Annotated in this window: 54 protein-coding genes, 1 rRNA gene and 2 pseudogenes; 28 read left to right on the top strand and 29 right to left on the bottom strand. The window is 71.1% G+C overall.

Annotated elements, in window-relative coordinates:
• Positions 1 to 127: 127 nt before the first annotated feature.
• A complete protein-coding gene (locus ACIRFL_RS28865; protein ID WP_404034070.1) occupies positions 128 to 1,360 on the bottom strand; it encodes a GNAT family N-acetyltransferase in 1,233 nt (410 codons plus the stop codon).
• 359 nt (positions 1,361 to 1,719) lie between these two features.
• Entirely contained in the window at positions 1,720 to 2,337 is a 618-nt protein-coding gene (locus ACIRFL_RS28860; protein WP_404034068.1) for an aerial mycelium formation protein, read from the bottom strand.
• Between the two features lie 181 nt (positions 2,338 to 2,518).
• On the opposite strand from ACIRFL_RS28860, the gene dtd reads away from it, so the two are divergent.
• A complete protein-coding gene (gene dtd, locus ACIRFL_RS28855; RefSeq protein WP_404034066.1) occupies positions 2,519 to 2,944 on the top strand; it encodes a D-aminoacyl-tRNA deacylase in 426 nt (141 codons plus the stop codon).
• Positions 2,945 to 2,969: 25 nt separating this feature from the next.
• Here the strand turns inward: dtd and ACIRFL_RS28850 are convergent, their stop codons facing one another.
• Together ACIRFL_RS28850 and ACIRFL_RS28845 are read right to left on the bottom strand one after the other, a co-directional pair.
• Positions 2,970 to 3,935, bottom strand: coding sequence for a YgfZ/GcvT domain-containing protein (locus ACIRFL_RS28850; protein ID WP_404034064.1), 966 nt, complete (start codon positions 3,933 to 3,935; stop codon positions 2,970 to 2,972).
• Positions 3,936 to 3,944: 9 nt separating this feature from the next.
• The gene (locus ACIRFL_RS28845; protein ID WP_404034062.1) at positions 3,945 to 4,382 is read right to left on the bottom strand and encodes a Fur family transcriptional regulator; all 438 of its coding nucleotides are present in this window, start codon (positions 4,380 to 4,382) and stop codon (positions 3,945 to 3,947) included.
• Between the two features lie 109 nt (positions 4,383 to 4,491).
• On the opposite strand from ACIRFL_RS28845, the gene ACIRFL_RS28840 reads away from it, so the two are divergent.
• Positions 4,492 to 4,842 (top strand): DUF6247 family protein, encoded by a 351-nt coding sequence (locus ACIRFL_RS28840; protein WP_404034060.1) that lies wholly within the window; start codon positions 4,492 to 4,494, stop codon positions 4,840 to 4,842.
• 65 nt (positions 4,843 to 4,907) lie between these two features.
• Positions 4,908 to 5,102, top strand: a complete 195-nt coding sequence (locus ACIRFL_RS28835) for a hypothetical protein (RefSeq protein WP_404034058.1) — start codon at positions 4,908 to 4,910, stop codon at positions 5,100 to 5,102.
• Positions 5,103 to 5,109: 7 nt separating this feature from the next.
• Here ACIRFL_RS28835 and ACIRFL_RS28830 read toward each other — a convergent pair whose 3' ends face one another.
• Both ACIRFL_RS28830 and ACIRFL_RS28825 read right to left on the bottom strand, forming a co-directional pair.
• On the bottom strand, positions 5,110 to 5,685 hold the full coding sequence (locus ACIRFL_RS28830; RefSeq protein ID WP_404034056.1) for an FABP family protein: 576 nt from the start codon (positions 5,683 to 5,685) through the stop codon (positions 5,110 to 5,112).
• A gap of 198 nt (positions 5,686 to 5,883) precedes the next feature.
• Positions 5,884 to 6,052 (bottom strand): annotated as a pseudogene (locus ACIRFL_RS28825) (XRE family transcriptional regulator); the annotation flags it as partial.
• Positions 6,053 to 6,234: 182 nt separating this feature from the next.
• Between ACIRFL_RS28825 and ACIRFL_RS28820 the strand changes: the two are divergent.
• Entirely contained in the window at positions 6,235 to 7,527 is a 1,293-nt protein-coding gene (locus ACIRFL_RS28820; protein WP_404034054.1) for an RNA-guided endonuclease InsQ/TnpB family protein, read from the top strand.
• Positions 7,509 to 7,871 (top strand): DsrE family protein, encoded by a 363-nt coding sequence (locus tag ACIRFL_RS28815; protein ID WP_404034052.1) that lies wholly within the window; start codon positions 7,509 to 7,511, stop codon positions 7,869 to 7,871. Before ACIRFL_RS28820 ends, ACIRFL_RS28815 begins: the two co-directional genes overlap by 19 nt.
• A gap of 76 nt (positions 7,872 to 7,947) precedes the next feature.
• Here ACIRFL_RS28815 and ACIRFL_RS28810 read toward each other — a convergent pair whose 3' ends face one another.
• From ACIRFL_RS28810 to ACIRFL_RS28775, 8 genes are all read right to left on the bottom strand, one after another.
• Positions 7,948 to 8,205 carry a DUF3099 domain-containing protein gene (locus tag ACIRFL_RS28810; RefSeq protein WP_404034050.1) on the bottom strand — a complete coding sequence of 86 codons (258 nt, stop codon included), beginning with the start codon at positions 8,203 to 8,205 and terminating at the stop codon, positions 7,948 to 7,950.
• Between the two features lie 86 nt (positions 8,206 to 8,291).
• Entirely contained in the window at positions 8,292 to 8,579 is a 288-nt protein-coding gene (locus ACIRFL_RS28805; protein WP_004986406.1) for a DUF1416 domain-containing protein, read from the bottom strand.
• Positions 8,580 to 8,628: 49 nt separating this feature from the next.
• Entirely contained in the window at positions 8,629 to 9,474 is an 846-nt protein-coding gene (locus tag ACIRFL_RS28800) for a sulfurtransferase (protein ID WP_404034048.1), read from the bottom strand.
• Between the two features lie 124 nt (positions 9,475 to 9,598).
• Positions 9,599 to 9,679, bottom strand: coding sequence for a putative leader peptide (locus ACIRFL_RS28795; protein WP_362163317.1), 81 nt, complete (start codon positions 9,677 to 9,679; stop codon positions 9,599 to 9,601).
• A 276-nt stretch (positions 9,680 to 9,955) separates the two neighbouring features.
• Positions 9,956 to 10,693, bottom strand: coding sequence for a DUF2993 domain-containing protein (locus ACIRFL_RS28790; RefSeq protein WP_404034046.1), 738 nt, complete (start codon positions 10,691 to 10,693; stop codon positions 9,956 to 9,958).
• A 93-nt stretch (positions 10,694 to 10,786) separates the two neighbouring features.
• Positions 10,787 to 12,040 (bottom strand): hypothetical protein, encoded by a 1,254-nt coding sequence (locus tag ACIRFL_RS28785; RefSeq protein ID WP_404034044.1) that lies wholly within the window; start codon positions 12,038 to 12,040, stop codon positions 10,787 to 10,789.
• A 3-nt stretch (positions 12,041 to 12,043) separates the two neighbouring features.
• Entirely contained in the window at positions 12,044 to 12,298 is a 255-nt protein-coding gene (locus ACIRFL_RS28780) for a MoaD/ThiS family protein (protein WP_404034042.1), read from the bottom strand.
• Positions 12,299 to 12,349: 51 nt separating this feature from the next.
• Positions 12,350 to 13,186, bottom strand: coding sequence for an alpha/beta hydrolase (locus ACIRFL_RS28775; RefSeq protein WP_404034040.1), 837 nt, complete (start codon positions 13,184 to 13,186; stop codon positions 12,350 to 12,352).
• A gap of 170 nt (positions 13,187 to 13,356) precedes the next feature.
• Between ACIRFL_RS28775 and ACIRFL_RS28770 the strand changes: the two genes are divergently transcribed.
• The 6 genes from ACIRFL_RS28770 (at position 13,357) to ACIRFL_RS28745 (ending at position 19,461) form a co-directional block, all read left to right on the top strand.
• Positions 13,357 to 14,136, top strand: coding sequence for a winged-helix domain-containing protein (locus tag ACIRFL_RS28770; protein WP_404034038.1), 780 nt, complete (start codon positions 13,357 to 13,359; stop codon positions 14,134 to 14,136).
• Between the two features lie 86 nt (positions 14,137 to 14,222).
• A complete protein-coding gene (locus ACIRFL_RS28765) occupies positions 14,223 to 15,245 on the top strand; it encodes a LacI family DNA-binding transcriptional regulator (RefSeq protein WP_404034036.1) in 1,023 nt (340 codons plus the stop codon).
• A gap of 142 nt (positions 15,246 to 15,387) precedes the next feature.
• Positions 15,388 to 16,593: a S1C family serine protease gene (locus tag ACIRFL_RS28760; protein WP_404034034.1), complete on the top strand. Its 1,206-nt coding sequence runs from the start codon at positions 15,388 to 15,390 to the stop codon at positions 16,591 to 16,593.
• 93 nt (positions 16,594 to 16,686) lie between these two features.
• Positions 16,687 to 16,905, top strand: a complete 219-nt coding sequence (locus tag ACIRFL_RS28755) for a hypothetical protein (protein ID WP_404034032.1) — start codon at positions 16,687 to 16,689, stop codon at positions 16,903 to 16,905.
• A gap of 358 nt (positions 16,906 to 17,263) precedes the next feature.
• Positions 17,264 to 17,998 carry a response regulator transcription factor gene (locus tag ACIRFL_RS28750; RefSeq protein WP_404034030.1) on the top strand — a complete coding sequence of 245 codons (735 nt, stop codon included), beginning with the start codon at positions 17,264 to 17,266 and terminating at the stop codon, positions 17,996 to 17,998.
• A complete protein-coding gene (locus ACIRFL_RS28745) occupies positions 17,995 to 19,461 on the top strand; it encodes a sensor histidine kinase (RefSeq protein WP_404034028.1) in 1,467 nt (488 codons plus the stop codon). Before ACIRFL_RS28750 ends, ACIRFL_RS28745 begins: the two co-directional genes overlap by 4 nt.
• Before the next feature lie 177 nt (positions 19,462 to 19,638).
• On the opposite strand, the gene ACIRFL_RS28740 is transcribed toward ACIRFL_RS28745, so the two are convergent.
• Together ACIRFL_RS28740 and ACIRFL_RS28735 are read right to left on the bottom strand one after the other, a co-directional pair.
• On the bottom strand, positions 19,639 to 21,405 hold the full coding sequence (locus ACIRFL_RS28740; RefSeq protein WP_404034026.1) for an ABC transporter ATP-binding protein: 1,767 nt from the start codon (positions 21,403 to 21,405) through the stop codon (positions 19,639 to 19,641).
• 522 nt (positions 21,406 to 21,927) lie between these two features.
• On the bottom strand, positions 21,928 to 23,742 hold the full coding sequence (locus ACIRFL_RS28735; RefSeq protein WP_404034024.1) for a bifunctional metallophosphatase/5'-nucleotidase: 1,815 nt from the start codon (positions 23,740 to 23,742) through the stop codon (positions 21,928 to 21,930).
• Between the two features lie 168 nt (positions 23,743 to 23,910).
• On the opposite strand from ACIRFL_RS28735, the gene mshD reads away from it, so the two are divergent.
• The 7 genes and pseudogenes from mshD (at position 23,911) to ACIRFL_RS28700 (ending at position 31,696) form a co-directional block, all read left to right on the top strand.
• Positions 23,911 to 24,837, top strand: a complete 927-nt coding sequence (gene mshD, locus ACIRFL_RS28730; RefSeq protein WP_404034022.1) for a mycothiol synthase — start codon at positions 23,911 to 23,913, stop codon at positions 24,835 to 24,837.
• Positions 24,838 to 25,023: 186 nt separating this feature from the next.
• Positions 25,024 to 25,389 (top strand): annotated as a pseudogene (locus tag ACIRFL_RS28725) (GntR family transcriptional regulator); the annotation flags it as partial.
• 110 nt (positions 25,390 to 25,499) lie between these two features.
• Complete coding sequence (locus ACIRFL_RS28720) at positions 25,500 to 26,426, top strand: ABC transporter ATP-binding protein (protein WP_404034020.1); 927 nt, start codon at positions 25,500 to 25,502, stop codon at positions 26,424 to 26,426.
• Positions 26,423 to 27,463, top strand: a complete 1,041-nt coding sequence (locus ACIRFL_RS28715) for an ABC transporter permease (protein WP_404034018.1) — start codon at positions 26,423 to 26,425, stop codon at positions 27,461 to 27,463. The genes ACIRFL_RS28720 and ACIRFL_RS28715 overlap by 4 nt, the downstream gene beginning before the upstream one ends.
• A gap of 267 nt (positions 27,464 to 27,730) precedes the next feature.
• Positions 27,731 to 30,142 carry an RNA degradosome polyphosphate kinase gene (locus ACIRFL_RS28710; protein WP_404034016.1) on the top strand — a complete coding sequence of 804 codons (2,412 nt, stop codon included), beginning with the start codon at positions 27,731 to 27,733 and terminating at the stop codon, positions 30,140 to 30,142.
• The gene (locus tag ACIRFL_RS28705; protein WP_404034014.1) at positions 30,123 to 31,187 is read left to right on the top strand and encodes a CHAD domain-containing protein; all 1,065 of its coding nucleotides are present in this window, start codon (positions 30,123 to 30,125) and stop codon (positions 31,185 to 31,187) included. Before ACIRFL_RS28710 ends, ACIRFL_RS28705 begins: the two co-directional genes overlap by 20 nt.
• 80 nt (positions 31,188 to 31,267) lie before the next feature.
• A complete protein-coding gene (locus tag ACIRFL_RS28700; protein WP_404034012.1) occupies positions 31,268 to 31,696 on the top strand; it encodes an NUDIX hydrolase in 429 nt (142 codons plus the stop codon).
• On the opposite strand, the gene ACIRFL_RS28695 is transcribed toward ACIRFL_RS28700, so the two are convergent.
• The 3 genes from ACIRFL_RS28695 to ACIRFL_RS28685 form a co-directional block, all read right to left on the bottom strand.
• Entirely contained in the window at positions 31,686 to 31,856 is a 171-nt protein-coding gene (locus ACIRFL_RS28695) for a hypothetical protein (RefSeq protein WP_404034010.1), read from the bottom strand. The two genes, ACIRFL_RS28700 and ACIRFL_RS28695, sit on opposite strands and share 11 nt — an antisense overlap.
• Before the next feature lie 78 nt (positions 31,857 to 31,934).
• On the bottom strand, positions 31,935 to 32,792 hold the full coding sequence (locus ACIRFL_RS28690; protein ID WP_404034009.1) for a hypothetical protein: 858 nt from the start codon (positions 32,790 to 32,792) through the stop codon (positions 31,935 to 31,937).
• Between the two features lie 561 nt (positions 32,793 to 33,353).
• Positions 33,354 to 33,704, bottom strand: coding sequence for a metal-sensitive transcriptional regulator (locus tag ACIRFL_RS28685; RefSeq protein WP_404034007.1), 351 nt, complete (start codon positions 33,702 to 33,704; stop codon positions 33,354 to 33,356).
• A gap of 188 nt (positions 33,705 to 33,892) precedes the next feature.
• Here ACIRFL_RS28685 and ACIRFL_RS28680 point away from each other — a divergent pair, with 188 nt between their 5' ends.
• Positions 33,893 to 34,513: a DUF47 family protein gene (locus tag ACIRFL_RS28680; protein WP_351734678.1), complete on the top strand. Its 621-nt coding sequence runs from the start codon at positions 33,893 to 33,895 to the stop codon at positions 34,511 to 34,513.
• Between the two features lie 7 nt (positions 34,514 to 34,520).
• Complete coding sequence (locus ACIRFL_RS28675) at positions 34,521 to 35,519, top strand: anion permease (protein ID WP_404034005.1); 999 nt, start codon at positions 34,521 to 34,523, stop codon at positions 35,517 to 35,519.
• Positions 35,520 to 35,628: 109 nt separating this feature from the next.
• Here the strand turns inward: ACIRFL_RS28675 and pstB are convergent, their stop codons facing one another.
• The 4 genes from pstB to pstS all read right to left on the bottom strand — a co-directional run bounded on the left by pstB (position 35,629) and on the right by pstS (position 39,795).
• Entirely contained in the window at positions 35,629 to 36,405 is a 777-nt protein-coding gene (pstB, locus tag ACIRFL_RS28670) for a phosphate ABC transporter ATP-binding protein PstB (RefSeq protein WP_404034003.1), read from the bottom strand.
• A 50-nt stretch (positions 36,406 to 36,455) separates the two neighbouring features.
• The gene (gene pstA / locus ACIRFL_RS28665; protein ID WP_404034001.1) at positions 36,456 to 37,517 is read right to left on the bottom strand and encodes a phosphate ABC transporter permease PstA; all 1,062 of its coding nucleotides are present in this window, start codon (positions 37,515 to 37,517) and stop codon (positions 36,456 to 36,458) included.
• Positions 37,514 to 38,524, bottom strand: coding sequence for a phosphate ABC transporter permease subunit PstC (gene pstC / locus ACIRFL_RS28660; RefSeq protein WP_404033999.1), 1,011 nt, complete (start codon positions 38,522 to 38,524; stop codon positions 37,514 to 37,516). The genes pstA and pstC overlap by 4 nt, the downstream gene beginning before the upstream one ends.
• 137 nt (positions 38,525 to 38,661) lie before the next feature.
• Positions 38,662 to 39,795 (bottom strand): phosphate ABC transporter substrate-binding protein PstS, encoded by a 1,134-nt coding sequence (gene pstS / locus ACIRFL_RS28655; protein WP_404033997.1) that lies wholly within the window; start codon positions 39,793 to 39,795, stop codon positions 38,662 to 38,664.
• Between the two features lie 356 nt (positions 39,796 to 40,151).
• On the opposite strand from pstS, the gene ACIRFL_RS28650 reads away from it, so the two are divergent.
• The gene (locus ACIRFL_RS28650) at positions 40,152 to 41,732 is read left to right on the top strand and encodes an FAD-binding oxidoreductase (RefSeq protein WP_404033995.1); all 1,581 of its coding nucleotides are present in this window, start codon (positions 40,152 to 40,154) and stop codon (positions 41,730 to 41,732) included.
• A gap of 466 nt (positions 41,733 to 42,198) precedes the next feature.
• On the opposite strand, the gene ACIRFL_RS28645 is transcribed toward ACIRFL_RS28650, so the two are convergent.
• From ACIRFL_RS28645 to ACIRFL_RS28630, 4 genes are all read right to left on the bottom strand, one after another.
• Positions 42,199 to 42,909: a phosphatase PAP2 family protein gene (locus ACIRFL_RS28645; RefSeq protein ID WP_404033993.1), complete on the bottom strand. Its 711-nt coding sequence runs from the start codon at positions 42,907 to 42,909 to the stop codon at positions 42,199 to 42,201.
• Positions 42,910 to 43,127: 218 nt separating this feature from the next.
• Complete coding sequence (locus tag ACIRFL_RS28640; protein ID WP_404033991.1) at positions 43,128 to 44,129, bottom strand: NlpC/P60 family protein; 1,002 nt, start codon at positions 44,127 to 44,129, stop codon at positions 43,128 to 43,130.
• A gap of 158 nt (positions 44,130 to 44,287) precedes the next feature.
• Positions 44,288 to 45,067, bottom strand: a complete 780-nt coding sequence (locus ACIRFL_RS28635) for a trypsin-like peptidase domain-containing protein (RefSeq protein WP_404033989.1) — start codon at positions 45,065 to 45,067, stop codon at positions 44,288 to 44,290.
• Between the two features lie 110 nt (positions 45,068 to 45,177).
• The gene (locus ACIRFL_RS28630) at positions 45,178 to 46,098 is read right to left on the bottom strand and encodes an oxidoreductase (protein ID WP_404033987.1); all 921 of its coding nucleotides are present in this window, start codon (positions 46,096 to 46,098) and stop codon (positions 45,178 to 45,180) included.
• Positions 46,099 to 46,187: 89 nt separating this feature from the next.
• On the opposite strand from ACIRFL_RS28630, the gene ACIRFL_RS28625 reads away from it, so the two are divergent.
• The 7 genes from ACIRFL_RS28625 to ACIRFL_RS28595 all read left to right on the top strand — a co-directional run bounded on the left by ACIRFL_RS28625 (position 46,188) and on the right by ACIRFL_RS28595 (position 54,429).
• Entirely contained in the window at positions 46,188 to 46,790 is a 603-nt protein-coding gene (locus ACIRFL_RS28625) for a TetR/AcrR family transcriptional regulator (RefSeq protein ID WP_404033985.1), read from the top strand.
• Positions 46,791 to 47,196: 406 nt separating this feature from the next.
• On the top strand, positions 47,197 to 47,505 hold the full coding sequence (locus ACIRFL_RS28620; protein WP_003991275.1) for a hypothetical protein: 309 nt from the start codon (positions 47,197 to 47,199) through the stop codon (positions 47,503 to 47,505).
• Between the two features lie 210 nt (positions 47,506 to 47,715).
• The gene (locus tag ACIRFL_RS28615; protein WP_404033983.1) at positions 47,716 to 48,543 is read left to right on the top strand and encodes a hypothetical protein; all 828 of its coding nucleotides are present in this window, start codon (positions 47,716 to 47,718) and stop codon (positions 48,541 to 48,543) included.
• Positions 48,533 to 49,846 carry a hypothetical protein gene (locus tag ACIRFL_RS28610; RefSeq protein WP_404033981.1) on the top strand — a complete coding sequence of 438 codons (1,314 nt, stop codon included), beginning with the start codon at positions 48,533 to 48,535 and terminating at the stop codon, positions 49,844 to 49,846. The genes ACIRFL_RS28615 and ACIRFL_RS28610 overlap by 11 nt, the downstream gene beginning before the upstream one ends.
• Positions 49,843 to 51,402 (top strand): SCO6880 family protein, encoded by a 1,560-nt coding sequence (locus ACIRFL_RS28605; protein WP_404033979.1) that lies wholly within the window; start codon positions 49,843 to 49,845, stop codon positions 51,400 to 51,402. The genes ACIRFL_RS28610 and ACIRFL_RS28605 overlap by 4 nt, the downstream gene beginning before the upstream one ends.
• Before the next feature lie 14 nt (positions 51,403 to 51,416).
• On the top strand, positions 51,417 to 52,841 hold the full coding sequence (locus ACIRFL_RS28600) for an ATP-binding protein (RefSeq protein WP_404033977.1): 1,425 nt from the start codon (positions 51,417 to 51,419) through the stop codon (positions 52,839 to 52,841).
• Position 52,842: 1 nt separating this feature from the next.
• Complete coding sequence (locus ACIRFL_RS28595; protein ID WP_404033975.1) at positions 52,843 to 54,429, top strand: type VI secretion protein; 1,587 nt, start codon at positions 52,843 to 52,845, stop codon at positions 54,427 to 54,429.
• Between the two features lie 185 nt (positions 54,430 to 54,614).
• On the opposite strand, the gene ACIRFL_RS28590 is transcribed toward ACIRFL_RS28595, so the two are convergent.
• Both ACIRFL_RS28590 and rrf read right to left on the bottom strand, forming a co-directional pair.
• Positions 54,615 to 55,172, bottom strand: a complete 558-nt coding sequence (locus ACIRFL_RS28590) for a GNAT family N-acetyltransferase (RefSeq protein ID WP_404033973.1) — start codon at positions 55,170 to 55,172, stop codon at positions 54,615 to 54,617.
• Between the two features lie 95 nt (positions 55,173 to 55,267).
• Positions 55,268 to 55,360, bottom strand: a 5S ribosomal RNA gene (gene rrf, locus ACIRFL_RS28585); the annotation flags it as partial.

Raw genomic sequence — 55,360 nt, 5'->3', positions numbered from 1 at the left:
CACAACTGAACACCGACAACTGAACGATCGCGGCCCAGCAGCCGTACAGCACAGTCACAACTGAACAAGCTCGCTACGGATGAACACGGATGAACACCGCTAGACACGGTCGGCCGGGAGGAAGGAGTCAGAAGAGGTCCGGGCACCACGGTCGCCCGGGCGTGTGCAGCAGGGCGTCGGCCATCTGGGCGGCGCCCTCTCGTACTTCCCGGACACGGCCCAGCGCCAGCAGCCGCGCGGCCGACTCGTCACCGAGCCACAGCGTGGCCAACTCGGCTATGTCCAGGACCAGTTCCGCCTCGTCGTCGGTCGGTGTGCAGCTTGCGCCGGCCGGCGAGGCGGCCAGCCGGAACCGGCCGCCCGCGATGCCCTGCCGGTCGACGACCTCCAGCACCAGCGTGCCGGTGCCGGCGTACGTACGGGCCTCCAGCGCCCGTACCACGTCCAGGACGCGCACCCACAGCCAGTCCGCGTGGGTCGTGACCCGGGCCGCGCGCGGGTCCGGCAGCAGCAGCGGGAGCAGGTCGTCCGGTGCGCGCGGGCCGCTCTTGACCTTGGTGATCCAGTCGATCGAGCACAGGTAGTGCCACAGGGCGCGCTCGGCCGCCGGCGTCGAGGCGATCAGCCAGTTCACGTCGGCGGTGTTCTGCGGCTGCTTGCCGTGCCAGACGTCGTCGGCCTGGTACGAGACCAGGCCCTCCACGTCGCCGGAGGCGGAGCGGTAGGCGACGAAGTACGGCTCGGTCCAGTCGTTGAAGCGTACGGCGCCCGTGTTGGCCTGCCACCACAGGTCGTCGCGGCTCACCGCGCCGGGCCGGGCACGGCGTACGCGTTCGTGCAGCTCCGGGCCCGCCTTGCGGACCTCGGCCGCGTCCACCAGGTCGATACGCGCGCCGTCCGCCGGGCCCGACCAGCGGGGGTCGAGACCGGCGCGGGGCACATCGACCGTCCACTCCGTGGTCCAGGTCGCGGGGCCGAAGCCGTAGCGGCCGTAGATCGGGTACTCGGCGGCGATGAGCGTCGCGACGACGTCACCGCGGTCCTTCGCCGCGGCCAGGTCCAGGCCCATCATGCGGGTGAGCAGGCCGCGGCGGCGGTGCGTGGGAGAGACGGTCACATTGGAGATCGCGTCCGCGGGGACGGTGGCGCCGCCGACAGCGGTGATCTCCTGGGCGAAGGAGCGGAACGTGGCGACACAGCGGTCGCCGTCGAAGGCGCCCAGGAGGCGGCCGGGGACGAACTGGGGGCGGCGCGCCTCCAGTTGCTCGGGGGTCGGGGTGGGCGGGCGCAGGAAGCCGGTGTTCAGGGCGCGGTGCCAGTCGGGCAGCTCGGTCTCGGTGACGGGGCGGACGTCGGTCATGGGGTCACGGTAGGTGCGGGGCGCTCCGCTGTCTCGGCGTTTTGCGCCTGCCCACCCACCCACCCACCCGACTCGCCCCTCCACCCAGTCACCCCCACGGGGCTCCGCCCCGGACCCCAGCACCCCACGCAGGCGCCCCGCCGCGCGGTCCCGGCACCGGACGACCACCCCACCCCGGAAACTACCGCCCCACCGCCCCACGCAGCCCCGCGGGGCCCGCCCCGGACCCCGTCACCATGACCGCGCCACCGCCTCATCCCCGACGGCCAACCAGCGCCGCGGCCCCGCCGCTCCCAAACCCACCCCCACGGGGCTCCGTCCCGGAGCCCGTCACCCCGGGGTCGTGGAGGACCCCGGGGTCAGAGGAGGAGGTCGTCCACCTGGGCCTCGCCGTCTCGGTAGCGGCGGGTGATTTCCGCGCCGCACTCGTCCGCCGTGCGCTGGAGGTGGTGGCGGCGGCGGGATGCCTGCCGTTCGTAGCGGACGAGGCGGCCCATCGCCGTGCTGAGTTCCTGGTCCGTGCGGGCCGTGAGATCGGACAGCTCGACCTCGGCGAGCATGTCCGCGGCCAGCCGCCGGTACTCCTCGCCGTGCGGCGTGCCCACCGTGACATGGCGGGCCGAGGAACGCTGCCGGGCCGGGGCGTCGGTGAGGATCTCCGGGAGGCGGTCGACCACGGACGCCGCCTCGGCCGCGGCGACGGACGCCGGCCCCCGCCGGGCCAGCTCCGCGCGCAGGATGTCGATCCGCCCCTGCAGCAGCCGCCGTACGTAACTGAGGTCCGCCTCGTCGCGCTGGGCGTCCCGGCGCAGGGCGCGCAGCTCGGGCAGGCTCAGCAGGGTCAGGTCGGGCTCCGGAGTGTCCGGGTCCAGCGTCGGGCTGTCGTGGCGCTGGACGGGTGGCCGGTGCGACTCCTGCCCGCCCGTCAGGGCGGCCGCGATCGCACCGGGCGGCTGCCCGATACTCGGTGTGCTCATGTGCCTCTACCGTCCCCTCGACCGGCGTACGGGAGCATCGTGCCACCCCAAGTGGCCGCTCTGCGGCCGAGTTGCCCCCTAACGGCCCCAGATGGGGGGTTAAGGCGCAAAAATCGGCTCGCCGACAGGTCCTTTCGGCCCACCCGCGGACCGGTCCCGGACACCCGGCATCATGGTCGGCATGCGTGCAGTGGTGCAGAGGGTGGACGGCGCGAGTGTCGTCGTGGACGGTGAGACGGTCGGGGCGATCGAGGGCGAGGGCCTGTGCGTCCTGGTCGGGGTCACCCACGAGGACACCAAGGAGAAGGCGGCGCAGCTCGCCCGCAAGCTCTGGTCGCTGCGGATGCTGCAGGACGAACGGTCGTGCAGTGACATCGGCGCCCCGCTGCTGGTGATCAGCCAGTTCACGCTGTACGGGGACGCCCGCAAGGGACGCCGGCCCACCTGGAACGCGGCGGCACCCGGCGATGTCGCCGAGCCGCTGGTGGACGAGGTGGTCGCGCAGCTGCGTGCCCTGGGCGCGACGGTGGCGACGGGCCGGTTCGGCGCGCAGATGCGGGTCTCGCTGACGAACGACGGCCCGTTCACCGTGCTGCTGGAGATGTGAGTCCCAGGAAGCCCGAGAGGGCCTGTCAGGGCTCGACGACGGTCTCCTGGGCCGCCGCCGTGTCCCCGGCCATCAGCCGCGCGTCCACCGGCACGTTCCGCTTGACCAGGGCAAGGGCGACCGGCCCCAGCTCGTGGTGGCGCACGGACGTCGTGATGAACCCGACCTTGCGGCCGTCGGGGTCCTCGTCCGCGAGCCGGATCCCGGTGCCTTGCGGGGGCAGGTGCACCTCGCTGCCGTCGAGGTGCAGGAAGACCAGGCGGCGCGGCGGCTTGCCCAGGTTCTGCACCCGGGCGACGGTCTCCTGGCCGCGGTAGCAGCCCTTCTGCAGATGGACCGCGGAGCCGATCCAGCCCAGCTCGTGCGGGATGGTGCGGTGGTCGGTCTCGAAGCCGAGGCGCGGCCGGTGCTGTTCGACGCGCAGCGCCTCGTGGGCGAGGATCCCGGCGGGCGGGCCGGCCTTCTCGGCGTACGACTCCAGGTCCGCGCGCGGCAGGAACAGGTCACGGCCGTATGCCGTCTCGCGGACGACGACGCCGTCCGGGGCCTCGGCGATCGAACCGGCGGGGAGGTGGACGACGGCGAAGTCGCCCGTGCGGTCGGCGACCTCGACCCGGTAGAAGAACTTCATCGATTCCAGGTACGCGATCAGCGCCTCCTGGGTGCCGGGCTCCACATGGGCCCAGACCGTGTCGCCGTCGTCCACCAGGTACAGGGCGTGTTCGATGTGGCCGTGCGCGGACAGGATCAGCGCCTCGGTGGCCTCGCCCGCGGGCAGTTCGCTGACGTGCTGGGTGAGGAGGAGGTGCAGCCAGCTCAGCCGGTCCGCACCGGAGACGGTCACCACACCGCGGTGCGAGAGGTCGACGAAACCGGTGCCGTCGGCGAGGGCGCGCTGTTCGCGGAACAGGTCGCCGTAGTGGGCGGCGACGCCTTCGTCCGCACCCTCGGCGGGGACGGCGCCGGGCAGGGACAGCAGGGGGCTCTTCATGCGACAAGCCTACGACTTGGTAGTTGAATACTTGAGGGAGCAGTCGCGGCACCGGCCGAAGATCGCGAAGTGCTTCATGTCCGTGTCGAAGCCGAAGTTCGCGCGCAGCTTGGCGGTGAACTCGGCGGCGACCGACACGTCCGCCTCGATGACGTTCTGGCAGTCCCGGCACACCAGGTGTATGTGGTGGTGGCGGTCGGCGAGGTGGTAGGTCGGGGCGCCGTGACCGAGGTGGGCGTGCGAGACGAGGCCCAGTTCTTCGAGCAGTTCCAGCGTGCGGTAGACGGTGGAGATGTTGACGCCCGACGCGGTCTTGCGCACCTCCACGAGGATGTCGTCGGGGGTCGCGTGTTCCAGGGTGTCCACGGCTTCGAGCACGAGTTGCCGCTGCGGCGTCAGCCGGTAGCCGCGCTGCCTGAGGTCGCTCTTCCAGTCGGTGCTCACCACACCCCCAGTCTAGGGCGGCACGCCCCCCCCACACACCGCACCCACCCGGACACCCGACGCGATCGGTACTGTCGACCCCAGCACCGGCCTTCGATACGGAGGAAGCCCCATGACCGCTCAGTATCCGGAATCGCGCCATGAGCCGCTGATCCCGATGCCTGCCCTCACCCCCGAGGGGCTGCGCACCGCGGTGGAGAGGCTGACACCGAGCCGTGTGCCGGCGTTCGTGCAGGATCTCGTCCAGGCGACGACCAACGCCCAGCAGGCCCAGTCCCTCGCCCCGCTGCGCACCTTCGTCCACACCTGGGGCGTCTTCGTCGCCGTCCAGCGCCACCCGGCCCGCGCGGCGCGACTGCGTCACCTGGAGGAAGTGATCAGCGCGGGAGCGGAGGACCCGACGGACGCCATCGCGGAAATCCGGTCCATCCACGCCGCGGCGGAGGCGGAGGCCGGCCTGTGAGCGACTGGAAGTAGGACTACAACCCCAGTGAGGAGTACCTGACCGCGGGGCTCCCGGTCGGTGTGGTGGCGGAGGTGGAACGGATCGCCACGGAACTGGCTGTGCTCGGCCATGACACCGAAGCGGCGGGCAGCAGGCCGGAGGGGAAGCCCGGCGGGCTGAGGAACTTCCCCATCTTCGGCGGCCGCGGGTTCATCCAGTTCCTCGCGGTCCCTAGGCACGAGTGCGTCTACGTCTGCAACATCGTGTGGAACGGATGAGTGGGGCTTACTTGAAGAAGGTGATTCCGTTGTCCGGGAGGTCGTCGGGGAGGGCCTTTGCCCAGCGCTCGACCTCTTCGGGGGTGACGACCTTCTTCAGGTGGGCGGACATGTAGGGGCGCAGAGCCACCTCGGGGGTCTGCTTCTCCCCGACCCACATCAGGTCGCTGTTCACATAGCCGTACAGCCGCTTGCCGCCGGTGTAGGGGCGGGCGCCGGCCGTCCGCGCCACCGCGTCCGTGACCAGGTCGATCTGCGGCTTCTTTGCGGCAAGCTCGCCGTACCAGATCTCGATGACACCGTCGTCACGGGTCATGGTGACCTCGACCTTGCGGTCGGCGTCGATCCGCCAGAAGCCGGACTCCGACTCCAGCGGGCGGACCTTGTTCCCGTCCTTGTCCAGCACCCAGGTGCGGGAGCGGTACTCCAGGAAGTCCCGGCCGTCGTGGCCGAAGGTGACCTCCTGGCCGAAGTTGCACTTCTCGGAGCCGGGGAAGTCGTGCACGCCCGCGCCGGCCCAGTCGCCGAGCAGGAAGGCCAGGGGGACCAGGTCCTTGTGAAGGTCCGACGGGATCTCGATCATGAGCGGTGGTTCCTGGATCGGTTCGGGTACGGGCTCAGCGCTGGCCCTGGTACAGCTTCTTCACGGCCAGCCCGGCGAACGCGAGGACGCCGACGCAGACCAGGACCAGCAGGACTTCGAAGAACGTTTCCACGGGTGCTCCTTGAGCGAGGGTGGCATACAGGGCCGAGGCGGCCCCAGCTTACGTCAGCCCTCCTTGGCTTCGGCCTCCAGCATCATGTACCGCCGGTACTGCTCCTCCACCACCTCGGGGCTGCCCGCAGTGGCGCAGGCTCACGCCCCGTTCGTGTCGTAGAAGCCGTAACGCCTCCGCGAAACGCTTCCTCGGTTCCTGGCTGCGGCCCGTGATCACTCGTCTCGGTGGCATCGTGCTCTCGCACGCCTTGCCCCAGATCTCTTCACAGCGTGCCAGGATCTCGTCGTTGAACACGCCGCGCCGGCACTTTGACACGACGACCAAGTGCACATGCATCGCTGGAACAGCGTGCCTGCCCCCCCTGTAGTCCGTTTTGCTCATACATGAGACCAGTGGTGGCTAGGGTCTACGTCATGCAGCTCCGCTACAACTACCGGGCCTACCCGGATGCCGCTCAGCGCCGTGCGCTGGCGAGTGCGTTCGGGTGCGCCCGGGTGGTGTGGAACGACTGCCTGCGCGACCGCAGAGAAGCGCACGCGGCGGGGCTGCCGTACCTGAAGTCGGCAGGACTCTCCCGGCTGCGCATCACCCAGGCCAAACGCACCGAGGAACGGGGCTGGCTCGCCGACGTGTCAGCGGTCGTCCTGCAGCAGTCCCTGCGGGACCTTGATGCCGCCTACAAGAACTACTTCGACAGCCTCAACGGCAAGCGCCAGGGCCGGAGGATCGGGCCGCCCCGGTACAAGTCGAAGAAGGACGCCCGGCAGTCGATCCGTCTCAACACCAACGCCTTCTCCCTCCAGGACAACGGCACGGTGTACGTGGCCAAGGTCGGCAACCTCAAGGTCACGTGGTCCCGGCGCCTTCCAGCCGCCCCGACTTCTCTCACCGTCGTCAAAGACAGCTGCGGCCGGTACTTCCTCAGCTTCGTCGTGGACACCGAGCCGGACATCCTCCCGCAGGCGGAGACGGACGCCGGTCTCGACCTCGGCCTGTCCGCCTTCGCCGTCCTGTCGGACGGCAGCAAGATCGACAGCCCCCGCTTCCTGCGCCGGGCGGAGAAGAAACTCAAGCGCCTTCAGCGGGAGCTGTCCCGCAAGCAGAAAGGGTCGAAGAACCGGGCCAAGGCCCGCATCAAGGTCGCACGCCAGCACGCCAAGGTCGCCGACCGACGCCGGGACTGGCACCACAAGGCATCCACACAGATCATTCGCGACAGCCAAGCGGTGTACGTGGAAGACCTCGCGGTGTCCGGCCTCGGCCGCACCCGGCTCGCCAAGTCCGTGCACGACGCGGGATGGTCCGCGTTCGTCCGGATGCTGGAGTACAAAGCGGTCAAGCACGGCCGCACCTTCGCCAAGGTGGACCGGGCCTTCCCGTCCTCCCAGGTCTGCTCCGCCTGCGGTTTCCGGGACGGCCCCAAGCCCCTGCACGTCCGGCAGTGGACGTGCGGCGCGTGCGGCACCGTGCACGACCGCGACCACAACGCAGCCCGTAACGTCCTCTTCGAAGGACGCCGTATCGTCGCCGCCGGACGGGCGGAGACGCTAAACGCCTCGTGGAGTGCCGGTAAGACCAGGACGAAACTCCCGGCACAGCGCGTCGAAGCAGGAAGCCCCTGGAAGGGTCAGACGACCCAGGCCGGAATCCCTGGACTTGAGGTCAGGGAGCACGTCAAGATTCGGGTATGGCGAAGAAGCTCGTGATCAAGGTGACGGCGGGGGGCGATGCCCCCGAACGCTGCTCGCAGGCGTTCACGGTCGCGGCGGTGGCCGTGGCCAGCGGGGTCGAGGTGTCCCTGTGGCTGACCGGCGAGTCGTCGTGGTTCGCGCTGCCGGGCCGGGCCGCCGAGTTCGAGCTGCCGCACGCCGCCCCGCTGCCCGATCTGCTGGAGTCCATCCTGGCCGGCGGCACGGTCACCCTGTGCACGCAGTGCGCGGCCCGCCGTGAGATCACGGAGAAGGACGTCGTCGAGGGCGTACGGATCGCGGGTGCGCAGGTCTTCGTGCAGGAGGCGCTGGGCGACGACACCCAGGCACTCGTCTACTGAGAACGCACCGGAAAGACAGCGCCCCCAAGGCGCCGCGGACGGACCGCGGCCCGTAGCGGTACGTCCAGCGGAGCGCTCAGTGGCGTTTCTTGCCGTCCAGCTCGTCCCACCACGCGTCGGACTCCGGGTCGCCCGACGGGTCGTCCCACCAGCGGTCCTCGGGGCCGCGCCGGTTGGCGATCATCGCGGCGACGGGCGGGATGACCATGGCCACCACGCACATCGCGACGGCCGCCGGCACGGACCAGATGCGCACGACCCCCCAGGCCAGGACGAAGAGCGCGATGCACACGCCCATCATGGCGAAGTACAGGTGACGCCGCCGTGCGTACATAACTCCAGGGTAGGTCCCGACAGGCCGGAGGGCCGCGCCCGGGCGTTGGGCCCGTGGGGCGCGGCCCTTGGGCCGTATGCGCTCGCTCAGACCGCGATCGCGACCTCCGCGAGGCCGCCCTGCTGGGCGACGACGGTGCGGTCGGCGGTGCCGCCGGGCACGAGGGCGCGGACGGTCCAGGTGCCCTCGGCCGCGTAGAAGCGGAACTGTCCGGTGGCGGAGGTCGGGACCTCAGCGGTGAACTCGCCGGTCGAGTCCAGGAGCCGGACGTAGCCCGTCACCGGCTCGCCGTCGCGGGTCACCTGGCCCTGGATCGTGGTCTCACCGGGCTTGATCGTCGAGGCGTCCGGGCCGCCGGCCTTCGCTCCACACATACTGCTTCTCCAGAGGTCAGAGGTCTGAGGTCTTGACGGGTCGGGTCGGCTACTTGCCGGCGCCCAGCTCGATCGGCACGCCCACCAGGGAGCCGTACTCGGTCCAGGAGCCGTCGTAGTTCTTGACGTTCTGGACGCCCAGCAGCTCGTGCAGCACGAACCAGGTCAGCGCGGAGCGCTCACCGATGCGGCAGTAGGCGATGGTGTCCTTGGCGAGGTCCACGTTCTCGTCGGCGTACAGCTCCTTCAGCGCGTCGTCCGACTTGAAGGTGCCGTCGTCGTTGGCGTTCTTCGACCACGGGATGTTCTTGGCGGACGGGACGTGCCCGGGGCGCTGCGACTGCTCCTGCGGCAGGTGCGCCGGGGCGAGCAGCTTGCCCGAGAACTCGTCGGGGGACCGGACGTCGACGAGGTTCTGCGAGCCGATGGCGGCCACGACGTCGTCGCGGAACGCGCGGATGGACGTGTCCTGCGGCTTGGCCTTGTAGTCGGTCGCGGCGCGCTCGGGCACCTCGGTGCCGTCGACCAGCTCGCGGGCGTCCAGCTCCCACTTCTTGCGGCCGCCGTCGAGGAGCTTGACGTTGTCGTGGCCGTACAGCTTGAAGTACCAGTACGCGTAGGACGCGAACCAGTTGTTGTTGCCGCCGTAGAGGATCACCAGCGTGTCGTTGGCGATGCCCTTCGCCGACAGGAGCTTCTCGAAGCCCTCCTGGTCGATGAAGTCACGGCGGACCGGGTCCTGGAGGTCCTTGGTCCAGTCGATGCGGATCGCGTTCCTGATGTGGTTCTTCTCGTACGCGGTCGTGTCCTCGTCGACCTCCACGACGGCGATGTTCGGGTCGTCGAGGTGCTCCTGCAACCAGTCGGCGTCGACCAGGACGTCGCTGCGGCTCATGCTCTTTCTCCTCCGGGGCAGTTGCGGCGGGGCGTGCGAGTGCGTGGGGCGCGGACTCCCGGGGGGAGCGCGCACGGGTGCCCTCTGCTGGGCGGTCGAAGAACGCGGAAGTCGGGGCTCCCGCTCAGAAGGGGCGACAGAGCATGGCGGAGACGCGGCACAGGTCTACTGCCCGCCGCTTCGTGAGGTCCGCCTGTCGCTTCATGGCGTCGATCGTAGGGACGGACGGGCGGGCATGTCACCGGTGTGTCGCATGGTGAGATGCGTTCGTCCGCGATGTGGGATCACGGGAGTGCCGGGCCGCCCCGCACGCGCCGCGCGGGCCGCCGCGGGGCGCCCGGCATCTGCGCTACGGACATGGACGTCTCGCCTGTCGGACGCTCGGTGTCTGCCCGTCGGCCGCCTTGGGCCGCCGAGGGCCGCGCGGCGATGCCCCGGGGCCGCCCGTGGTGCGTCGCGGCGGTGGCCGGCGCTGTCCGTCCTACCCGGCCAGCCGGACGTTCGAACCCTTCACCGTGATCTCGACGCCGTCCGGGGCCGCCCGCACCGTGTCCAGCTTGATGCCACCGGGCAGCTGGTCGATGGCCTGCTGGAAGTCGGTGATCTCCCGGACCCGGTCCTCGGCGAGGTCCGCACCGCCGAACTTCGGCAGGGTGTCGGCGTGCACCCGCACCGAGTCGCCCTTGACGGTGACCGTGCTCAGCACGGAGACGGGGTTGGGCAGCCTGGCGCCGAGGACCGTGGCCTCCACCGAGACCTTGATCTTGCCGTTGCCGCCGTCGGAGAGGCCGATCACGCGGGCGGTGACACCGGGGGCGACCTCGGTGGTGTCGGACTTGGCGGTCTTCAGCAGCTCGTCGTAGGCGATGGTCGCGGTGCCGTCGGCGGTGGCCGCGGTGGCGGAGCTGAAGTCGCCGGAGAACTCGACGCCCTTCATGTGCGCCTTCAGGTCGTCGATGCGGACGCTCTGTCCGTCGGTGCCGGTGGGGGCCTGGTAGTCCTTGATGCCGACCTCGACGTCGTCCAGCGAGCCGCCGGCCAGCTGGGTGAGGAAGGGGAAGCCGTTGATCGACACGTCCGGGGTGGCGGACAGGTTCTCCGTCGTCCTGAGCTTGTCGGCCGCCTCGCCCTGTGCGAAGTGGACCGCGACGCGGTCGACGATCACGAACAGACCGCCGAGGATCACGACGACGATCAGAAGTATTCGCAACGCGCGCATGGGGTCCCCCACCTAGGCAGTCGGCATCGCAGCCACGGTATCCCCGGGCGGGGCCGGTCCCCGGGTTTTGTCGATCACCTGTGACGTGCGCGGTCAGCCCAGGGCGCGGCCGAGGACCCACACCACCGGCGCGGCGGCGCTCAGCGGCAGTGCCACACCCGCCGTGAAGTGCACGAACCGGGACGGGTAGTCGTAGGCGGCCACGCGGTGTCCGACGAGCGCGCACACGCCCGCCGCCGCGCCGACGAGGGCGCCCTTCGCGCCGAGACCGGTCATCTGGCCGACCGCGATGCCGGCGCCCGCCGCCGCGAGCAGCGAGACGGCCACGGACGCCGGGGTGGGCAGCGGGAGCGCGCGGGCCAGGACCGCCACGGCCACGGCGGCGGCACCGACCGACGCGGTGTGCGGGTCGGCGCCCAGGTAGCCCGTGGCGATGACCGCGAGCGCGGTGGCGGTGACCGTCGCCATCAGCCCGTACATCCGCTCGTCCGGGTCGGCGTGCGAGCGCAGTTGCAGGACCAGGGCGAGCAGGATCCACACGCCCAGCGGGCCGAGGATGGCCGCGGGCGCGTGCTCACGGCCCGCGACCAGCAGCGTCACGTCCGCGGTGAGCGCTCCGGCGAAGGCGAGCGCGATGCCCTGCCGGGCGGGCCACATGCCGTTCAGCCGGAACCAGCCCGCCGCGGTCACGGCCTGGAGCACGATCAGCGGCACGACCAGGGCGTACGAGCCGACCGCCGCCGTGCCCGCGAGCAGCAGGCCGAGCAGCGCGGTGAGCGCCGCGGGCTGCATCCCCGGGTCGATGATCGGGGAGCGGCCCTCCAGGCGGGCCCGCTGGGCGTCGGTGACGCGGGCGTTCCCGGCGAGGGTGGCGGGGCCGTACGCGGGCCCTGCCGTACGCGGGGCGGCGGCCGGGGCCTGGGCGGGCGCCTCCTGCGCCATGGGCGCCCCGTGCGGCTCGTGGGGCACATGAGGGGCGGCGGGGGCGGGTGCGGGGGCCTGGGCGGCGTAGCCGTGCGCCGGCAGGTACGCGGTCGGCGCGGCCTCCTCGGCCGACGGCAGCGGCGCGTGCACCTGGGTCTCCCAGGTCTGCCCCTGCCACTGCTGGGTGAGCTGCGGGTCGTACCCGGACTGGTCATAGCCCGACTGGTCGTAGCCGGACTGGTGGTGACCGGCCTGGCCATGACCGGGCTGCCCGTACCCGGACTGGCCGGACTGCCCGTACTGGTCGTAGCCCTGGTGCGCGGGCCACGCCTGCGGGACCTGGTGCCCGGTCTGGTGGGGCTGCTGCTGCCGGTAGGGGTCGTACCCCTCGTACGGACCGCCGTCATACGGCTGCTGGGTCATCGCTCACCCTCCTGCGAATGGCGGGAGCACCTCGACCGTGCCGCCCTCGGCCAGCCGTACCGTCTCATGCTCGCGGGTCCCCACCGGGTCGCCGTCGACCAGGAACGAGCATCGCCGCAGCACGCGCGGCAGTTCGCCGGGATGCCGCGCGCGCACCGCGGCCAGCGCCTCGGCGAGGGTCGCCGCGTCATGGGCCTCCTCGGCGACCCCGGCCGCGGCCTTCGCGGCGGCCCAGTAGCGCACCGTGACCTTTGCCATCTCGTCCTCAAGTCCGTGTGTACATCAGTACGTAAGTCTCAACACGCCAGGCTAGCCCGCCCGGACGGCCGCCCAGTCCCCGATCCGGGCCAGCAGGGCATCGTCGGCCGCGTGCTCGGCGTGGCCCATGCCGGGCTCGAGCCACAGTTCCCCGTGGTCACCGGAGGCGGCGGCCAGCATCCGGGGGTGATCGAGCGGGAAGTAGCCGTCCCGGTCGCCGTGCACGATCAGCAGCGGGGTCGGCGCGATCCGCGGCACCGCCTCCACCGGGGACAGCGGGACCGGGTCCCAGTCGCGGTGGTGGATGCGGGTGCGGAACCCGTAGCGGCCGACCAGGCGGCCCTCGGGGCGCGTCACCAGCCAGTGCACCCGGCGCATGGGCGCGGTGCCCCGGTAGTACCAGCGGGCCGGGGCGCTCACCGCGACCACGGCGTCGGCACCCGGGTGCAGCGCCGCGTGCCGCAGCACCACCGAGCCGCCCATGGAGAAGCCGACGGTGACCACGCGCGCGTGCCCGAGCGCGCGGGCCCACTCCACCGCGGCGGCCAGGTCCAGCACCTCCCGGTCGCCGACCGTGGAACGCCCGCCGGACGCCCCGTGACCGCGGAACGAGAAGGTGACGACCGCGCCCCTGCGGGCGAGGACGGAGGCGACCCGGCGCACATGCGGCCGGTCCACGTCCCCGGTGAAACCGTGGGCGACGACGAACACCAGGTCACGGGAGGGTGGCGCGGAGGAGTCGTATACGACCGCACCCGGGTCGTATACGGAATCGAGGAAAACCCCGTCGGCCGTGCGCAGAAACGTCCGCAAAGGTGCCCGTCTGCTCGTTCCGGAGCCCTGATGAATGAGGGAACGTGCCACATGACCTGCCGGACCGTTGCTCATGTCGGCTATTCTGCTGGGCAGAGGACTCGGGCAGCGTAGCCCCCGGGTCCTTTTGTGCTTTCGGAAGCGTTGTATACGAAGCGGGAAACCGCAGGTGTACGGGGCCTTCGGGATCGCAGAGCAGTTCCCGCCGCACACGTCCTCGCAGGGACCGAGGAGGAACCAGACACATGAGTTCTCTGCTGCTCCTGACCAACGCCCTCCAGCCGTCGACGGAGGTGCTTCCCGCCCTCGGACTGCTGCTGCACAACGTGCGGGTGGCCCCGGCCGAGGGACCCGCCCTCGTCGACACCCCGGGCGCCGACGTCATCCTGATCGACGGCCGCCGCGACCTCCCCCAGGTGCGCAGCCTGTGCCAGCTGCTGCGCTCCACCGGCCCCGGCTGTCCGCTCGTCCTCGTCGTCACCGAGGGCGGCCTCGCCGCCGTCACCGCCGACTGGGGCATCGACGACGTGCTCCTGGACACGGCCGGCCCCGCCGAGGTGGAGGCCCGCCTCCGGCTGGCCATGGGCCGCCAGCAGATCGTCAACGACGACTCCCCGATGGAGATCCGCAACGGCGACCTGTCGGTCGACGAGGCGACCTACTCCGCCAAGCTCAAGGGCCGGGTCCTCGACCTGACCTTCAAGGAGTTCGAGCTCCTGAAGTACCTCGCACAGCACCCGGGCCGGGTCTTCACCCGGGCCCAGCTGCTCCAGGAGGTCTGGGGCTACGACTACTTCGGGGGCACGCGGACCGTCGACGTGCATGTGCGGCGGCTGCGGGCCAAGCTCGGCCCGGAGCACGAGTCGCTGATCGGAACCGTCCGGAACGTCGGTTATCGATTCGTTACTCCTGAGAAGGGCGACCGCGCCGCGGACGAGGCGAAGGCCAAGGCGGCCCGGCCAAAGCCGGAGGATGCGGACGCATCGGCCGTCCTCGACGGCAGCGAGGTCAAGGCCGAGGCGTAGCCACGGCCCGGGTGGGGCGTTGCTCGCGCACAGGCAAGCCACGACAGGCCCTGCCCAGCGCGGATCTCTCCGCGTAGACTCCGCGCGTGGCCAAGGTGACTCGGGATGACGTGGCGCGGCTGGCGGGCACTTCCACCGCCGTGGTCAGCTACGTCATCAACAACGGACCCCGGCCGGTGGCCCCGGCCACGCGCGAGCGTGTCCTCGCGGCGATCAAGGAACTGGGGTACCGGCCCGACCGGGTGGCCCAGGCCATGGCCTCGCGGCGCACCGACCTCATAGGACTGATCGTGCCGGACGCGCGCCAGCCCTTCTTCGGGGAGATGGCCCACGCGGTCGAGCAGGCCGCCTCCGAGCGCGGGAAAATGGTGCTCGTCGGCAATTCCGACTACATCGGCGAGCGCGAGGTCCACTATCTGCGGGCCTTCCTCGGGATGCGGGTCTCCGGTCTGATCCTCGTCTCGCACGCGCTCAACGACCTCGCCGCCGCCGAGATCGAGGCGTGGGACGCCCGGGTGGTGCTGCTGCACGAGCGGCCCGAGGCCATCGACGACGTCGCCGTCGTCACCGACGACCTCGGCGGCGCCCAGCTCGCGGTGCGCCACCTGCTGGAGCACGGGTACGAGTACGTCGCCTGCGTGGGCGGCACGGCCGACACACCCGCCGTCGGCGACCCGGTCTCCGACCACGTCGAGGGCTGGCGGCGCGCCCTGGACGAGGCCGGCATCCCCACCGAGGGCCGCCTCTTCGAAGCCCCGTACAACCGCTACGACGCCTACCGGGTCGCCCTGGAGATCCTTTCCGGGCCCGATAGGCCGCCCGCGATCTTCTGCTCCACCGACGACCAGGCGATCGGCGTGCTGCGGGCCGCGCGGGAGCTGCGGCTCGATGTGCCGGGACAGCTGGCCGTGGCCGGCTTCGACGACATCAAAGAGGCGGCCCTGGCCGACCCGCCGCTGACGACGGTCGCCTCGGACCGGTCCGCGATGGCACGGGCCGCCGTGGACCTCGTCCTCGACGACGGCCTGCGCGTGGCCGGCTCGCGCCGGGAGCGGCTGAAGACCTTCCCGTCCCGACTGGTGCTACGCCAGTCCTGCGGCTGTGTGTGAGGTTTCTCAGGCGTCCATGAGGGCTTTCTGAGAGGCGCCGCCCCGCTGCGAGAGCCGTCTTTATATCGGGCAAACGAGGTTCTGCCGGGCTTCTCAGGGAGCGCTCAGGAACCTCTCATGGTGGCGGGCAAAGCTCTATGGCATGACCGAGAGCCTCCGCAGCAGCGGCGCGTACGAGAACCCCCAGGGTGACGCCCACCAGGGCGCGTACCCCCAGCAGCACGCCTCCTCCCCCGTGAACCCGGAATGGCCGCCCCCGCCCGCCCACCGGCCCGCGGAACCGGTCTCCGTCGAGCCGGGCACCACCGTGTGGCCGGGCGGCGGGGCCGCCGCCACGACCACGCCGCTCGCCGCCGACGCCGGTCGGGGCGGCGCCGGCGGGCACGACGGCGGAACCGCTCTCCTCGCGACCGCGCCGGGCGGCGACGGCGGGGCGCCACAGGCGCCGCAGTCCGCGCACTCGCCGCACTCGCCGCACAAGAAGCGCGCCCGGGGGCCGATAGGGCTGCTGGCCGCCGTGGCGATCGTCGCCGCGGCCGTGGGCGGCGGCACGGCGTACGGCTTCCAGGAGCTGACCGGCAAGGACTCCGCCCCGGTCAGCAGCACCGCCACCCAGGTGGTGCCCTCCAGCAAGAAGGGCGATGTCGCCGCCATCGCCGCCGCGGTCAGCCCGAGTGTGGTCGAGGTCAACGCGACGCTCGCGGGCGGCTCGTCCACCGGATCCGGCGTGGTCATCACCTCCGACGGCGAGATCATCACCAACAACCACGTCGTCTCCGGCGCCTCGTCGATCAAGGTGCGGACCAGCGAGGGCAAGGAGTACACGGCGGACGTCGTGGGCACCGACAGCTCCAAGGACCTCGCCCTGATCAAGCTGCGCGACGCCTCCGGTCTGAAGGCCGCCTCCCTCGGCGACTCCTCCGGGGTGCAGGTCGGCGACACGGTCGTGGCGATCGGCTCACCCGAGGGGCTGACCGGCACCGTCACCAGCGGCATCGTCTCCGCCCTGAACCGCGACGTGACCGTCTCCACGGACGAGAGCCAGGGGCAGGGCCGCGGCGACGGCCGGTGGCCGTTCCAGTTCGGCGGCCAGGAGTTCAACGGCGACACGGGCTCCTCCACCACCACGTACAAGGCCATCCAGACCGACGCGTCCCTCAACCCCGGCAACTCCGGCGGTGCCCTGATCGACGCGGGCGGCAACATCATCGGCATCAACTCCGCGATGTACTCGGCCACCGACTCCTCGTCGTCCTCGGACGCGGGCAGCGTCGGCCTCGGCTTCGCGATCCCCGTCAACACCGTCAAGTCCGACCTGGCCAAGCTGCGGGCCGGCGCCACCGGCTGAGCGGGCGGGGGCGGAGAGCGCAGCGCACACGCGAGAACACGACGGGCCCGGAGCACGAAGGGCTCGGCAGCACGAAGAGCTAGGGAGCACGTCATGATCAACACGATCGAGCAGATTTCGCACCCGGCGGCCGGACTCGCCCCGGTCTGCACCGCCCTGGCCCTTGAGGTGGCGTACGAACTCCACGCGCCCCGGCCGCCGGCCCGGGCCACGGAGGTCGCCACCCCCGAACTGATGGGGCTGCGCCTGCCCGCCGCCCGCCCGCACCGCCACAAGGTCCCCCTGAAGCGCCTGACCGCCGTCCACGCCTGAGCCCGCCCGAGCCCGGACCGGCCGCCCCCGCCCGGACCGGTTCCCGGTGCCCCGGGCCCGCGACGCGGCGCGCGAGAGCCGAGCCCGGCGCTCCACCCGCGGCCGGAAACCCGGTCCAGACCCCACCCACACGACGCCGACTCCGTCCCCCGGGCCACCGGCCTCGACACCCCCGGCGGCCCGGGACCGCAGCGGCGGATCCCGGGGGCCCGAGGGCCCGAGCACGGACCGTCGCCCGACGCGATCCGCGGCCGGCACCGGCGTGGGCGTCGGCGGCTCGTGCTTACCCGTTCGGTCGGAAACATGCGAGGCTGAATGGCGTCCCAGGCCCCATCCCACCCCCGAGGAAACCCCGACGATGAGCTCCGCCGAAGGCGACCGTGACCCGCAGCGCATCCTGATCGTCGACGACGAGCCCGCCGTACGCGAAGCGCTCCAGCGCAGCCTTGCCTTCGAGGGGTACGACACCGAGGTCGCCGTCGACGGCGCCGACGCGCTGGAGAAGTCCGCCGCGTACCGGCCCGACCTGGTCGTCCTGGACATCCAGATGCCCCGCATGGACGGCCTGACGGCCGCCCGCCGCATCCGCGGTGCGGGCGAGACCACACCGATCCTGATGCTCACGGCCCGCGACACCGTCGGCGACCGGGTCACCGGCCTGGACGCCGGGGCCGACGACTACCTGGTCAAGCCGTTCGAACTGGACGAGCTGTTCGCCCGCATCCGCGCGCTGCTGCGGCGCAGCTCGTACGCCGCCTCGCTGGCCGGCGCCACCCCGGAGGACGAAGCCCTCACCTTCGGCGACCTGCGGATGAACCTCGCGACCCGCGAGGTCACCCGCGGCACCCGGCAGGTGGAGCTGACCCGCACCGAGTTCACGCTGCTGGAGATGTTCATGGCCCATCCGCGCCAGGTGCTCACCCGTGAGCAGATCCTGAAGGCGGTCTGGGGCTTCGACTTCGAGCCGTCGTCGAACTCGCTGGACGTGTACGTCATGTACCTGCGCCGCAAGACGGAGGCGGGCGGCGAGCCGCGGCTCGTCCACACGGTCCGCGGCGTGGGGTACGTGCTGCGCCAGGGCGGCGCCGAGTGACACGGCTGGCACGCCGGTTCCGGGCCCTGCCGATCCGCTCGCGACTGTCCCTGCTGGTGGCGGCCGCGGTGGCGTTCGCGGTCGCGGCGGTCTCGGTGACCTGCTGGTTCATCGTGCAGGGGAAACTGTACGAGCAGCTCGACAACGACCTGCAGAAGTCCGCGTTGGCCATGGTCAGGGGCCGTCCCCAGGACCTCGACAACATCAAGACCGCGCTCACCAACTGCACGCAGACCCCGATCGCCGTCAACGGCCTCGGGAACAGCTACTCCCAGGTGGTCACCTCGGACGGGACCCCCTGTCTCTTCCAGAGCTCGATCGGCCGGATCAAGGTCACCCCGACCGACGAGGACGTGATCAAGAACGCGGACGTCGAAGGCGCCAAGGGTGTCTTCCACAACGGCACCGACGCGGAGGGCAACCGGGTACGCGTGTTCACCGCGCCCCTCACCATCAGCAGCCCGATCTCCCAGAGCAACGCGGCCCTCATGGCCGCCGTCCCCCTCAAGGGCACCGAGAACACGCTCAAGGACCTGGCCCTGGTGCTGCTGCTGGTCTCCGGGATAGGGGTCGTCGGGGCCGGCGCCGCCGGTCTCGCCGTGGCCCGGGCCGGGCTGCGCCCGGTCGACAAGCTCACCGAGGCGGTGGAACACGTCGCCCGCACCGAGGACCTGACCATCCGCATCCCGGTGGTGGACGACAGCGAGGACGAGATCGCCCGGCTGTCCCGGTCGTTCAACTCGATGACGTCCGCGCTGGCCAGCTCGCGCGAGTTGCAGCAGCAGCTGATCGCGGACGCCGGTCATGAACTGCGGACGCCGCTCACCTCGCTGCGCACGAACGTGGAACTGCTCACCCGCAGCGAGGAGACCGGCCGGCCCCTACCGCCGGCCGACCGCAAGGCGCTGCTGACGTCGGTGAAGGCGCAGATGACGGAGCTGGCGTCGCTGATCGGTGACCTCCAGGAGCTGTCCCGTTCGGAGGGCCAGCGCGGCGAACGGGTCCAGGTGATCGCGTTCCACGACACGGTGGAGACGGCGCTGCGCCGCGCCCGGCTGCGCGGCCCCGAGCTGACGATCACGGCCGACCTGGCGCCGTGGTACGTCCGCGGCGAACCGTCCGCGCTGGAGCGGGCGATCGTCAACGTCCTCGACAACGCGGTGAAGTTCAGCCCCGACGGCGGCACGGTGGACGTGGCCCTGGACAAGGGCGTGCTCACCGTCCGGGACCACGGTCCCGGCATCGCCGTCGAGGAACTGCCGCATGTCTTCGACCGGTTCTGGCGCTCCCCGAGCGCGCGGGCGCTGCCGGGTTCGGGCCTCGGCCTGTCGATCGTGGCCCGCACGGTCCAGCAGTCGGGCGGCGAGGTGTCCCTGGCCCCCGCGGAGGGTGGCGGCACGGTGGCCACGATCCGCCTGCCCGGCGCACCCACGGCCCCACCGGAACTGGTACAGGTACCGTGACGGTGCCGCCGCCTTCCACAGTGGGCTGACCTACCGCTCCCAGGCCGTACGGGACGCTCCGCTGGGGGCGGGCGTTGTGCGTCGTTGTCCGACTGCGAGTGCGTTGTGGCCGGGCGCGCAGTTCCCCGCGCCCCTCCCGGGGCGACCCGTACCACCACCCCCCGCGGCCGTCCGGCCCTACCGCCGGAGGATCAGTGTGTCCTCCGGGCGGCCGGCCGGCCGAGGGTCAGCCAGCCGGGCGTATGTGCCGCCGTGGGCGAGCAGTTCGGTGTGGGTGCCCGTTTCCACCAGTCGGCCGTGGTGCACGACCAGGATGCGGTCGGCGTCCGGGGCCAGCGTCAGGTCGTGGGTGATCACGATCGTGGTCCGGCCGGCCATCAGCCGGCGCAGGGGCCGCACCACCTGACGGGCGGCCACCGCGTCCAGGCCGGCCGTCGGCTCGTCCAGCACGAGGACCGGGGCGGCCCGGAGCATCGCGCGGGCGATGGCCAGGCGCCGCAGCTGGCCGCCGGACAGGGCCGCCGTGCCGGGGGCGATACGGGTGTCGTAGCCGTCGGGCAGTGCCGCGACGAAGTCGTGCGCCGCCGCTTCGCGGGCCGCACGCTCGATCTCCGCGTCGCTCGCGCCGGGCCGGCCGCACGCGATGTTCTCGCGGACGGTGCCGTTGAGTACCGGCGTCCGCTGCGGAAGCAGGGCGATGTTCTCGCGCAGGAAGTCGAGGGGTACGTCGGTCAGCGGCACGCCGTCCAGGCGGATCGTGCCGGCCGAGGGGTCGTAGAAGCGGGTCAGCAGCGCGGTCAGGGTCGACTTGCCGGCGCCGCTCTCACCGGTGACGACGACCAGTTCTCCGGGGCCCGCGCCGAACGTGACGTCCCGCAGGGCGGTGCGGGGCGCGTCCGGGTAGCGGAAGCGGACGCCCTCGAAGTCGATCCGGCCGCGCACCGGCCAGGCGGGGACCGGCCGGGCCGGGTCGGTGACGGCGGGCTCGGCGTCCAGGATCTCGCCGATGCGTTCGGCGCCGGCCACGGCCTCGGTGACGGTGAGGCCGAGCCGGCCGAGGGCGCGCACGGGCGGGTAGAGGTAGCCGAGGAAGGCGGCGAAGGCCAGCAGCTGGCCCAGCGTCATACGCCCCGCGGAGATCTCCCACACGCCGAGCCCGATCACCGTGAGCACGCACACCGTCTCGACGACCTCGACGAACTGCTCGTACAGCTCGCTCAGCCGCGCCCCGCGCACGCTGGCCCGCTGCCAGGCGCGGGCCTCGGCGTCGAGCCGTGCCTCCTCGTCGCGGCGGCGGTTGTAGGCCTGGGTGAGCACGATGTTGCCCAGCGCCTCGGTCACCACCGAGGTGATCGCGCCGTCGGCGGCCCGCTCGTCCCGGGACGCCTTCTTGACGCGGCCGGCGAAGCGGCGGGCGGCGAGCAGGAAGAGGGGCGCGAGCAGGAACGTGGCCAGCGCCAGGTCCCAGCGCAGCCAGAACGCGGCGGCGGCGTAGAAGACGGCGGAGAAGGCGGCCCCGATCGAGCCGACCACCCCGGAGACGACCAGTTGCTCGATGGCCTCGACATCACCGGTGAGCCGCTCGACCAGGTCGCCCTGGCGGTGCCGCTGGAAGAAGTGCGGGGGCAGGCCCTGCACATGCCGGAAGGCGTGCGCGCGCAGCCGCCGCACGAACCGCTCGGCGGTCCAGGTGGCGAGCGAGTTGCCGAGGTAGCCGACCAGCGCGCCGAGGGCGGCGACGCCCAGCCAGGCGGCGGCCGGGCCCCAGAACGCGGACAGCGAACCGGCCTGCAGGGCGTGGTCGGTGAGGTCGGCGAAGAGCAGGATGGCGGCGGTCTCGGTGAGCGCGGAGACCACCACGCAGGCCACGATCAGCGCGAGCCCGCTGCGGTCGCCGCGGGTCAGCGGCCAGAAGCGGCAGAACGCCCGGCGGGCTTCCCTCATGGTCAACTCCCTTGCGGATCAGGGGACACGGGACCGGGGTGGCGGCTGCGGACACGGCCGAGGCGGGGTCATCGGTGCGCGCGTACTCGACCCGACGACCCCGCCTCGTGGCGGGCCTTTCCCCTCTTCCCGGGAATTCCCTGTGATTTACTCAGGTGAATTCTTGGTCAGCGCTCGCCGCCGACCGGACGCCGCCTCGGAGTGGGCTTCTTCGGCGCCGGCTTCTTCGCGGCCGGGGCAGGCTTGCGGGTCTTCTTGACGGGGGTGACCTTGTGGAAGCTCATGTCTTCTCCTTGTTTCGATGTCGTCCGCGCCTTTCGCTTTCGACATGGAAAACACTACGGGAGCCGAGCGCCGGAGAATGCCAATTCCGGTGAGACCTGGGTTAATTGAGCCTGAGATGAATTTTCAGCTGCAATGCGGAACCACTTGGTGGCTCACACAGGTTTTATGGAACACCAAGGGCCCGGTACGTACCGGAGTACGTACCGGGCCCGAGCCGGGAAGCAGCCGCTGTGCGGATTACCGCACGATGGTGATCCGGTCCGCCGCGGGGGGCGCGATCGGGTTGCCCGCCGACGAGTTGGCCGTCAGGTAGTTCGCCAGGGCGGTCAGGTCGTCCGCGCCCACCAGGGGGTTGGTGCCCTGGCCCAGCGTGGTGAAGCCGTCGCCGCCGCCCGCGAGGAAGCTGTTGGAGGCGACCCGGTAGGTGGCGGCCGGGTCGATCGCGGCGCCGTTCAGCCGGATCGAGTCGGTGACCACGCGGTCCGCGCCGGACTTCGTCAGGTCCAGCGTGTAGGTCAGCCCGGCCGACGGCTGGAGGATCTTCGGCGCGGCGGCGTTGGCGCCGCTCACCTGCTCCTTCAGCACCTGGATCAGCTGCGCGCCGGTGAGGTCCTGGAGGTTCACCGTGTTGGCGAACGGCTGGACGGTGAAGCCCTCGGCGTAGGTGACGACGCCGTCGCCCTCGGCGCCCGAGGCCGCGTACGTCAGGCCGGCCCGCACGCCGCCCGGGTTCATCAGCGCCAGGGAGGTCTTCGGGTCCAGCTCCCGGCCGTGGGCGAGCTGCGCGTCCGCGATCAGGTCGCCCATCGGGGACTCGGTACCGGTGTTGGCGATGTCGCCGGAGATGTAGCCGACCGGGCGGTTGCCGATGGGCGCGGCCAGCGTGTTCCACTTGGAGATCAGCTGCGTCATGTCCGCCGCCTTGGGCACGGTGCGCGTGACCACGCGGTTCGCCGACTTCACCGCCGTACGGGCGATGTCACCGGTCACCCGGTCGTAGGTCAGCGTGGTGTCCGTGTAGAGGCGGCCGAAGGAGGCGGCCGAGGTGACCATGCGCGGCTTGCCCGCCGGGTCGTCGATGGTGCAGACGTACGCGTTGTGGGTGTGGCCCGTCACCAGCGCGTCTACCGCCGGGGTGACGTTCTTCGCGATGTCCACGATCGGGCCGGAGATGCCGGCGCCGGCGCCCGAGGAGTCGCAGTCGTAGTTGTAGCTCGACGAGGCCGGGAAGCCGCCCTCGTGGATCAGGGCCACGATCGACTGGACGCCCTGGCGCTGCAGCTCCTTGGCGTACTTGTTGATCGTCTCGACCTCGTCCTTGAACTTGAGGCCCCTGACGCCCTCGGCGGAGACGATGCCCGGGGTGTTCTCCAGGGTGACGCCGATGAAGCCGACCTTGACGTCCTTCTTCTTCCAGACCCAGTACGGCTTCAGGATCGGCTTGTCCGTCTTCTCGTTCAGCACGTTGGCCGCGAGGTACGGGAAGTCGGCGCCGGTGAACTTCTTCTTCTTGTCGTAGCAGCCGTCCGTCGGGTGGCAGCCGCCGTTCTGCAGCCGCGCCAGTTCCTTGGCGCCCTCGTCGAACTCGTGGTTGCCCACGGAGGTGACGTCCAGGTCCAGGCCGTTGAGCGCCTCGATGGTCGGCTCGTCGTGGAACAGGCCGGAGATCAGCGGAGAGGCACCGACCATGTCACCGCCGGCCGCGGTGATGGAGTACGGGTGGCCGGCGCGGGCCTGGCGCAGATGGGTCGCCAGGTACTCGACGCCGCCCGCGTCGACCGTCTTCGTGGTGCCGTCCGACTGGAGTTCGGTGACCCGGCCGGAGGAGCCGGACGGCGGCTCCAGGTTGCCGTGCAGGTCGTTGAAGGAGAGCAGCTGGACGTCCTGGTAGCGGCCCGGACGACCGTGGCCGCCGTGGTCGTCCCGGTCGTCGTGCGCCTGCGCGGGCAGCGCGGCGGCCAGGGCCGCGACGGTGGCGAGACCGGCGGCGGTCGCGAGAAACGTGTGCGTGCGGCGTCTGCCGCGGTGACGCGGATGGGCTGGCGTCGGCATGTGCCCCCCTGTGGGCTGATTGTGACGAGTGAGTCCGATGGCGCAGCCTAGATTCAACGCGCGTAGCGCGACAGGGGGTTCATGGTTACATCCTGGTTTCCCTTTGCTGACGTCTTTGCGTTTGCCCTTGTCACCACTTTGCCGCGGGCTCCCCGTACCCTCGTACGCATGACCAGCGACGACGCCGCACCGCCCTTCCCTTCCCGCGCCATCGAGACCTGCTCGGCGCTCTCCCCGGACCAGGCCGAGCGCGTTCTGGATCTGCTCGCGACGGCCGCCGCGACCGACGGACAGCAGGCGGTGTCCGAGCAGGGCCGGTTGCAACTGCGTGGGGGTGCCCGCGAGGGCGTCTCCCATCTGCTGCTCAGCGTCGGCGACGAACTCGTCGGCTATGCCCAGCTGGAGGACACCGACCCGGTGGAGGCGCCGGCCGCCGAGCTGGTCGTGCACCCCTCGCACCGGGGGCACGGGCACGGCCGGGCGCTCGGCTCGGCGCTGCTCGCCGCGTCCGGGAAGCGGCTGCGGGTGTGGGCGCACGGCGGGCACCCCGCCGCCCGCCACCTCGCCCAGGTGCTCGGGATGTCCCTGTTCCGCGAACTGCGCCAGATGCGGCGGCCGTTGACCGGACTCCGGCTGCCCGAGCCACGGCTGCCGGAGGGCGTCACGGTGCGCACGTTCGTGCCGGGGCGGGACGACGCGGCCTGGCTCGCCGTCAACGCGGCGGCCTTCGCACACCATCCCGAGCAGGGCTCACTGACCCAGCGCGACCTGGACGACCGCGAGGCCGAGCCCTGGTTCGACCCGGCCGGCTTCTTCCTCGCCGAACGGGCGGGGCAACTGGTGGGCTTCCACTGGACCAAGGTGCACGCGGAGGAGCAGCTGGGCGAGGTGTATGTGCTCGGCGTGGCACCCGGCGCCCAGGGCGGCGGCCTCGGCAAGGCCCTGACGACCATCGGCCTGCGCCACCTGGCCGCGCAGGGACTGCCGACGGCGATGCTGTACGTCGACGCCGACAACACGGCGGCCGTGTCCGTGTACGAACGGCTGGGCTTCGTGACCCACGAGACCGACCTCATGTACCGCACGGAGACATGAGGACCATGAGTCCATGAGTCCATGAGGGCACGGACGTACGAAGAGATCGGAACCACAGAGGTGAGGTGAGGCCCGGCCGCGCGGCCGGGCCTCCTTGAGCCGGCGGTTTGACTTCTGCGGTTTGACTTCTGGGGCACCCTTGCAACACCCTTTCACTACTCAATTAGTGAAAGGGTGGTTGTCCGAGTGGTCGAGTACCGCATCGAACGGCACAGCGGCGTGGCCACCTACGTGCAGATCGTCCAGCAGACCAAACAGGCCATCCGGCTGGGCCTGCTGCGGCCCGGTGACCAGCTGCCGACGGCCCGCGAGGTCGTGGAGGCCACCGCCATCAACCCCAACACGGTCCTCAAGGCGTACCGGGAGCTGGAACGCGAGGGGCTGGTCGAGGCGCGGCGCGGGCTCGGCACCTTCGTGCGCCGCACGCTGGGCTCCGCCCCGGCCGAGTCACCCCTGCGCGCCGAGCTGGAGGCATGGGCGGCCCGGGCCCGGCAGGCCGGGCTCGACCGGGACGACATCGCCGCTCTGTTCACCGCCGTACTCGAAAAGCACGCCGAGCACGTCGGTCAGTACCCCGAGCAGGACATCGATCAGCACGCCGAGCCGCACGCCGAAGGACAGGCCGAGCAGCACGCCGAGCCGCACTTCCAGGGAGAACAGTCATGACGACGAGTACCGGAGCGGCCATGGAGGCGGCCGCGCTCGGCAAGCGCTTCGGCCGGCGAGGAGGATGGGCGCTGCGCGACTGCGCGTTCCGGCTGCCCGCGGGGCGCGTCTGCGCCGTCGCCGGACCCAATGGCGCGGGCAAGTCCACGCTCCTGGCCCTGGCCGCCGGGCTGCTCGTTCCCACCGAGGGCAGCCTCCGCGTCCTCGGCACGGATCCGGCACGGGCCCGCGCCCGGGTCGGCTTCGTCGCCCAGAGCAAGCCGCTGCACCCGCAGCTCACCATCGCCGAGACGCTGCGCATGGGCGCCGACCTCAACCCCGGCCGCTGGGACCGGGCCACCGCCGAGCGGGTGGTGGCCGCGGGCGGCCTCGACCCGGACGCCCGGGTGCGGTCGCTGTCCGGCGGGCAGCAGACCCGGGTCGCCCTCGCCCTGGCCCTCGGCAAGCGGACCGAACTGCTGCTCCTGGACGAGCCGATGGCCGACCTGGACCCGCTGGCCCGGCACGACCTGACGGGCGTGCTGATGGGGCAGTCCGCGCAGCACGGCACCACCATCGTGATGTCCTCGCACGTGGTCGCCGAACTGGAGGACTCCTGCGACCATCTGCTGCTGCTCGGCGGCGGCCGGGTCCGGCTGGCCGGGGACATCGACGAGCTGCTGGCCGCCCACACCCGGGTGAGCGCGCCCGCCGGTTCCGCCGACCTGAGCGCCCACACCGTCGTGGAGTCCCGGACCACCGGACGCCAGCTGAGCGCCCTGATCCGCCGGGGCGCCCCGCTGCCCGCCGACTGGCGCACCGGCCCGCCGACGCTGGAGGACCTGATCCTCGCGCATCTGCGCAACCCCGAGGCGCCCGCCCTGACCACCACCGCCCCGGCGGAAACCGAGCAGACCCAGCAGACCGAGGAGACCGCCGCGTGACCGCCCTCACCGCCCCGGCCGCCCCCAGCACCGCCCCCGTCCACGGCGGCCCCCGGCTGACCCGCTGGCTGCTGCGCCTGCACCGGCCCGCGCTCATCGTGTGGACCGTACTCGTGCTGCTCGGCTCCGCCCTGCTGCTGTGGCTCGCCGGACCGCTCACCGACGCGGCGGCCGAGGGCTGGCGGCAGTACAACGCCTGCGGCATGACCCCGCGGTGCGCCTACGACCAGGACGCGATCCTCCTGTACAAGTCCGCCTACAACTACCTCACGGTCGCCTTGACCGGACTGCCGCTCCTGGTGGCCGCCTGGGCGGGCGCCGCGCTCACCGGCCGCGAACTGGAGTCCGGCACCGCCCAGCTCGCCTGGACCCAGGGCGTCGGCCCCACCCGCTGGCTGGCCCTCCGCATGGCCGTGCCGGCGGCCGCGATCACCGCGGGCACGAGCCTGCTGGTGCTGCTGCACCGCAGGGCGTGGTCGGCCGCCCAGGGCCGCGTCGACAACGGCAAGCCGTGGCACGACGTGTGGACCTTCCACGCCAACGGCCCGACCACCGTCGCCCTCGCCCTGGCCGGACTCGCCGTCGGCGTCCTCGCGGGCCTGCTGCGCCGCCGCACCCTGCCCGCGCTGGTGCTCGGCCTCGCGCTGACCGCCGGCGTGTGGATCACGGCCCAGCAGCTGATGCCGCACCTGTGGCCCGCTGTCACCGAGGTGACCGGCCTCGACGACCGCTACGGACACCTCTACTCCGGAGTCGAGGTCGACCACGGCCTGGTCACCGCGAGCGGCGCGCACATCCCCCAGCCCGAGTGCCACGCGGCCACGTCAGGCGGCTGCGGCCAGATGCTGGAAAACCTCGACGCGGTCGGCTACTACAACACCTACCACCCCGTCTCCCACTACTGGCCGCTCCAGCTGACCACCGGCGCGCTCGTGCTGGCCGTGGCCGGACTGTGCACGGCCGCGGCGTTCTGGCTGCTGCGCCGCCGCACCGCGACCCCCCGGGCCCCCCGGACCACGCAGCGGACCACCGCCTGAGCGGCCCGGCCTGGACCACGCCCCCCTTCGGCGCGGCACACCGCGCCGCACGGGCCCCGGCACGCCGGCCCTCCCGTCCCTCCGGCCACGCAGGAAACCCGCAGCACCGGCGGCGCGCATGCGTCGCCGTCACCGCCCGTACGACCCGCCGGACCTTCGCCGTCGTACGGGCCGCGGCCTTGGCGGACGCCGGGGAGCCGCCCCGCGCTATCCCGCACGTCATGTCTCCGTAACCGTCGATTCAGACGGGCTTGCGACGCTCAGCCAATGAAGACCGCCGCGCCAGAGCCTTCGCCGCCCCCCGAGGGGTCCGGTGGGAACGGGAACGTGAGACTGCCTCCCGCACGTTCCGACGCGCCCTTCTCCCTGGTCGCGCGGAACAATGGGCATATGAGCCAGAACACCCGGGCAGAGGCCCAGCCGTCCCCCACCACCACCCTCGGTGGGGGCCCTGCGGGCCTCGGCAGCCATGCGAACGCGCAGCCCTCCGTGGGCTCCATTGCCGCGCACCGCCCGCACACCGTGGCGGCGGCGGTCTCCGACCTGGCACCCGACCTCGACGCCGATCTCGACGGGTACGAGGAGTCGCAGACCGACGGCGTCCAGTTGCCGCAGGGTCGGTTCCTCGATCGGGAGCGCAGCTGGCTCGCGTTCAACGAACGGGTCCTCGAACTCGCCGAGGACCCGAACACGCCCCTCCTGGAGCGGGCGAACTTCCTGGCGATCTTCGCCAGCAACCTGGACGAGTTCTTCATGGTCCGGGTGGCCGGTCTCAAGCGCCGCATCGCGGCGGGCGTCGCCACCCGGTCCGCCTCCGGCCTCCAGCCCCGCGAGGTGCTGGAGATGATCTGGGCCCGCTCCCGCGAGCTGATGGCCCGGCACGCCGCCTGCTACCACGAGGACGTCGCCCCCGCCCTCGCGGAGGAGGGCATCCACCTGGTCCGCTGGAACGAACTGGCCGAGAAGGAGCAGGCCCGCCTGTTCACCCTGTTCCGGCACCAGATCTTCCCGGTCCTGACCCCCCTGGCGGTCGACCCGGCGCACCCCTTCCCGTACATCTCCGGGCTGTCCCTGAACCTGGCTGTGGTGGTGCGCAACCCGGTCAGCGGCCACAAGCACTTCGCCCGGGTGAAGGTGCCGCCGCTGCTGTCCCGGTTCCTGGAGGCCGCCCCCGGCCGCTACGTCCCCCTTGAGGACGTCATCGCCGCCCCCGCCCACCTCGAAGAGCTGTTCCCGGGCATGGAGGTGCTGGAGCACCACGCCTTCCGGGTGACCCGCAACGAGGACCTGGAGGTCGAGGAGGACGACGCCGAGAACCTGCTCCAGGCCCTGGAGAAGGAACTCATGCGGCGCCGCTTCGGGCCGCCGGTGCGCCTGGAGGTCGAGGAGTCCATCGACCGCGAAGTGCTCGACCTGCTGGTGCGCGAGCTGAAGATCAGCGAGGCCGAGGTGTATCCGCTGCCCGGCCCCCTCGACCTCACCGGCCTGTTCCGCATCCACAGCCTCGACCGGCCCGAGCTGAAGTACCCGAAGTTCGTCGCCGGCACCCACCGCGACCTCGCCGAGGTGGAGTCGGCCTCCGAGCCGGACATCTTCGCCGCCCTGCGCAGGCGGGACGTGCTGCTGCACCATCCGTACGACTCGTTCTCGACGTCCGTGCAGGCATTCCTCCAGCAGGCGGCCGAGGACCCCGCCGTCCTCGCGATCAAGCAGACCCTGTACCGGACCTCGGGCGACTCCCCGATAGTCGACGCGCTCATCGACGCCGCCGAGTCCGGCAAGCAGGTCCTCGTCCTGGTCGAGATCAAGGCCCGCTTCGACGAGCACGCCAACATCAAGTGGGCGCGCAAGCTGGAGGAGGCCGGCTGCCATGTCGTGTACGGCCTGGTCGGCCTGAAGACGCACTGCAAGCTGTCCCTGGTGGTGCGCCAGGAGGGCGACACGCTGCGCCGCTACAGCCATGTCGGCACCGGCAACTACCACCCGAAGACGGCCCGGCTCTACGAGGACCTGGGCCTGCTGACGGCGGACCCGCAGGTCGGCGCCGACCTGTCCGACCTGTTCAACCGGCTCTCCGGCTACTCGCGCCGCGAGACCTACCGCCGGCTGCTGGTCGCGCCCAAGTCCCTGCGGGACGGGCTGATATCACGCATCAACAAGGAGGCCCAGCACCACCGTGCGGGCCGCCCCGCCCTCATCCGCATCAAGGTCAACTCCATGGTGGACGAGGCGGTCATCGACTCCCTCTACCGCGCGTCCCAGGCGGGCGTGCCGGTGGACGTCTGGGTGCGCGGGATCTGCGCGCTCCGGCCGGGCGTCACGGGCCTTTCGGAGAACATCCGGGTCCACTCCGTCCTCGGCCGCTTCCTGGAGCACTCCCGGGTGTTCGTCTTCGGCAACGGCGGCGAGCCCGAAGTGTGGATCGGCAGCGCCGACATGATGCACCGCAACCTCGACCGCCGGATCGAGGCACTGGTCAGGGTCGCCGACCCGGCCCACCGGGCGGCCCTCAACAGGCTGCTCGACACCGGCATGTCCGACACCACCTCCTCCTGGCACCTGGGCCCCGACGGCGAGTGGACCCGGCACGCGGCCGACGCGGACGGACAGCCCCTGCGCAACATCCAGGAGATGCTCATAGACGCCCGGAGGCGCCGGCGTGGCACAGCAACACCTTGAACCGACGGATCCCGCGGCCGGGTTGACGACAGGAGACGCCCTCGCGGGCTATCTGCGCGCCCAGGCCACGGAGTTCCTGCGCGCGCTGCGGCTGCACCGGGAGACCGGCACGTCCGCCGGCCCGGAGGAGTCCGTCGACGCGGCACGCGCCCTGCGCCGCTCGGCCCGCCGCATCAGCGGCAGCCTGCACACCTTCCGCCCGCTCCTCGACGCCGACTGGTCGGAGGAGATGCGCCCCGAACTGGCCTGGCTCTCGGGGACGCTGGGGATGGAGCACGCGTACGAGGCGCGCCTGGAACGGCTGTTGCTCGCGCTGCACCGGCTGTCCGGCTCGACGTCGTTCCCGGCGCAGTCGGTGACCGCGGGTGCCGGTCCGGCGGCTCCCGGCTCCGGACCGGCCGCCCAGGAGCGCGGCAATCTCACCGTGGGCGCGGCCAAGGCGGGCGCCCTGCTCGAACGCCAGCTCACCCTGGCCCGGACCCGGGCCCACTCCACCGCACTCCAGGCCCTCGGCTCCTCCCGCTTCCACGCGGTCGCCGACAAGGTCGCCGTCCTGGCCAGCGAGGTTCCGCTCACCCCGGCCGCGGTCGGCACCGACCTGCGTCCGGCCGCCGCGGCGGCGGAGGAACGGCTCATGGACGCCGTCGCCGCGCTGCCCCTGGTCACCGCCGGGCACCCGTACAACGCGGAGGCGCTGGTCCACGGGCTGTCCCCGGAGCCCGCCCCGCATCCGCAGGACGGCCCCTGGCACCAGGTGCGCCTGCTGCTGCGGCTGCACCGCTACGCCCGTGAGGTGCTGTGCGGCGGCGGGCTCGACACGCCCCCGGCCGACCTGCGGCTGCTCACGGCGGGCCGCGCCCTTGACCGGCACCGGGACGCCGCGGAAGCGGCCGGAGCGGCGGCACAGGCGGCCCGCACCCCGCGCATCGCGCCCGCGACGGCGTACGCGCTCGGCGTGCTCCACGCCGACCAGCGGCACGAGGTGGAGGCCGCGCGGTTCGAGTTCCAGCGGTCCTGGCAGAAGCAGACGGTCAGCGCGCCCTGACCCGAAGCCGACGGCCCCCGAACGCCCCGAACCGACCCCGAAGCCGAAGGAGCCTCACGGACCAGGAGGGTGACCAACCGGTGAGCAGCACGAATGACACCACCGTCCAGGCGGCCGGCTGCGTCCTGTGGCGCCGCTCCCCCGTCGACGGCCGCGTGGAGATCTGCCTCGTCCACCGGCCGAAGTACGACGACTGGTCCCACCCGAAGGGCAAGTTGAAGCGCGGCGAGGAGGCATTGGCCGGCGCCCTGCGGGAGGTGTCGGAGGAGACCGGGTACGCCGCCGCGCCCGGCGGGGAACTGCCCACCCTGCGCTATCCGGCCAACGGCCGTCCCAAACAAGTGCGTTACTGGGCGGCCGAGGCCACCGCGGGCCACTTCGCGCCCAACCACGAGGTGGACCGCATCCTGTGGCTCTCCCCCGCCGCGGCCCGCGCCCGTCTCACCCAGCCACGCGACCGGGGCCTGGTCGATGCCCTGCTCCGGCAGTGCTTCCCGGTCAGCCCGTGAGGGCCGTGCGTTCTTCGGCCACTCTCAGGATCTCGTCGATGCTCTCCAGGCTGAGCCGGTCCTCGTCGGCCGCCGACGCCGCGATGATCAGCTCGCCGCACAGTTCGATCTCGGCGAGGGCCACGTGGTCCTGAACCGCCGTACCGCCGCCCGGAGCCACGCTGCATCACCTCGTCCCTGCCGTCACCGACTTCCTAGGGTAGGCAGTGGTCTACACATCGCGCATGGCACGGACGGGCTATTCCCCGGGGTGATCCGCCGGCTGGTCCTCCGCGATCCGGCCCGCGTAGATGTCCTTCGGGCGCGGCAGTCGTACGTCCACGTCGGTGCCGAAGTCGTACAGCAGCGTCGTCGAGGCGACCGCGACGGGGGTCTTCTGCTGGCCGTTGACGAAGCTGAACCGCTGCCTGAGCTTGCGGATGCGGCCCTGGTCGTCGAGGTAGACGTCGAAGGGGACCTCGGCCGTCGCGAAGCCCTTGGCCGCCGCCGCGAGGGCCGCCCGGTTGCCCGCCGAGGCCGCCCGGGCCGCCGCGGCGAGGTCGGCGGTGCCCCGGTAGTGCCGCACCGCGGTGCCGCCCACCTCGGTCCGGCCCACATACGTCGCCGTCCGCGTGCCGCGCAGCAGCTCGGCGGCGGCGTACGGGTCGGTCGCGCCGCCCGTCACCAGGTTGCCGTCGGAGAGGGTCGCCGTGTCGACCCGGACCCACTTGTCGGCGGGCACCCCGGCACCCCGGTTCTTCATGTAGAGCGCGCCCGGGGCGAGGAGTTCGGTGATGGGCCGGTGCTCGGTGGCGCCCGTCGGGTCCTGCGGCAGCACGACCGTGAGCTGTCCGAGCTGCCTGCGGTAGTCGTAGACGCCCTTGCCGCGGATGGTGACCCGGGTGCCGCCGGTCGCCATCTCCATCGACGTGCCCGCCCGGGAGCTGCCCGCGGCGCGCAGGTCGTCGGCGGCGCGGTGCAGGGTGGTGACCGGATCGGCCGGGCCGCGCGCGTCGGCGGCGACGCCGCTGCCGGCGCACCCCGTGGCACACACGCCCACCAGCATGACCACAGCGACGACCGTGCCGCCCGCCTTCCTGTGCTGCCGCCGATCCATCGCCTGCCTACCCCCGGTACGTCCGTCACGGGCCCCCTGTCGTTCCGGTTAACGACGGGTAGGGGGCGCCGTCACGCGTGCCGGCGGGCCGGCGGGCCCACGGGCTCCCGTCGCCCGCGGACTCGGTAACGTTGTCCAAGTGGCGCAGCAGGACGGGCCGGGGCGGGCCCGCGAGGGACAGCAACACCGTACGACGACCGTTGAGCAGGGAAGCTTCTGCGTGGCCCGCTGCACCTGCGGCTGGCGCGGCCCGGCCCGCCGAGCAAGAAGCCAGGCCCGCACAGACGCAACAACCCACACAACAAGCCTCTGAGCAAGCCCGGCGAAGTCCCTGGCGGTCAGGACAGCGCCCCAAAGGGGCGCGGGGAACTGCGCGACCAGCCACGATGCAGCCGCAGACACCCGACGGCACAGCGCGGCACATCCCGTGGTTCCCAAGCGACCGGCGGCAACCGAGCCGAGGGCGCGCCCGGCAAACGGGGCGCCCGCCGGGCAGCGGCGCGGACGATCCGGCGTCAGTGGTTGGGGAGCCGTCGGCCGGTCGAAAAGGGCGCGGAAGCGTCAGGTGCGCAGCAGGCGGCCGATTGCCTTCGTCGCCTCTTCCACCTTCGCGTCGATCTCGCTGCCGCCCTTGACGGCCGCGTCGGCGACGCAGTGCCGCAGGTGCTCCTCCAGGAGCTGCAGCGCGAAGGACTGCAGGGCCTTCGTGGAGGCCGACACCTGTGTGAGTATGTCGATGCAGTAGACGTCCTCGTCGACCATCCGCTGCAGCCCGCGGATCTGCCCCTCGATGCGCCGCAGCCGCTTGAGGTGCTCGTCCTTCTGCTTGTGGTACCCGTGCGTCACATTCTCGCCGGTGCCCCCGAGCGGGCTCTCGGAGGGCGCCGTCGCGCCGGCCTCGGTGGTCGTCATCGCGTCCTCCAGACACATACCCCTAGCGGGTATATCGTAACGAACTTTGCTGGGTATAGGGCCCTTGGTACGCCCCCGTGCTGATCATTTTGTCTGATGGGCGACACTGGGGGACGGCCCCTTAGCCGTGGCCGGATGATGCGCTTAGCATCAGGCTGACCGAAACCGATGCACCCCAAGGACCCCAAGTGCGCTTTCGTCTGACCCCCAGGGAGACGAGCTTCTATGACATGTTCGCCGCGTCCGCGGACAACATCGTCACCGGCTCGAAACTCCTGATGGAACTGCTCGGGGCGGACGCACCCGCCCGGGCCGAGATCGCAGAGCGTATGAGGGCCGCCGAACACGCAGGTGACGACGCCACGCATGCGATCTTCCACCAGTTGAACTCCTCGTTCATCACGCCCTTCGACCGCGAGGACATCTACTCCCTCGCGTCGTCCCTCGACGACATCATGGACTTCATGGAGGAGGCCGTCGACCTGGTCGTCCTCTACAACGTCGAAGAGCTGCCGAAGGGCGTCGAGCAGCAGATCGAGGTGCTGGCCCGGGCGGCGGAGCTGACGGCCGAGGCGATGCCGAGCCTGCGCACCATGGACAACCTCACCGAGTACTGGATCGAGGTGAACCGCCTGGAGAACCAGGCGGACCAGATCCACAGGAAGCTCCTCGCGCACCTCTTCAACGGCAAGTACGACGCGATCGAGGTCCTGAAGCTCAAGCAGATCGTGGACGTGCTGGAAGAGGCGGCGGACGCGTTCGAGCACGTGGCGAACACGGTGGAGACCATCGCCGTCAAGGAGTCCTGAGGCGTCGATGGACACCTTCGCCCTGGTCGTGACCGTCGCGGTCGCGCTCTTTTTCACGTACACGAACGGATTCCACGACTCCGCGAACGCGATCGCCACCTCGGTGTCGACGCGCGCGCTGACCCCGCGGGCCGCGCTGGCGATGGCGGCCGTGATGAACCTCGCCGGCGCCTTCATGGGCAGCGGGGTCGCCAAGACCGTCAGCGAGGGCCTGATCCAGACGCCCGAGGGCTCGCAAGGGATGGGCATCCTGTTCGCGGGGCTGCTCGGCGCCATCGCCTGGAACCTGGTCACCTGGTACTTCGGCCTGCCGTCCTCGTCCTCGCACGCCCTGTTCGGCGGCCTGGTGGGGGCGGCGCTCGCGGGCGGCACCACGGTGTTCTGGAGCGGCGTGGTCGACAAGGTCATCATCCCGATGTTCGTGTCGCCGGTGGTCGGCCTGATCGTCGGCTACCTGGTGATGACGGCCATCATGTGGATCTTCCGGCGGGCCAACCCGCACAAGGCCAAGCGGGGCTTCCGCATAGCCCAGACCGTGTCTGCGGCCGGCATGGCCCTCGGACACGGCCTCCAGGACGCCCAGAAGACCATGGGCGTGGTGGTGATGGCACTGGTGATTTCCGGCCATGAGACCTACGGCGACCCGATCCCGGTGTGGGTCAAGATCGTGTGCGCCGTGATGCTGTCGCTCGGCACCTACGCGGGTGGCTGGCGCATCATGCGCACCCTCGGCCGCAAGATCATCGAGTTGGATCCGCCGCAGGGCTTCGCGGCCGAGACCACCGGCGCGGCCATCATGTTCACCACGGCGTTCCTGTTCAAGGCGCCGATCTCCACGACCCACGTCATCACCTCGGCCATCATGGGCGTCGGCGCGACCAAGCGTGTCAACGCGGTCCGCTGGGGCGTGGCGAAGAACATCGTCCTCGGCTGGTTCATCACGATGCCGGCGGCGGCCCTGGTCGCGGCGGCCGTGTTCGGCGTCCTGGACCTGGCGTTCCTGTAGCCGACGCAAACGACGAGCGGGCCCGCCCCCGGGAGCCAGGGGCGGGCCCTTCTCGTCCTCGCGGTGGCACCGCCATGCAGCACCGCGAGGGGTTCTTGCGGCGTCGGGTCTAGCCGAAGCGCCCGGAGATGTAGTCCTCCGTCGCCTGCACCGACGGGTTGGAGAAGATGCGCTCGGTGTCGTCGATCTCGATCAGCTTGCCGGGCTGCCCGACCGCCGAGAGGTTGAAGAACGCCGTACGGTCGGAGACCCGGGCCGCCTGCTGCATGTTGTGCGTCACGATGACGATCGTGAAGCGGTCCTTCAGCTCGCCGATCAGGTCCTCGATCGCGAGGGTCGAGATGGGGTCGAGGGCCGAGCAGGGCTCGTCCATGAGCAGCACCTTCGGCTCCACCGCGATGGCGCGGGCGATGCACAGACGCTGCTGCTGACCGCCGGAGAGACCGGACCCGGGCTTGTTCAGGCGGTCCTTCACCTCGTTCCAGAGGTTCGCGCCGCGGAGCGACTTCTCGACGACGTCCTCCAGCTCGTTCTTCTTGTACGAGCCGTTCAGCCGCAGGCCCGCCGCGACGTTCTCGAAGACGGACATCGTGGGGAACGGGTTGGGGCGCTGGAAGACCATGCCGACCTCGCGCCGCACGGCCACCGGGTCGACCCCGGCGCCGTACAGGTTCTCGTCGTCGAGCATGACCTTGCCCTCGACCCGTCCGCCGGCCGTCACCTCGTGCATCCGGTTCAGGGTGCGCAGGAAGGTGGACTTGCCGCAGCCGGACGGGCCGATGAAGGCCGTGACGGTACGGGGCTCGATCGTCATCGAGATGTCCTCGATGGCCCGGAAGGAGCCGTAATAGGCGCTGAGGCCGCTGACGTCAATTCGCTTGGCCATGTAAATCACTGCTTCTTTCGAGGGGGGAGTCTGGTCGCTGTGTGGCCGCCTCAGCGACCGGACTTCGGGGCCTTCCAGCGGGCGATGCCGCGGGCCACGAGGTTGAGGATCATCACGAAGGCGATCAGGGTGAGCGAGGCCGCCCAGGCCCGGTCGTACGCCGCGTTCGCGCCGGCGCTCTGCGCGTACTGCTGGTAGATGTACAGCGGCAGCGACTGCTGCGCACCCTCGAACGGGTTGTTGTTGATGTACCGGTTGCCGAACACCAGCAGCAGCACGGGCGCGGTCTCACCGGCGATACGGGCGATCGCCAGCATGACGCCGGTCGTGATGCCGCCGATCGAGGTCGGCAGGACCACCTTCAGGATGGTGCGCCACTTCGGGACGCCGAGCGCCAGGGACGCCTCGCGCAGCTCGTTCGGGACGAGCTTGAGCATCTCCTCCGTGGAGCGCACGACCACCGGCATCATCAGGATGGCGAGGGCCAGCGAACCGGCGAAGCCGAACGGCTCCATCTCGAAGATCAGCATGAGGCTGAGGATGAACAGACCGGCGACGATCGACGGGACACCGGTCATCACGTCCACGAAGAAGGTGACGGCCCGGGAGAGCTTGCCGCGGCCGTACTCGACCAGGTAGACCGCGGTGAGGATGCCGATCGGCGCGGCGATGATCGTGGCGAGGCCGACCTGCTCCAGGCTGCCGATGATGGCGTGGTAGACGCCGCCGCCCGGCTGGGCGTCGGCGACGATGCCCATCGAGTGGGTCAGGAAGTAGATGTCGAGGACCTTCACACCGCGCGAGACGGTCGTCCACACCAGGGAGACCAGCGGCACGACGGCGAGCAGGAAGGCGACCCAGACCAGGCCGGTCGCGATGCGGTCCTTGGCCTGGCGGCGGCCCTCGACGCGGGCGGCGATGCCGTAGGTGGCGACAAGGAAGATCAGCCCGGACAGCAGGCCCCACTGGATCTTGCTGTCGAAGCCGGCGGCCAGGCTGATGCCGATGGCCACGGCCACCGAGCCGGCGGCGATCGCCCACGGCGACCACTTCGGCAGGCTGGCGCCGCGCAGGGCGCTGGGGCGCTTGTCGGCGATGGCGGCGTTGCTCATGCGTTGGCCCCCGAGTACTCCGCACGGCGCGCGATGATCATGCGGGCCGCGCCGTTGACCAGCAGGGTGATGACGAACAGGACCAGACCGGAGGCGATCAGCGCGTCACGGCCGAATTCGTCCGCCTCGCCGAACTTGCTGGCGATGTTCTGGGCGAAGGTGCCGCCGCCCGTGTTGAGCAGGCTGGCGTGGATGAGGAAGTCCGGGGAGAGCACGGTCGCGACGGCCATCGTCTCGCCGAGCGCGCGGCCGAGGCCCAGCATCGAGGCGGAGATCACACCGGAGCGGCCGAAGGGCAGGACGGCCATCCGGATGACCTCCCAGCGCGTGGCGCCGAGGGCCAGGGCCGCCTCCTCGTGCATCTGCGGGACCTGGCGGAAGACCTCGCGGCTCACGTTGGTGATGACCGGCAGGATCATGATCGCGAGCAGGATGCCGACGGTGAGCATCGAGCGCGGGGCGCCCTCGTCCCAGGAGAAGATGCCGGTCCAGCCGAGGTAGTCGTTCAGCCAGCCGAACAGGCCGTTCAGATGCGGTACGAGGATCAGCGCGCCCCACAGGCCGTAGACGATGGAGGGCACGGCGGCGAGCAGGTCGATCACATAGGCGATCGGGCCGCTCAGCCGGCGCGGTGCGTAGTGGGTGAGGAACAGCGCGATGGCGACCGCGATCGGGACCGCGATGACCATGGCGATGACCGAGGAGATCACCGTGCCGTAGGCCAGGACGGCGATGCCGAAGGTGGGCGGCTGGATGCCGGTGTTCCACTCGAAGGTGGTCAGGAAGTTGCCGTGGTCCTTGCTGATGGCGAGGGCCGCCCGATAGGTGAGGAAGACCGCGATCGCGGCCATGATCACCAACAGCAGGATGCCCGACCCACGGGAGAGGCCGAGGAAGATCCGGTCTCCGGGCCGGGTGGCGCCACGGGCGGAACGCTTCTGCTCGGCCTCGGTCGGCTGTGGGGTGGGGGGAGGGGCGTCTGTTGTGTTGTGTGTCGTTATGTCCATCTGGTTCTCCGGTCTGCGGAGCCGCATGGGAGGTACGGCTCTGCGAAGCCGTGCGCCTCGCACGGCTCATGGCGGCGGTGCACCGGACGGTGCGGTCCGGTCCCGGGTCAGACCCGGGACCGGACCGCACTCTCAGTTCAGCTCAGGCCCGAGATGGTGGTGCGGACCTTGGAGATGATGTCGGCGGGGATGGGGGCGTAGCCGAGGTCGGCGAGCTTGCCCTGGCCGTCCTCGGAGGCGATGTAGTTGAGGAACGCCTTGGTGGCGGGCAGGGTGTCCGCCTTGTTGCCCTTGTCGCAGACGATCTCGTAGGTGACGAGGGTGATCGGGTAGGCGCCCTCGGCCTTGGTCGCGTAGTTCAGTTCGAGCGCCAGGTCCTGGCCCGTGCCCACGACCTTGGCGTCGGCGATCGCCTTGGAGGCGGCGTCGCTGCTCGGGGCGACCGGCGCGCTGGCACCCGTGTCGATGCTGACGGCCTTCATGCCGTCGGCGACGTAGGACAGCTCGAAGTAGCCGATGGCGCCGTTGGTCTGCTTGACACCGGCGGCCACACCCGAGGACTGGGCGGCGGCCTGGCCACCCTTGGCCTGCCAGGCCTTGCCGCCCTCGTACTTCCAGTTCTCCGGGGTGGCGGCCTTCAGGTACTTGGTGAAGTTGTCCGTGGTGCCGGACTCGTCCGAGCGGTGGTACGCCTGGATCTTGAGGTCGGGAAGCTTCGCGTCGGGGTTCAGCTTCTTGATGGCCTCGTCGTTCCAGTTCTTGATCTTGCCGTCGAAGATCTTGGCGAGGGTCGGGGCGTCCAGGACCAGGCTGTCCACGCCCTCCAGGTTGTAGCCGACCGCGATCGGACCGCCGACCATCGGGAGGTCGACGCCCTGGCCGCCCTTGCAGACCTGCTTGGAGGCCGTGATCTCCTCGGGCTTCAGCGCCGAGTCGGAACCGGCGAAGGCCAGCTGCCCCTGGTTGAAGGAGGTGACACCGGCACCGGAGCCGCCGGCCTTGTAGTTGATCTGCACGCCGCAGGCCTTGGAGAACTCGGCCACCCAGGCGTCGATCGCGTTCTTCTGCGCGGAGGAGCCGTCCGACAGCAGCTGGCCCTTGGCGTCGTCGCACTTGATGGAGCTGGTGCCGGCCGACGAGGAAGAGGAGGAGGAGTCGCTGGCCTTGTCGCCGGTGTCGTCCGAGCCGCACGCCGTGAGGGCCAGGGCTCCGGAGACGGCGACAGCACCGAGGGAAAGGGCGCGCAGCCGGTTCTTGCGCTGAAGCTTCACTTTCGGGAGTTCCTTCCAAGGAGCCGCCACCGTCGGCGGCGCGCGTAGTCGTCGTGGTGCGGACTGTGCTCTCTTGCCGCACACCGCACCGGGTACGGCCGAAATTAGGCAGAACAGGTGAAGCCGCCGATGGCCAACGGTGAACGGAGGGTGAACCCCTGCCGTCAGCCCGGTTAGGTCACGGAATGCTTACAGGGAGAGCACGTCGAGGTCCCGACGACCGCACGCGCAAAGGCGGTCCACGCAGCCCACTTGACGGCGCGAGTAACGTGCACACAGCACACATATTCGACGGCCGTGGAACCCACCGAGCCGACACCCCGTCTCGATCCACGAAAGCCGACGAAGGGCACGGCATGGAACGGCGTTCGTTCATCTCACACGGCGCGGCGGCACTCGCAACGGCCGCCGTCGCCGCGGGCTGCTCCACCGGCGGTGGTCGCTCCGCCGGCGCTTCGACGAGCGCGTCCGGCGCGCCCCTCGGCTCCACAGCCTCCCGCACCCCCCTGAAGACCACCAGCGCGACGGCCGCCGCCGACTGGCGCGCCCTCGCCCGCGACCTCGACGGGCAGCTGGTCCGCCCCGGCGACGCGGCCTGGGACACCGCCCGGCTCCTCTACAACACCCGCTTCGACGGCCTGAAGCCCGCTGCGGTGGCCTACGTCGCCCACCCCGACGACATCCGGACCACCCTGGCGTACGCCGGAGCGCACGGCCTGCACGTGGCGATACGCAACGGCGGCCACTCCTACGCGGGCTGGTCGTCCGGTAACGGCCGCCTCGTCATCGACGTCTCACGGCTGAACCGGATCCGGGTCAGCGGCGGAGCGGCCGTCGTCGGCGCCGGCGCCAAACTGATCGACGTCTACCGCGCGCTGACCGCCAAGGGCGCGACGATACCGGCGGGTTCCTGCCCCACGGTCGGCGTCTCCGGTCTCGTCCTCGGCGGCGGCCACGGAGTCGTCTCCCGCGCCTACGGCCTGACCTGCGACAGCCTGACCGGGGCCACCCTGATCACCGCCGACGGCAAGCAACTGACCGCCGACGCACGGACCAACCAGGACCTGTTCTGGGCCCTGCGCGGCGCCGGCAACGGCAACTTCGGCGTCGTCACCGAACTGCGCTTCGCCACCCACCCCGCGCCGCAGGCCGTGGCCGGATATCTGACCTGGCCGTGGGCCAGAGCGGCTGCCGTGATCAGGGCCTGGCAGGAATGGGGCCCCGACCAGCCCGACGAGATCTGGTCGGCCCTGCACCTGGAGCGCACGGCCGGCGCCGCCCCCACCGTGTCCCTGTCCGTCTTCTCCCTCGGCACCTACGGCGAACTCCAGAACGCGGTGGACCGCCTGGCCGCCACGGTGGGCGCGAGCGCGTCGAGCGTGTCCCTGCGCCGCCGCGGCTACGCGGAGGCGATGGAGGTCTACGCGGGCTGCTCGTCCTTCGCCGCCGCGGCCCAGTGCCATCTGCCCGGCTCCACCCCGGGCCGCTCCCCGCAGGGCGCCCTGGGCCGCGAAACGTACGCCGCCCGCTCCGACTTCTTCGACCGGTCGCTGTCCGCGGCCGGCGTCCAGACGCTCCTGAACCAGATCCAGGCCGCCCGCGGCGGCTCGGGCAGCATCGCGCTGACCGCACTCGGCGGCGCGGTCAACCGCGTCTCCCCCACCGCGACGGCCTTCGTGCACCGCCGCTCCCGGATGCTGGCCCAGTACATCGCGTCCTGGCGGGCCGGCACACCGGGGACCACCGCACAGTCCTGGCTGACCGAGGCGCACGGCGCGATGAAGCCGTACGCCTCCGGCGCGGCCTACCAGAACTACACGGACCCGACCCTGACGAACTGGCGCACGGCGTACTACGGCGACGCCGCACCCCGCCTGACCCGGCTGAAGAACCAGTACGACCCGAACCACGTCTTCACCTACCCGCAGTCCCTGTGACCTGCCGTCCGGCCTCGGCTCCGACCGCGGTGGTGGTCACGGTGACGGCGGCACACCTCGCCGAAGGCGCCCACGGTCTGCTCACCGATGCCCGGGCCCCGGCCGGGCGGCACGCCGGTGTCGCCGGGCGCCGGTTCGGCCCCGGCGGGCTCTTCCATGCCGCGCGGCGCGCGCCACGCCGGGATTCAGGACGAACAACGCAACGGTCGTCGGCGGACCTGGTCTCGGCAGCCGTCGAGTCGCGAGCCCGGACGGCGGCGCCCGCCGGACCACTTGCGGCCCGCGACGAACCGGTCCTGGGGCGGCTCAGACCACTTGCGACGCACGCCGGACCTTGCGGGTCGCGACGAACCGCCTGGGCGGGTCAGGCCGCTTGCGGGGCCGCGGCGGGCGCTCCCTGGGCGGCGGGTCAGGCCGCTTGCGGGGCGTGCCCGGGTTGCCTTCGGGTTGGGGCGTCGGCGGGCCGTCAGGCCGCCAGGTCGCGTTCCTCGGAAGGGGTCGGCTTGCGGGCGCCCGGGACCCTCGCCCCGGCCCCGTCGCCCGCCGGTGTGCGGCGCCGGATCAGCCAACCGGCCCGCGGCGACCGCCCCACCGCCCGCGCCACCGGCGTGAGCAGGGCCATGGCCGGCGGCGACAGCAGCAGCACGACGGCCGTGCCGAGCGCGAACCCGCCGACGACGTCCGTCGGATAGTGCACGCCCATGTAGACCCGGCAGAACCCCTCCAGCAGCGCAAGCCCGAGCCCGGCGATCCCGAACCTCCGGTTGGCCACGAACAGCCCGACCGCGAGCGCCATGGTGATCGTCGCGTGGTCGCTCACGAACGAGTAGTCCGTCTTGCCGGAGACGAGCACCTCCAGCCCCTGATGGTCCAGGAAGGGGCGGGGCCGCTCCACGAACCCCCGTATCGGCACGTTCACCAGCACGGCGACCGCGGCCGCGAGCGGCGCCCACACCAGCGCGGCGACCGACGAGGCGGCCTCCTCCTCGCTGTCGGACCGGCGCCGCACGGACCACCAGCACCACACCACCAGCAGCACCATGGCGAGCAGCAGCCCGTACTCACCGACGAACTCCATGACCCGGTCGAACCACCGGGGCGCGTCCTTGGCGAGTCCGTTGATGTCGTAGAGCAGGTCGACGTCGGGGTTCGAGCCGGATTCGGCGAGTACAGCCATGGTGCTACGGCCCCTTCGTCGTTCTCCGGGACGCACCTCGTGTGCGTCGCCGCTGCCCACCCCCGTGGTGTGTAGATGTGCGCACTCACCGTCCGCCCGACTACGTCAACAGGAACGCACGGCCCCAGTTGATACGTTCCACGCTCCACCGAATGATCACGCAGACGTTACCGAAGAGAGATTCATCGCCGCAGCTCAGGGGGTAGGTTCACGATCCGTCACACCGCCGTGGGGAGCGCTTTCGCGCCATCTTCGGTGACCCGGGTCGCCCCGAAGTAGTCCGGGGTGTCGATCGGGTCGAACCGGATCACAGCACCCGTTCTCGGCGCGTCGATCATGTAGCCGCCGCCCACGTAGATCCCCACGTGCCGGATCGCGCGGGAATCGGTGAGGTCGTCCGAGAAGAACACCAGATCCCCGGGGAGCAGTTCGTCCCGCGGCGGGTGCGGTCCGGCGTTGTACTGGTCGTTGGCGACCCGCGGCAGCGTGATCCCGACGCTCTCGTACGCGGCCTTGGTCAGCCCCGAGCAGTCGAACCGTCCGCCCTGGTCAGCGGTGCCGTTGCCGCCCCACAGATACTCCGTGCCGAGCTTCTTCTGGGCGAACGCGATGGCTCCGGCCGCCTGCCGGCTGGGGTCGACCCGGGACACGGGCGCGGCGAAGCTCTTCTCCAGGGTGCGGATCGTCTTGACGTAGTTCTGGGTCTCACGAATGGCCGGAACCCCACCTGCCGTTATGACCCGGTACGCACCGGCGTTGTAGGCGGCGAGCATGTTGTCGCTGGTGTCCCCGGGCACGTCCTTGACGTACTTGGCCAGTTCGCAGTCGTACGACGCGGCCGACGGAATCGCGTCGTGCGGGTCCCAGATGTCGCGCTTGCCGTCGCCGTTGCCGTCGATGCCGTGCGTGGCCCAGGTGCTCGGGATGAACTGCGCGATACCGCGCGCGTCGGCCGGGCTGACCACGTTCGGATCCCAGCCGCTCTCCTGGTAGAGCTGGGCGGCGAGCAGCGCGGGGTTGATGGCCGAACACAGGTTGCCCCACTGCTGCACGAGCGACTTGTAGGCGGCGGGCACGGCGCCCTTGGCCAGCCCGACGCTGCCGGCGCCGATGCCGTTGGTCAGGTTCCCGGCGACCATGTACACCCCGACGACCAGCAGCATGACGAAGCTCAGCCCGAGCCCGGCCGCCGCCCCACCGATCACCCATACTTTCCGCACGGGTCAACACTCCCCCATAGAACGGCGGTTCATGACCATTTCCGCCAACCGTGACGCCGGGTCACAGCAAACCAGACACGGGGGCCGAACCCCCCTCCCCCACGGCATCCCCCCGAACCGCCGCCCTCAATACGCCCAGTTGGCCGCAGAGCCGCGCTTCACCGGCCGCTCACCGCGGCCCGGTACAGCTCCGCCGCCTCCGCCCCGAGGACCACGCTGTACGAGACGTCCGCCGTCGAACCGCCCTGCTCGTGCCCGCCCAGTACGCCGACGACCTCGTGGTCCCCGTTGACCCAGGGGCTGCCGCTGGTTCCGCCGGTGAAGCCGGGGCAGCCGATCCGCTGCTGGGTACGGCTGTGCGCGGACGGCTTGTCGGAGCAACGGACCGGCGTCTCACCGGAGTCGGGATACCCGGTGACCGTCACCGCGGTCGCCCCGGTCGCCGTACCCGGCGCGAACCGGTTCGCCCCCACGACGTCCTCGATCCGCTTCCCGTCCGCGTCCGCCACCACCGCGAAGGCCACGTCGCTGTCCTCGTCCTGCCCCTCGGACCATCCCTCCGGCAGGAACCGCCTGCCCACCTTCCACAGCCCGTACGGCGCCCGCCCGTCCCGGTAGCCGGGGGCGAACACCAGGTCGGACGCGTCCTCGTCCACACAGTGCGCCGCCGTCACGATGAGGTTCCGCCCCGGGCTGTGCACGACCGAGGCGGTGCAGAAGTGGCCACCGGCCAGGTCCGGTGCACGGTCGGCGCCGAACAGCGCGCCGACCCGCTCGCTCTGCCGGGTCTCCGCCGCCACCGCCGTCACTCCGAGCGGCCCCGGCCCGTTGTCGGCGGCGGACACGGACGCCGAGGTGACCGCCAGGAGCACCATGGCGCCGAACAACGCCAGCTGCGAGGTGCCGGAGGTACCCGAGATGCGTGAGATGCGCTTCATCGACCCCCACTCTGTCCCACAAAGATGAAAAACCACCCCGCCCAAACTGAGTTTTCCCTGTGAACCCGCTCCCGCCGTACGCCGTCGTCATGCCCGTACGGCACGGGCGGTCACTTCCTCAACGCCCCGGTGGACGACGGGAAGCGGACTCCGGTGAGGTCTTCCGACACCGTCCACAGGCGGCGGGCCACGGCCGGGTCGCTCGCCGCGCTCGACCGGCCCACCAGCGTCGGCGCTCCCCGCATCTCGCCGTACCCGCCGGGGCCGACGTAGCTCGCGCCGGGCAGGTCCTGGGTGGCGGCGTAGAGCGTGGGCAGGGCGCCCGCCCGGTCGTCCTGGGCGAAGAACCTGTTGCCGATCGCCAGGAACAGATGGACTAGCCGGTTCCCGGTGTGGCTCTGCAGATTCGTGGCCGCGTAGCCGGGGTGGGCGGCGACGGCGCGTACGGCGGAGCCTGACTCCGTGAGGCGGCGCTGGAGCTCCAGGGTGAACAGCAGGTTCGCCAGCTTGGACTGGGCGTAGGCGCCGCGCGGGGTGTAGTCGCGGGTCAGGTTCAGGTCCTCGAAGCGGATCCGCGCGTCGCCCCACCGGTGGGCGCCCGAGGACACGGTGACCACCCGGTCGGTCACATACGGCAGCAGCAGGTTCGTCAGCGCGAAGTGGCCCAGGTGGTTCGTGCCGAACTGCATCTCGAAGCCGTCCTTGGTCTGCTGCCGGGGCAGCATCATCACGCCGGCGTTGTTGATCAGCAGATCGATCGGGTCCCGCCACGCCTCGCCGAACTCGCGCACCGAGACGAGATCGGCCAGGTCCAGCCGGCGCACCTCGGTGCTGCCGGTCACCCGCGCGGCGGCGGCCCGGCCGCGCTCCACGGAACGGACGGCGAACACCACGTGCGCGCCGGCGCGCGCCAGCGCGTCCGCGGCCGTGAAGCCGATGCCGCTGTTGGCGCCGGTGACGAGGGCCCGGCGGCCGGTGAGGTCGGGGAGGCGGGTCGCGTCCCATGCGGTCGTGTCAGTCGTCGTAGCCATGCCCCAAAAGTAGGCGACGCCAACAATGATGTCAACGACAACAATGCTGCCGACGCCAACAAAGAAGGCACCGTCAACATGAGGTTAGGATGATGTGCATGCCCACGACCCGCCCTTATCACCACGGAGACCTGCGCGCCACGCTGCTGACCAGCGCCGAGCGCACCCTTCGGGAGAAAGGGGCCGGCGCGCTGTCCCTGCGCGAACTGGCCCGCGAGGCAGGCGTCAGCCATGCCGCCCCGGGCCGGCACTTCAAGGACAAGCAGGCCCTGCTGGACGCCCTCGCCCTCGACGGCTACGAGCGGCTGACACAGGCTCTTGAGGCCGCCGACCGCCCCGGGCTGCCCCTCGAACCGCGGATGACCGAACTGGGCCGCGCCTACCTCGGGTTCGCCATCGACAACCCCGAGCTGCTGGAGCTGATGTTCGCCCGCAAGCACCGCCCCGACAGCTCCGCACCGCTCGCCGCCGCCGTCGAACGGTCCCTCGGCTCCCTCACCCAGCTGGTCGCCGAGGCCCAGCAGCGGGGCGAGATCATCCAGGGCGACCCCGAGCGGCTCAACATGGTCGCCGCCGCCAGCCTGCACGGCATCGCCGCCCTCGTCGCCAGCGGCACCCTGGAGGCGGAGGCCGCCCTCGCCGGCATCGAAGAGTCCATCCACCACATCCTGTACGGCCTGCGCCCACGCTGACCCCACAGGCCCGCCAACCCCCGCCCCTTCCCCACGAGTTACCGATCCGCGCCGGCGCACCGGCACCGGCGGCCCCGGGCGCACCGCCGCGCACGCCTGCGGCGCGCCCGCCCGTCTCCCCGCCCGTGAGACCATCGTCACGGCGTTTCACCCGACCAGCCGTCAGAAACCGTGCCAGGTCGTGAAGAAGGTCAACGAGCACACCACACGACGGGTTCCGCTCAGGCCTCATTGCCCGGCGTGACCTGCCGTGATACACAGAGTGACCGTACGTGGTATTCGTACGGAACCCGCCAACCAATGACGTCAAGTCGACATGCGACGGCGTCATTGTCAGCGAGAATGAGGTCTGACCTCTGCACACCGCAGGGGATAGCGGAACTACCCACCAGGGGCGGTGACTTACATGCTCTTTGCGGCCGACAAGGGAGACATCAACACCATCATCGGCGGGATCGCTCCGGACTGGGGGCCCTTCGGAAGCCTGGGCAACGAAGCGAAGGTGATGATCGAGGTGGTGATGGCCGTGGCCATCCTGCTCTGCCTCGGCATCGCCATCTGGGGCGCCGCCAAGCAGCGCATCGGCGCGACGGCCCTCCGCGACACCTTCAGCGCCGAACAGGGCAAGGGCCTCATCATCGCCGGTCTGACCGGAGTCTTCATCATCGGCTCACTCGGCACGCTGTTCACCATCGTGTACGGCATGGCCGTCTGACCCGACCGCCCCCGGTCACCTCTCTGTCCGCTCCGGGCGCGCCCGGTACCCCTACCCCCACCCGCCCGTCGTGCCCACCGGCTGAGGTTGCGTTTCCCTGATGTCGACTCACCACACCGCGCCCGCGCGGGAACCAGCACGGCTACCGTCGTATACCTACGCGGTCCGGCACCGAGTGTTCCTGTACGACGTCGAGGGAGCGTACGCGGCATGAGTCTCGGAGACGAGAACGGAACCTCCGGCGGTTACCCCGACACGGGTCAGACCCGCACCCGGCTCCCCGAAGGCGACCCCTACGGCGGGGCCCGCCGGGGCGGCCGCACGTCCTCACGCAGCCTCGTCACGGTCGTCGGCGTCGTCGTCCTCCTGATCGCCGCGATCGCCTTCGCGAACCGTGGCGGCAGCGACGACTCCCCGGCCCGCGGCTCCAGCGACAAACCGGCCACCTCCGCCACCGCACCGAGCGGCGACACCCCGGTCCGCACCACAACAGCCGGAATCCCCACCGGCTACCCCCACACCCCCCAAGGCGCCCAAAGCGCAGCAGCCAACTACGCGGTAGCCCTGGGCTCAGCAGAAATGTTCAACAAGGCCCGACGACACGAAATCGTCAACACGGTCTACGCCCCCGACATCGCAGCCGCCAGACAGGCCGCCCTGGACAGCGCCTACTCCAACGAGTCGTTCCTGTCCAACATCGGTCTCACCAAGGACGGCAGCGCCCCGCACGGCCAGACCTTCGTCTCCCGGATCATTCCCGTGGGCACCAAGGTCACGTCGTCCGGCACCGACAACACCACCGTAGAAGTCTGGTACACGTCGCTCTTCGGGCTGTCCGGCGATGCCTCGACCAACCCGGTGTCCGAGAGCTGGTACACCACCACCTACAAGCTGCGGTGGGTCGGCAACGACTGGAAAGTCACCGACTTCCAGCAGAAGGACGGCCCGGTCCCGGTCGGCCGCGACCAGAAGGCGTCCACCGCCGACGACATGACCAAGGCCGTCGAGGAGTACGGAGGGCTCACGTATGCGCGCTAACCACCGCACCCTCAAGGTCACGGCCGTTCTCGGAGCCGTACAGACCACCACGGTGCTGCTCGCGACCCGAGCGGTCGCCGCCCCCACCCCCGAACCGAGCACGGACAACTCCTGCGACCTGATCCGCGGTCCCGCCAAGCGGTACTGCGAGCAAGGCAGTAACTCCGGGGGAGAGTCTCGGAAGAGTCTTACCTCTACCCTTGATCCGCTCAGTTCTCTCGCCAAGGGCTGCGCCGACGCCGCGTCATGGACCATCCGCAAGCTCAGCGACGCGGTACAGGAAACGGCGAACGTCGACTTCACGAACACCAAGTTCCTCCAGCAGTACGCGGTCGTCTTCGCCGCGTCCACCATCCTCACCCTCCTCCTGTGGCTCCTCGCCGTCGCCAAGCGCGCGGTCCGCGGCGTCCCCCTCACCACCGCCCTGTCCGAAGCCATCGGCTTCCTCTGGCTCACCGTGCTGGCCTCCGCCTTCACCCCCCTGATCCTGTACACCGTGGTGTCCGCCGCCGACGGCGTCACGGACGTCCTCGCGAAGACCACCGGCGACCAGACCGACACCTTCTTCGGCACCTTCGCCGGCGCCCTGGACAAGGGCACGGACATCGGCGGCGGCCCGATCATGCTGATCGTCGTCTCGCTCGTCTCCATCCTCGCCGCCGGCATCCTCTGGCTGGAGCTGGTCATCCGCGCCGCCCTGCTCTACGTCGGCGCCCTCCTCGGCACCGTCGTCTACGCCGGCCTGGTCGACAAGAACCTGTGGAGCCACGTACGCCGCTGGGCCGGCATCATGATCGCGGTCATCCTCGTCAAACCGGTCATCGTCATCGTGCTCGGCCTGGCCGGCGCCCTGTCCTCGGACAACGGCCCCGACGCGTTCTCCGCCGTCGTCTCCGGACTCGCCATCATCCTGCTCGCCATCTTCGCCAGCGCGATGATCTACCGCTTCGTCCCCGGCTTCGGCGACGAGATCGCCACCGGCCGCAACAACCGCATCATGCAGGGCGCCGAGGGCAAGGCGGCCGCGGTCATCAGCTCCCCGGCGACCCTGGTCGCCCAGGGCATCAAGACGCACAGCGCCCGTGCCGACAACAACGGAGGCGGCCAACCGTCCGCCGCTGCCGCCCGCCCGGCCAACCCGGCCTCCGGCGGAGTCGCCGCGCACAGCACACGCACCCCGGGCGGCGGCGGATCTGTCCCCTCCGCCGCACCCCCACCGCGCCAGCCCAGCCCGGCCAAGACACCGCACGCCGGCAACACCCGCAACAGCAGCAGCAACCGCTCGGGAGGTGAAGGGCGTTGACGACCGAGTCCCACCTGTCCCATCCGGTCACGCCCCGCCGTACGTATCTCATCGGCCGCGCCCGGCCGAACGCGGTCATCGGCCGCAACCGTGAGACCGGCGAGATCGCGCTCATCATCGGCGGCGCCTTCCTGGGCATGATGTGCGGACTCCTCGTCCCCGTCCTGTCCCTGCGGATCGCGCTGCTGATGGGCTTCCCCCTGCTCGCGCTCGCCGCGGTGTACGTGCCGTACAAGCGCCGCACGTTCTACAAGTGGTTCGAGATCAACCGCAGTTTCAAGCGCACCCTGCGCCAGGGCACCGTCTACCGGTCCGGCGCCATGGAGGCGGGCACCCGCCTCGACGGCCGCGAGGTGGAGGTCGGCCCGCCCCCCGGCATCGGACGGATCAGCTGGCTCGCCGCACCCTTCGGGCCCGACGAGATCGCCGTGCTGCTGCACGCCGACCGTAAGACCGTCACCGCCGCCATCGAGATCGAGGGCCCCGGCGTCGGACTGCGCGACTCCGAGGACCAGGAGGCCCTTGTCGACCGGTTCGGCACGCTGCTCAAGCACGTGGCCAACGGCGACGGCTTCGTCACCCGGCTGCAGATGCTGGCCCGCACCCTGCCCGCCGACCCCGACGCGCACGCCAAGGACATCGCCCAGCGCGGCGACGAGAAGGCACCGCAGTGGCTGGCCCGGTCGTACGAACAGCTGCAGTCCATGGTGTCCACCAGCAGCGAACAGCACCGCGCCTATCTCGTCGCCTGCATGCACTACTCCCGCGAACTGGCCGCCGAGGCACACGCCATGGCCCGCGCGGCCCGCCCCCAGGCCGGCCGCAGGCTGGACCGGGACTCCGGACTCGCCGTCGTCATGGCCCGCGAGCTGACCGACATCTGCTCCCGGCTCCAGGAGGCCGACATCCGGGTCCGCCAGCCGCTCGGCCAGGGCCGGCTCGCCTCCCTCATCCACTCCATGTACGACCCGGACCACCCGATCGACCACATCCAGGCGATGACGAAACGGAACGCCTGGCCGGCCGAGCTGGACGCCATGGAGCCCACCTACCTCAAGGCCAAGACCCGCGAGTCCGCGACCCGGGAACCCTGGTGCCACGCCACCGCCTGGGTCAAGGAGTGGCCGATGACCCCGGTCGGCGTGAACTTCCTTGCGCCACTGCTGGTCCACACCCCGGACGTCATCCGTACCGTCGCGGTCACCATGGACCTCGAACCCACCGAGGTCGCCATCGAGCGCATGCTGACCGAGAAGACCAACGACGAGGCCGAGGCCAGCCGCGCCGCCAAGATGAACCGCACCGTCGACCCGCGCGACATCGCCGCCCACACCCGTCTCGACCAGCGCGGCGAGGACCTGGCCAGCGGCGCCGCCGGGGTCAACCTGGTCGGCTACATCACCGTCTCCGCCCGCTCCCCCGAAGCCCTCGCCCGCGACAAGCGGACCATAAGGGCCTCGGCCGGCAAGTCGTATCTGAAGCTGGAGTGGTGCGACCGCGAGCACCACCGGGCCTTCGTGAACACCCTCCCGTTCGCCACCGGAATCCGAAGGTAGGGGTTGATGCGCTGATGCGGGACCCGCTGTCCGTCGTCACGGACGCCTTCACGTCCTTCCTGTTCGGGAAGGTCGAGACGACCCGACTCCCGGTGCGCACGTCCACGGGCCAGGCCCAGGCGGTCTATCTGCCGACCGCCGCCCCGGGCCTGGGCGACTCCGGCGTCATCATCGGCCGCGAGGTGTACTCCGGCAAGGGCTACATCTACGACCCGTTCCAGCTGTACGGGCAGCAGCTCCCCGCACCGCACTGGCTGGTCCTCGGCGAGTCGGGCAACGGCAAGTCGGCGCTGGAGAAGACCTACGTCCTGCGTCAGCTGCGCTTCCGCGACCGCCAGGTCGTCGTCCTGGACGCGCAGGGCGAGGACGGGGTCGGCGAATGGAACCTCATCGCGCAGGAGCTGGGGATAACGCCGATCCGGCTGGACCCGATGGCGGCCCTGGACCACGGCATCCGGCTCAACCCGCTCGACCCGTCGATCACCACGACCGGCCAGCTCGCCCTGCTGCGCACCATCATCGAGGTCGCGATGGGGCACGGCCTGGACGAACGGTCCGGCTTCGCGCTCAAGGTCGCCCACGCGTACGTCAACGAGACGATCGTCGAGCGCCAGCCGGTGCTCTCCGACATCGTGGAGCAACTGCGCCACCCGGAACCCGAGTCGGCGGAGGCGATGAACGTCGCCATAGACGACGTACGGGCCTGGGGCCTGGACGTGGCCCTGGTCATCGACCGGCTCGTCGACGGCGACCTGCGCGGCATGTTCGACGGGCCCACGACGGTCGGCATCGACCTGGACGCCCCGCTGATCGTCTTCGACCTGTCCCACATCGACCGCAACTCCATCGCCATGCCGATCCTGATGGCGATCGTCGGCGTGTGGCTGGAGCACACCTGGATCCGCCCCGACCGCAAGAAACGCATCTTCCTGGTCGAGGAGGCGTGGCACATCATCAACAGCCCCTTCGTGGCGCAGCTGTTCCAGCGGCTGCTCAAGTTCGGGCGCCGGCTCGGCCTGTCCTTCGTCGCGGTCGTCCACCATCTGTCCGACGTCGTGGACGGCGCCGCCGCGAAGGAGGCCGCGGCCATCCTGAAGATGGCCTCGACCCGCACCATCTACGCCCAGAAGGCCGACGAGGCACGGGCGACCGGCCGGGTCCTCGGCCTGCCCCGCTGGGCCGTGGAGATCATCCCGACCCTCACCCCCGGCATCGCGGTCTGGGACGTCAACGGCAACGTCCAGGTGGTCAAGCACCTGGTGACGGAGACGGAACGCCCCCTGGTCTTCACCGACCGGGCGATGACCGAGTCGTCCAGCGACATCGCCGCCGACGACGCGCTGCACGCCGCGGAACTGGAGGCGGAGCAGCGGGCGGCGGCCTTCGTGGAACAGCACATCGCCGACCTGGACGGGTCGTCCGAGTCGACGGTGGCCTGAGATGAGAACCGAAGAGCGGGACCGCCGCCGGACAGGCCAGGGAGGCGTCCCCGACGGCCTGCTGGTGGGCTTGCTCGCGTTCCTGCTCGGCCTGACCCTGCTGGTGTGGACGGCCACGGGCCTCGCGGGCCTGTTCGCCCACGGCTCCTGGCCGTCCGGCGTCGCCTTCACCCGCACCCCGCTGGCGATGCGGCAGCTCATGGCCGAACCGCACGACATCCCCGGCGCCTGGCCGCAGACACCACCCGACCAGCTGTCGGGGTACGGACTGGTCTGGGGCCTGTTCATCGGCCAGCTGATGGTGCTGTTCGTGCTGACCGTCTTCGTGATCGGCACGGTGGCCCGCTGGCGGGCCGGCCGGGCCCGGCGCCGCCACTCCCAGCACACGACGGCCACGGCACCCGCCCCCGCCGGGCAGGAACCGGCAGCCGCCCCCGCCACGCAGGAGACGGCAGCCGAGCGGACGCCGGGGCTGCGGCCCGGACCGCACCTGGAACAGGCTCAGGAAGGGGCTCCGGAAATCGCGCCGGAACCGGCGCCCACCCGGCCCCTCGAATCCCGGCACGAGGTCCCCGTGCCCCGCAGCGAACCCCGGCCCCAGGAACCCGCCGCCGTCCTCGCGGCCGACGGCGGACGGACCGGCGGCCGGCAGACACCCCGGGCCGAAGCCGCCGTCCTGTACGCCGACCCCACCTCCCGCCAGGCCACCGCGGCACAGGCGGTACGCGACGCGGAAGGCCCGGCCCTGGTCGTCACCTCCAACCCCGCCCTGTGGGCGGAGACGAAGGACGCCCGGGCCAAACTCGGCCCCACCCACCTGTACGACCCCACCCACCGCTGCGACACCCCGGCCCGTCTGCACTGGCCGCCGACGACGGGCTGCGAGGACAAGCAGACGGCACGGCACAGAGCCGCCGCCCTGCTCGCCCCGGTCAGACCCACGGCCAAGCTGGACCAGGCCCTCGCGGACACGGCCGAGACGCTGCTCCGCAGCTATCTGCACGCGGCCGCCGTCGACGGCCGCACCATCCGCCATGTCCACCGCTGGACCCAGGGCACCCAGGTCCAGGACGCGGTACGCACCCTGCGCACCAACCCCAAGGCGGCCCCCGGCGCGGCCGGCGAACTCGAAGCCGCCCTCACCGCGCACCCCGAACGCCGCGACATGGCACAGGAGTTGACCAGCCGGGCACTCGCCGCGCTCTCCACGGTCAACATCCGCGAGGCGTGCAGCCCGAACCGAAGTGATGCACTCGCCTTGGATTCCTTTGTCTCCGAAGGGGGCACCCTTTATGTGGTCGGTGAATCCATCGAGGACCCCAGGACCAACCCCGGCGCGATGCCCCTCCTGACGGCCCTCGTCTCCAGCGTGGTCGAGCGCGGCCGGCGCATGGCCGAACGGTCATCCTCCGGTCGGCTCGACCCACCACTGACCCTCGTCCTCGACGACGTCGCGGCCGTGGCCCCACTCCCCCAGCTCCCGGAGCTGCTGGCCGCCGGGCCGGCCCTGGGTCTGCCGACGCTGGCCCTTCTGCGCTCCCGCGAACAGGGCCGCACCCGCTGGCCCCACCAGGAACTGCCCGTCTAAGCAGGACCAGTGAAGTCCGCTCCGGTTCGACAGCGCACCGAAGGGGCGCGGGGCCGTATCGAAATGCGGCGCCGCCGCGATGGGGGTCCCCCCTGTTCGAGCGAAGCCGAGAACTTGGGGGAGCGACCAGCCACGACGGAGCCGCAGACGACCGACGGCACAACGCGGCCCGGCCAGCGAAGCGCTTAGCGTTCGACGGCCAGTTCCAGCTCCCGGCCCCCGCCCCCGGCGAGATCCACGGTGACCCCGCTGGGTACGAAGCCCGCCTTGCGGTAAGCGCCCTGCGCCCGTCCGTTGTCCTCGTGCACGAGCAGCCGGACCCGCGAGGCCCCGCGTTCCCAGGCCCACTCCAGGCCGACGGCGAACAGCGCCTCGATCAGCCCGCGCCCGCGGTGCTCCGGCCTGATGAACACTCCCACGACATGGCCCTGCCGGCGCTCGACCGGATACCCGGCCCAGTCCTTGGTTCCGGCCTCCTCCATCAGCACGGTCAAGCTCCCGGCCCACACCCCGTCCGGCGCCACGGCGACGAACTGCCGCACCACGCCCGCACCGTCCGCGGACCGGGCCGCCCGCTCCTGCCAGAAGGCGTCCGGCCGGGCGACGGCATCCTCGTACGTCTCCAGGAAGGCGAGCCGTGCGACGGGGTCCCGCAGTGCGTCGAGCCGCAGCGCCTTCACGGTGGGCCACTCATCGGCCCGTATGTGCCGGAGGACGTACCGCTCTTCGATGTCTGCACTCATGCGGCCCACGGTAGTACCCCGCTACGACACCCCTCGCCCGGCCCTGAACGCAGAAAACCCCCGTACCAAAAGGCACGGGGGTTTTCCCAAAATTAGTTCGGCGGTGTCCTACTCTCCCACAGGGTCCCCCCTGCAGTACCATCGGCGCTGTAAGGCTTAGCTTCCGGGTTCGGAATGTAACCGGGCGT

The organism is Streptomyces sp. NPDC102462, from assembly GCF_044765425.1.
GTDB lineage: Bacteria > Actinomycetota > Actinomycetes > Streptomycetales > Streptomycetaceae > Streptomyces.
The sequence above is the reverse complement of the archived record's forward strand: the minus strand, read 5'-3'. Positions and strand labels throughout refer to the sequence as shown.

Coding starts and splice junctions, on each gene's coding strand:
- ACIRFL_RS28865 (WP_404034070.1), bottom strand. CDS start 1,360: ATGACCGACGTCCGCCCCGTCACCGAGACCGAGCTGCCCGACTGGCAC.
- ACIRFL_RS28860 (WP_404034068.1), bottom strand. CDS start 2,337: ATGAGCACACCGAGTATCGGGCAGCCGCCCGGTGCGATCGCGGCCGCC.
- dtd (WP_404034066.1), top strand. CDS start 2,519: ATGCGTGCAGTGGTGCAGAGGGTGGACGGCGCGAGTGTCGTCGTGGAC.
- ACIRFL_RS28850 (WP_404034064.1), bottom strand. CDS start 3,935: ATGAAGAGCCCCCTGCTGTCCCTGCCCGGCGCCGTCCCCGCCGAGGGT.
- ACIRFL_RS28840 (WP_404034060.1), top strand. CDS start 4,492: ATGACCGCTCAGTATCCGGAATCGCGCCATGAGCCGCTGATCCCGATG.
- ACIRFL_RS28830 (WP_404034056.1), bottom strand. CDS start 5,685: ATGATCGAGATCCCGTCGGACCTTCACAAGGACCTGGTCCCCCTGGCC.
- ACIRFL_RS28820 (WP_404034054.1), top strand. CDS start 6,235: ATGCAGCTCCGCTACAACTACCGGGCCTACCCGGATGCCGCTCAGCGC.
- ACIRFL_RS28815 (WP_404034052.1), top strand. CDS start 7,509: ATGGCGAAGAAGCTCGTGATCAAGGTGACGGCGGGGGGCGATGCCCCC.
- ACIRFL_RS28810 (WP_404034050.1), bottom strand. CDS start 8,205: ATGTACGCACGGCGGCGTCACCTGTACTTCGCCATGATGGGCGTGTGC.
- ACIRFL_RS28805 (WP_004986406.1), bottom strand. CDS start 8,579: ATGTGTGGAGCGAAGGCCGGCGGCCCGGACGCCTCGACGATCAAGCCC.
- ACIRFL_RS28800 (WP_404034048.1), bottom strand. CDS start 9,474: ATGAGCCGCAGCGACGTCCTGGTCGACGCCGACTGGTTGCAGGAGCAC.
- ACIRFL_RS28795 (WP_362163317.1), bottom strand. CDS start 9,679: ATGAAGCGACAGGCGGACCTCACGAAGCGGCGGGCAGTAGACCTGTGC.
- ACIRFL_RS28790 (WP_404034046.1), bottom strand. CDS start 10,693: ATGCGCGCGTTGCGAATACTTCTGATCGTCGTCGTGATCCTCGGCGGT.
- ACIRFL_RS28785 (WP_404034044.1), bottom strand. CDS start 12,040: ATGACCCAGCAGCCGTATGACGGCGGTCCGTACGAGGGGTACGACCCC.
- ACIRFL_RS28780 (WP_404034042.1), bottom strand. CDS start 12,298: ATGGCAAAGGTCACGGTGCGCTACTGGGCCGCCGCGAAGGCCGCGGCC.
- ACIRFL_RS28775 (WP_404034040.1), bottom strand. CDS start 13,186: ATGAGCAACGGTCCGGCAGGTCATGTGGCACGTTCCCTCATTCATCAG.
- ACIRFL_RS28770 (WP_404034038.1), top strand. CDS start 13,357: ATGAGTTCTCTGCTGCTCCTGACCAACGCCCTCCAGCCGTCGACGGAG.
- ACIRFL_RS28760 (WP_404034034.1), top strand. CDS start 15,388: ATGACCGAGAGCCTCCGCAGCAGCGGCGCGTACGAGAACCCCCAGGGT.
- ACIRFL_RS28755 (WP_404034032.1), top strand. CDS start 16,687: ATGATCAACACGATCGAGCAGATTTCGCACCCGGCGGCCGGACTCGCC.
- ACIRFL_RS28750 (WP_404034030.1), top strand. CDS start 17,264: ATGAGCTCCGCCGAAGGCGACCGTGACCCGCAGCGCATCCTGATCGTC.
- ACIRFL_RS28740 (WP_404034026.1), bottom strand. CDS start 21,405: ATGAGGGAAGCCCGCCGGGCGTTCTGCCGCTTCTGGCCGCTGACCCGC.
- ACIRFL_RS28735 (WP_404034024.1), bottom strand. CDS start 23,742: ATGCCGACGCCAGCCCATCCGCGTCACCGCGGCAGACGCCGCACGCAC.
- mshD (WP_404034022.1), top strand. CDS start 23,911: ATGACCAGCGACGACGCCGCACCGCCCTTCCCTTCCCGCGCCATCGAG.
- ACIRFL_RS28720 (WP_404034020.1), top strand. CDS start 25,500: ATGACGACGAGTACCGGAGCGGCCATGGAGGCGGCCGCGCTCGGCAAG.
- ACIRFL_RS28710 (WP_404034016.1), top strand. CDS start 27,731: ATGAAGACCGCCGCGCCAGAGCCTTCGCCGCCCCCCGAGGGGTCCGGT.
- ACIRFL_RS28690 (WP_404034009.1), bottom strand. CDS start 32,792: ATGGATCGGCGGCAGCACAGGAAGGCGGGCGGCACGGTCGTCGCTGTG.
- ACIRFL_RS28685 (WP_404034007.1), bottom strand. CDS start 33,704: ATGACGACCACCGAGGCCGGCGCGACGGCGCCCTCCGAGAGCCCGCTC.
- ACIRFL_RS28675 (WP_404034005.1), top strand. CDS start 34,521: ATGGACACCTTCGCCCTGGTCGTGACCGTCGCGGTCGCGCTCTTTTTC.
- pstB (WP_404034003.1), bottom strand. CDS start 36,405: ATGGCCAAGCGAATTGACGTCAGCGGCCTCAGCGCCTATTACGGCTCC.
- pstA (WP_404034001.1), bottom strand. CDS start 37,517: ATGAGCAACGCCGCCATCGCCGACAAGCGCCCCAGCGCCCTGCGCGGC.
- pstC (WP_404033999.1), bottom strand. CDS start 38,524: ATGGACATAACGACACACAACACAACAGACGCCCCTCCCCCCACCCCA.
- ACIRFL_RS28650 (WP_404033995.1), top strand. CDS start 40,152: ATGGAACGGCGTTCGTTCATCTCACACGGCGCGGCGGCACTCGCAACG.
- ACIRFL_RS28645 (WP_404033993.1), bottom strand. CDS start 42,909: ATGGCTGTACTCGCCGAATCCGGCTCGAACCCCGACGTCGACCTGCTC.
- ACIRFL_RS28635 (WP_404033989.1), bottom strand. CDS start 45,067: ATGAAGCGCATCTCACGCATCTCGGGTACCTCCGGCACCTCGCAGCTG.
- ACIRFL_RS28630 (WP_404033987.1), bottom strand. CDS start 46,098: ATGGCTACGACGACTGACACGACCGCATGGGACGCGACCCGCCTCCCC.
- ACIRFL_RS28625 (WP_404033985.1), top strand. CDS start 46,188: ATGATGTGCATGCCCACGACCCGCCCTTATCACCACGGAGACCTGCGC.
- ACIRFL_RS28620 (WP_003991275.1), top strand. CDS start 47,197: ATGCTCTTTGCGGCCGACAAGGGAGACATCAACACCATCATCGGCGGG.
- ACIRFL_RS28615 (WP_404033983.1), top strand. CDS start 47,716: ATGAGTCTCGGAGACGAGAACGGAACCTCCGGCGGTTACCCCGACACG.
- ACIRFL_RS28610 (WP_404033981.1), top strand. CDS start 48,533: ATGCGCGCTAACCACCGCACCCTCAAGGTCACGGCCGTTCTCGGAGCC.
- ACIRFL_RS28600 (WP_404033977.1), top strand. CDS start 51,417: ATGCGGGACCCGCTGTCCGTCGTCACGGACGCCTTCACGTCCTTCCTG.
- ACIRFL_RS28595 (WP_404033975.1), top strand. CDS start 52,843: ATGAGAACCGAAGAGCGGGACCGCCGCCGGACAGGCCAGGGAGGCGTC.
- ACIRFL_RS28590 (WP_404033973.1), bottom strand. CDS start 55,172: ATGAGTGCAGACATCGAAGAGCGGTACGTCCTCCGGCACATACGGGCC.